The sequence below is a fragment of the Streptomyces azureus genome (genome assembly GCF_001270025.1).
Lineage (GTDB): Bacteria > Actinomycetota > Actinomycetes > Streptomycetales > Streptomycetaceae > Streptomyces > Streptomyces azureus.
In genome coordinates this window covers 1-57,671 of record NZ_DF968264.1, presented here as the reverse complement: position 1 = coordinate 57,671, position 57,671 = coordinate 1, and the positions used below count along the sequence as shown (strand labels likewise).

Below are 57,671 nucleotides of genomic sequence, written 5' to 3'. Positions count from 1 at the left end.
TCTGCTCGGTACCCGGCTGGGAATGCTCGGAGGCGGGGTCGCTCACGGTGTCCTTGCCCTTGCCGAACGGCGTGGATGTGCCCGGCTCCGACGTGCCCGGCGTGGCGTGCGCCGTCGTGAGCGGAGCGGTGACGTCGCCGCCGCAGCGGCCCTGTACCGGTAAGGCGCCCGTACCGGGCACACGCGCCGGTGTCGAGGTATGCACGAGCGCCCCGCGGGGGTCCGCGGGGTCGACGCCCGGCTGCGGGCGTTCGAACGAGGTCGGCTGCTCCGTCACGCCTGTCGAATCCATCCGTCCGGGGCTGCACGCCATAGGTGCAGGTGGTCCCGCCGAAACTCCGATACCCGGAATACGTGCCCCAGGAACGGAATCCCCGCGTGGTCAGAGGTTGTCGCTGTGCCACCGGCGGACCGTCTGCGGCCCTGGGGGCCTGTGACGCAGGCCTTGCCGGTGTTGCCCTCGTACCCCTCGCTCACGTCCTGCCGCCCCTCGGTGACGATCGGTCAAGCCCAGCGCGTGCTCCGTCAGTTGCCGCCGCGCACCCTTGCGGAGGACGATCCTACGTTTCTTGCCCGGGGGCGCATCAAGGGTCTCATGAGGACACATGCGCGGGCGTACGATCCCAGTCCTCCGGCAGTGACGGTACCGTCCAGGACGGATCCGGGCGCCAGTGCTGCCAGCCTTCCGAGAACGGCGGCCCCCAGGCACGGATCACCTCCACGGCGGCGTGACCGGCGGCCCGTACCTTTTCGGCCTGCTGGTCGTCCATCAGCCCGTCCCGCAGAGCCTGGGCGAACTCGTCCTCGTCGCGCCAGTGCCAAGTGCGGTCCGGGTGCACGGAGATGTCCAGGAAATGGTCGACGGAGTCCACACCGCCCTCCCAACGGGCCAGCGGTTCCTCCAGGTTCACGTACCAGTTCTTGAACCGCCAGCCCGGCTCCCAGAACAGCCACACCGACCAGGGCTCGCCGGGCCGGGCCAGCTTCAGCACGCCCGTGCCGAACCAGCGGTCGCGCTGCACGGTCCTCGGCTTGGTGTAGCGGGACTCCAGCGGCTCCAGGTGCACGGGGGTGCCGTCGGCGAGCACGGGCCGCACACACTCCGTGCCGGGCGCCAGCCACACGGCGAGCAACTCCGCGTCGTCCCGTACGACGGTGACGGGGCGCGCGATGTGGAAGCGCGCGCCGCCGTTCTCCCGGTACCGCCACAGGATCCCGCTCCCGGGCTCCCAGAAGCCCGCCGCACCACCCGTTTCCACGCGTCTCACCGCTCCAGCGTCTGCCATGCACAGATATTAGGTGCCATAGGCATGCGATGCTGCGGCGCGTGTCACGGTTCACGCGCCGGGCGCCTCGCTCCGTGAACTGTCACGGGTGCGTCATCCGCAGGACATCCAGCGCCTCGTCGAGCTGTTCCAGGGTCAGGTCCCCGCGCTCCACATACCCGCTGTCGAGGACGACCTGACGGATGGTCTTCCGCTCGGCCAGCGCCTTCTTGGCGACCTTGGCGGCCTCCTCGTAGCCGATGTACTTGTTGAGCGGTGTGACGACGGAGGGCGAGGACTCGGCGTACTCCCGCGCCCGCTCGCGGTTGGCCGTGATGCCGTCGACGGTCCGGTCGGCGAGCAGCCGCGTGGCGCCTGCGAGCAGCCGCACGGACTCCAGCACGTTCTTCGCGATGACGGGCAGCATGACGTTGAGCTCGAAGTTCCCGGCGGCGCCGGCGGTGGCGACGGTGGCGTCATTGCCGACGACCTGCGCGCACACCATGAGCACGGCCTCCGGAATGACGGGATTCACCTTGCCCGGCATGATCGAGGAGCCGGGCTGGAGGTCGGGCAGGGCGATCTCGGCGAGGCCGGTGCGCGGACCGGAGGACATCCACCGCAGGTCGTTGGCGATCTTCGTCAGCCCGACCGCGATGGTCCGCAGCTGCCCGCTGGTCTCGACGATGCCGTCCCGTGCGCCCTGCGCCTCGAAGTGGTCCCGGGCCTCGGTGAGGGACAGCCCGGTCGTACGGGCGACCTCCTCGATCACGGCGGCGGAGAAACCGGGCGGGGTGTTGATACCGGTGCCGACGGCCGTACCGCCGAGGGGCAGTTCGGCGAGCCGGGGGAGGGACGCCTCCAGCCGCTCGATCCCGTACCGCACCTGTGCGGCGTACCCGCCGAACTCCTGACCCAGAGTCACGGGCGTGGCGTCCATGAGGTGGGTCCGCCCCGACTTCACGACATCGGAGAACTCCTCGGCCTTGCGCTCCAGGGAGGCGGCGAGGTGGTCCAGGGCGGGAATCAGGTCACGGGTGACGGCGGCGGTGGCGGCGATGTGGATCGAGGACGGGAACACGTCGTTGGACGACTGGGAGGCGTTGACGTGGTCGTTCGGGTGAACGCTCTTGCCCAGCCGCTCGGTCGCGAGGGTGGCGATGACCTCGTTGGTGTTCATGTTGGACGAGGTCCCGGACCCGGTCTGGAACACGTCGACGGGGAAGTGCGCGTCCCACTTACCCTCCGCGACCTCGCCGGCGGCCTCCTGGATCGCCCCGGCGACATCCTCGTCGAGCACCTCGAGCCGCGCGTTCACCTTCGCCGCGGCGCCCTTGATCCGGGCGAGGGCCTCGATGTGCGCCCGCTCGATCCGCTGTCCGGAAATCGGGAAGTTCTCGACAGCACGCTGCGTCTGAGCCCGCCACTTGGCGTCGGCCGGGACACGTACTTCGCCCATGGAGTCGTGCTCGATGCGGTATTCGTCGCTCATACCGGCTATAGCGATCGAGGGGGCGGTGATGTTCCTGGGTGGGGCGAATGAGGGCGTGAAGCATGTGAGGGAGCCGGGGCCTGAGGTTCATGAGGGGGGCGCGGATTCGAGGCCCGTGAGGGGGAGCGGCCTGAAGAAGGGCGGGGGCGGGGCGCTGAAGGCCTATGAGGGGGCGGGGCCTGAATGAACGCGGGGGGGCGGGGCCCGAGGCCCATGAGCGGTGGGGCCTGAAAACTCGTGAGGGGGCCGGAGGCCGGGCGCCCGGGGCCATGAGAGGGGCGAGTATCCGAGGCCCTATGAGAGGCCGAGGCCCGAGACCCCTGAGGGGTGCAGGGGACGCAGTCCCCGCCGGTGCCCGGGCCTCTTGGCCGGTGTCCGGGCCTCGTGTCCGACCGTATCGGGCGGTGGGTGGGCGATGGCCGGGGGCCCAGGGGGCGGATCCCCCTGCCGGCCTCGAAGGGGCGGAGCCCTTGGGGATGGGACGGGTAGGGGCGGCGGGGGCGAAAACCACCCCCGCCGCACCCCGGGCACTACGCCAGCCCCGGCCCCCGCACCGGGATGTTGGTGAACGTCGGCTGCTCAGGTTCCCGCGAAGTGAAGAAGTCGTTGCCCTTGTCGTCGACGACGATGAACGCCGGGAAGTCCTCGACCTCGATCTTCCAGACGGCCTCCATGCCGAGTTCCTCGTACTCGACGACCTCGACCTTCTTGATGCAGTCCTGGGCGAGACGGGCCGCCGGCCCGCCGATGGAGCCGAGGTAGAAGCCGCCGTGCGACGCGCACGCGTCCGTGACCTGCTTGCTGCGGTTGCCCTTCGCCAGCATCACCTTGGACCCGCCTGCCGCCTGGAACTGCTCGACGTAGGAGTCCATACGGCCCGCCGTCGTCGGACCGAAGGAACCGGAGGCGTACCCCTCGGGCGTCTTGGCCGGACCGGCGTAGTACACCGGGTGGTCCTTCAGGTACTGCGGCATCTCCTCGCCCGCGTCCAGCCGCTCCTTGATCTTGGCGTGCGCGATGTCACGGGCGACGACGAGCGGACCGGTGAGGGAGAGCCGGGTCTTCACCGGGTACTTGGTGAGCTCCGCCAGGATCGTCTCCATCGGCTGGTTCAGGTCGATCTTGACGACGTCGCCCTCGTCCTCCAGCTGCGCGTCCGTCGTCTCCGGCAGGAACCGCGCCGGGTCCGTCTCCAGCTGCTCCAGGAAGACGCCCTCGGCCGTGATCTTCGCGACGGCCTGACGGTCGGCGGAGCAGGACACCGCGATGGCGACCGGGCAGGACGCCCCGTGCCGCGGCAGCCGCACCACACGCACGTCGTGGCAGAAGTACTTCCCGCCGAACTGCGCCCCGATCCCGATCTTCTGCGTCAGCTCGAAGACCTTCTGCTCCAGCTCCTTGTCCCGGAAGCCGTGCCCGAGCTCGGACCCTTCGGCCGGGATCTCGTCCAGGTAGTGCGCGGACGCGTACTTCGCGGTCTTCAGTGCGTACTCGGCGCTCGTACCGCCGACCACGATCGCCAGGTGGTACGGCGGGCAGGCCGCCGTACCCAGCGAACGGATCTTCTCCTCCAGGAACTTCATCATGGAGGACTCGTTCAGGACGGCCTTCGTCTCCTGGTACAGGAACGACTTGTTGGCCGAGCCACCGCCCTTCGCCATGAACAGGAACTTGTAGGCGCCGCCGTCGGTCGCGTACAGCTCGATCTGCGCGGGAAGGTTGGAACCGGTGTTCTTCTCCTCCCACATGGTGAGCGGAGCCATCTGCGAGTAGCGCAGGTTGAGGTTCTGGTAGGCGTCGTAGATGCCGCGGGACAGGGCTTCCTCGTCGCGGCCTTCCGTCAGCACGTTCTGACCGCGCTTGCCCATCACGATCGCCGTGCCCGTGTCCTGGCACATCGGCAGCACGCCCGCCGCCGCGATGTTCGCGTTCTTCAGCAGGTCCAGCGCCACGAACTTGTCGTTGCCGGACGCCTCGGGGTCGTCGATGATGCGGCGCAGCTGCGCGAGGTGGGCCGGGCGCAGGTAGTGCTGGATGTCGTGGATGGCCTCCTCGGCGAGCTTGCGCAGCGCCTCCGGCTCCACCTTGAGGAAGGTCCGCCCGTCCGGCCCCTCGACCGTGGAGACACCCTCGGAGGTCACCAGCCGGTACGGCGTGGTGTCCTCTCCCTGGGGGAGTAGATCGGTGTACGCGAACTCAGGCATCTCAGCCCATTCCTCACTCGACGGACGGCGGCCCGCCTCCTTTGGCGAGCGCCAACCAGCGTAGAACCTGCCTCCGACAGCGAGCCTGTGAGGTAAGGCTCAGTTCGCCACACTCGGCCGCGGCGCGGGGCGTCGTGGGGGGTGTCGCGATCTATCGTGTTTCGGTACGCTGCTGCCGTGGACCTTCAGAAGCAGACCGCGCCCGCCGTCTCCGAGCTCCGCGCCTCCGACGCCGAGCGCGACCGCATCGCCGACATCCTGCGCGACGCCCTCGCCGAGGGCCGTCTCACCGCGGACGAGCACGCCGAGCGCGTCGAAGGGGTGCTGCGCGCCAAGACGGTCGGCGAACTGGGCGGTTTCATAAGGGACTTGCCCGCCGCCCACCGTCAGGGCCCCGGCCCGTCACCGGCCCCGCACCGCCCCACCGTCGGCGCCATCCCGATCGACCCGGACGACAACGTGGTCGCGATCTTCAGCGGTGCCGTCCGCAAGGGTCGCTGGCGCGCAGGCCGCCGTATCCACGCGTACGCGATCTTCGGCAGTGTCGAGATCGACCTCAGCGAGGCGCTCTTCGACCACCAACAGGTCATGATCAAGTCGTTCTCGATCTTCGGCAGCGTCGAGATCCGCGTCCCGGAGAACGTGTCACTGCGCGGCATGGGCGGCGGCGTGCTCGGCAGCTTCGAGGTGGACACGCTCGACTCGGGCGAACCGGAGGCCCCGATCGTCTACGTCGACGGCTGGGCCGTCCTGGGCAGCGTCGAGGCGCGGCCCCGGCGCGGCAAGGTCGTCGCGGACATCCTCGACCGGGTACAGCGCAAGGTCGACAAGGGTTTGCGCAAACACCTGAACCATTGACGGTTGCGAATCCACCGGGATCCGGAGCAAATCGGTCCACCGGTGACGCCGCCCGACGGAACCCGAGAACGGGGGCGAAGCCAGCGCTTCGGAACTCAGTGCATAGGCGCGCGCACAGCGGGTAGGCCTTGCTGCATCGTCTCTCGCTCGCGAAGCCGTCGTCAGGAGTAGACCGTGCTGCAACCGCCGCATTCGTCCCTGGTAGCTGCCGTTCCGGCCCCGCGGGTGCCAGCGCGAGACAGGGACCAAGACGCCCCGTGGCACACCGAGGCGGTGTGCCGGCGCGACGAGGCGGGCCTGTTCTTCGCCCCCTCCAAGGAGCCCACGGCCGCCCGGCTCTCCCGGGAGGAGGCGGCGAAGCGGGTCTGCGCCCGCTGCCCGGTGATGGTCGAATGCCGCGAGCACGCCCTCCTCCAGCCCGAGCCCTACGGCGTCTGGGGCGGTCTCACCGCCGCGGAACGCCGCGTGGTCCTGGCCCGGCGCCGCCGCCGCGACCTGGAACTGAAGAAGGCGGCCCGCTCGGCGAGCACGATAGCCGCGGCAGGCTGACCGGCACGCACGACGAGAAAGGGCGCCCCCACCGCACCGGGGGCGCCCTTTCGTCGCGGAGTGAGCTGCCCGAGCCCCACCCCTCTCCGCGCTACTTCCCCTTGTCGAAGTCGATCGCGCTGTAGGCCCGCAGCTTGCTCAGACGGTGCTCGGAATCGATCCTGCGCACCGTCCCCGAGCGCGACCGCATCACGATCGAGTCGGTCGTGGCGGTCTCGGCCCGGTAGCGAACTCCCCGCAGCAGCTCCCCGTCGGTGATCCCGGTCGCCACGAAGAACACGTTCTCCCCGGTGACCAGGTCCTCCGTCGTCAGCACCCGGTCGAGATCGTGCCCCGCGTCGATCGCCCGCTGCCGCTCCTCGTCGTCCTTGGGCCACAGCTTGCCCTGGATCGTGCCGCCCAGGCACTTCACCGCACAGGCGGAGATGATGCCCTCCGGCGTACCGCCGATGCCGAGCAGCAGATCCACCCCGGTGCCCTCCCGCAGCGCCAGGATGGAGCCGGCCACGTCGCCGTCGGAGATCAGCCTGATGCGCGCACCGGTCTCCCGGATCTCGTTGATGATGCCCTCGTGCCGCGGCCGGTCGAGGATCACCACCGTCACGTCCTCGGGCGCCGACCGCTTGGCCTTGGCGACCCGGCGGATGTTCACCGACACCGGCGCGTTGATGTCGACGAAGTCGGCGGCCTCGGGCCCGGTGACGAGCTTGTCCATGTAGAAGACGGCGGACGGGTCGAACATGGACCCGCGCTCGGCGGCGGCCAGCACCGCGATCGCGTTGGTCATGCCCTTCGCGGTCAGCGTGGTGCCGTCGATCGGGTCGACGGCGATGTCGCACTCGGGCCCCGTCCCGTCGCCCACGCGCTCCCCGTTGAAGAGCATCGGGGCCTCGTCCTTCTCGCCCTCGCCGATGACGACGACGCCGTTCATCGAGACGGTGGAGACGAGGGTCCGCATGGCGCGCACCGCGGCACCGTCGGCGCCGTTCTTGTCACCCCGCCCGACCCAACGGCCCGCGGCCATCGCCGCTGCCTCGGTCACCCGGACCAGCTCCAGGGCGAGGTTGCGGTCGGGGGCCTCGGAGGGCACATCGAGTTCGGACGGCAAGTGATGATTCTCGGTCATCGGAGCGCACCTTTCTGTACGACGACGGCCGGATGAGGGTGTTGTCGCCCGACTCTATCGCCGAGACCGCAAAATGAGCAGGGGCCCCCACGGATGAGCGCACCAGAGACCTGCGACGATAGGGGCGTGGCAGGCACGAACGGCAAGCAGAAGACGGCGCGGGACATGATCCTCTCCCTGGGAGTCATCGTCCTCGTGGCGGGCGTCATATACCTCTTCATCCCGCACGACGACAGCGCGCCCGACCTCAAGCGCGTCGACTACCGGGTCGAGCTGCTCACGGCACGCCGCGCCGCCTCGTACCCCGTGGCCGCGCCCCAGGGCCTGCCCGACACGTGGAAGGCCACCTCCGTCCGCTTCCAGGGCGACGAGTTCGACGCCTGGCACCTCGGTTTCCACGACCCCGAGGGGGAGTACGTGGCCGTCGAGCAGTCCACTCAGCGGCGCCCCGTCTTCGTCGACGAGGCGACCCAGGGCGCGCGGGAGACCGGGAAGACCGAGAAGATCGACGGCCGGACCTGGACCCGCTACGAGGGCGGCCGGTACGACGCGCTGGTCCTCGAAGGCACCAAGGGCTCGACGACGGTCGTGACGGGCACCGCGTCGTTCGCGCAGCTGACGAAGATGGCGGACGCGCTGAAGACGGAGTGACACTGCGTACGCGACGGAGTGAGAGTCCGTTCGCGCGGAGTGCGCATGGAGAAGGCCCCCGGCGTGTGCCGGGGGCCTTTCTCGTGTCCGTCGGTCAGACGGTCGTGACGACCTGGTCGAACTCCAGGCGCGGGGAGCGCGGGTACCAGGCGTCCGGGCCCGGCCGGCCGATGTTGACGACCATCAGCGGGGTGTGGTCGTCGTCCAGGAACTCCTTGCGCACGCCCTCGAAGTCGAAGCCGGTCATCGGGCCGGCGGCGAGACCGGCGGCGCGGACGCCGACGATGAAGTACGCGGCCTGGAGGGCGGCGTTCAGCGTGGCGGCGTTCTCGCGGACCGGGCGCTCGGCGAAGAAGAGGTCCTTCACCTGCGGCATGGCCGGGAAGAGGTGCGGCAGCTCCTCGTGGAACTCGTTGTCCGCGGAGAGGATCGCGACCAGCGGGGCGGCGGCCGTCTTGGGCTGGTTGCCCTCGGCCATGTGCCGCACCAGGCGCTCGCGGGCCTCGGGGGAGCGGACCAGGGTGATGCGCAGCGGGGTCTGGTTGAAGGCGGTCGGGCCGTACTTGACCAGGTCGTAGATCGCCTGCACCTGCTCGTCGGTCACCGGCTCGTCGGTGAAGGTGTTGGCGGTGCGGGCCTCGCGGAACAGCAGGTCCTGCGCGGCGGGGTCAAGGGCGAGAGACATGGATGAACCTTCTGAACCTTCTCGAGCGGGTACGTCGGATGTCTCCGACCGTACGGCAGTGAAGTTCAACGTTCAACCAAATCTGGGGTGCCGTGTCCCACCTCACAGTGAACCGCCGTGCTGCTCCGCGTCCGCTTCGCTACTCCGCGTCCGCCTCGTCCGAGGTCTCCTCCGCCAGCGCCGCGTCCAGCCGCGCCCGCGCCCCGTCCAGCCAGCGCCGGCACACCTTGGCCAGCTCCTCGCCGCGCTCCCAGAGCGCGAGGGACTCCTCCAGCGTCGTACCGCCCGCCTCCAGGCGGCGCACGACCTCGATCAGCTCGTCCCGCGCCTGCTCGTACCCGAGCGCCTCGGTCATGCCCGGTGTCTCATCAACCTCGCTGGTCATCCACCCACCCTATGTGTCCACTCGTACGGAGAACTCACCCTCGGAGACCCGCGCGCGCAGTGCCTCACCGGCCGTCACCTCGCCCGGGTCGCGGACGGCGTGCCCGTCCGCTTTCTGGAGCACGGCGTACCCGCGCTTCAGGGTCGCGGCGGGGGAGAGGGCCACCACGCGCGCGTGCGTGTGCGTCAGCTCCGAGTCGGCCCGGTCGAGCTGGTGCCGCAGACAGCGCCGGCCCCGGTCGAGCAGGTCCGCCACATGGTCGGCGCGCTCGTCGATCATCCGGTGCGGATCCTCTATCGACGGGCGCGCCAGGGCGTGGGCCAGCCCGCGCTCCTCCCGCTCCAGCAGCGCCGCCACGCACCGCCGCGCCCGGTCGCGCAGCAGCCGCACGCGCTCGTACTCCTCGCCGACGTCCGGCACGACCTTCTTCGCGGCGTCGGTCGGGGTGGAGGCGCGCAGGTCGGCGACGTGGTCGAGGAGCGGGTTGTCGGGCTCGTGCCCGATCGCGGACACCACGGGCGTACGGCACCCGGCCACCGTCCGGATCAGCTGCTCGTCGGAGAACGGCAGCAGGTCCTCCACGCTGCCGCCACCGCGCGCGACGATGATCACGTCCACGTCCTCGATCGCGTCCAGCTCCTTCACGGCCTGCACGACCTGCGGCACGGCGTGCACGCCCTGCACGGCCACGTTGCGCACCTCGAAGCGCACGGCCGGCCAGCGGTGCCGGGCGTTCTCCAGCACGTCCCGCTCGGCGGCCGAGGCCCGTCCGCAGACCAGCCCGACGAGCTGTGGCAGGAAGGGCAGCGGCTTCTTGCGCTCCGGCGCGAACAGGCCCTCGCGCGTGAGGGCCTTCTTCAGCTGCTCCAGGCGCGCGAGCAGCTCACCGACCCCGACGGGCCTTATCTCGGCGGCCCGCAGCGACAGCTGCCCCCGCGGGGCGTACCACTCGGGCTTCGCCAGGACGACGACCCGGGCGCCCTCGCTCACCACGTCCGCGACGGCGTCGAACACCTGCCGGTAGCAGGTGACGCTGACGGAGATGTCGTACGAGGGATCCCGCAGCGTCAGGAACACCACACCGGCACCCGGCCGCCGCGACAGCTGCGTGATCTGCCCCTCGACCCACACCGCCCCGAGCCGGTCGATCCACCCCCCGATGAGCCGCGACACCTCACCGACGGGGAGCGGGGATTCCGGAGACGTGTTCACAGCCATGCCCGCGAGAGTAGTGGCCACCGCTGACAAAGCGGCCCACCCGCCCGGCGAGGCGGGGGCCCGACGCCTTCGCATCCGTCCCTCACGTCGCGCCCTGCCAGTCTTCCCGGGGACTCCACACGGATGCGATCTTCGGCCCGCCGAACGCGGCCTTACGATGGGACGCATGTCTGCTTCGCCTGGCCGCCGTGTCCTGCTCGCCGCCCCCCGTGGCTACTGCGCGGGTGTCGACCGCGCCGTGATCGCCGTCGAGAAAGCGCTGGAGCAGTACGGCGCTCCGGTCTACGTCCGGCACGAGATCGTCCACAACAAGTACGTCGTGCAGACCCTGGAGAAGAAGGGCGCGATCTTCGTCGAGCAGACGGAGGAGGTGCCCCCGGGGAACATCGTCATGTTCTCGGCGCACGGCGTGGCCCCCGTCGTCCACGAGGAGGCCGAGCGCGGCCGCCTCGCCACCATCGACGCCACCTGCCCGCTGGTCACCAAGGTCCACAAGGAAGCCGTCCGCTTCGCCAACGAGGACTACGACATTCTCCTCATCGGCCACGAGGGGCACGAGGAGGTCATCGGCACCTCCGGCGAGGCCCCCGACCACATCCAGCTCGTCGACGGGCCGGGCGATGTGCAGAAGGTCGAGGTCCGGGACCCGTCCAAGGTCGTCTGGCTCTCCCAGACCACGCTGTCCGTCGACGAGACCATGGAGACCGTCGACGCCCTGAAGGAGAAGTTCCCGCAGCTCATCTCCCCGCCCAGCGACGACATCTGCTACGCCACGCAGAACCGCCAGCTGGCCGTGAAGCAGATGGGCGCCGAGTCGGACCTGGTCATCGTTGTCGGCTCCCGCAACTCCTCCAACTCCAAGCGGCTCGTGGAGGTCGCCAAGATCGCGGGCGCTCGCGAGGCGTACCTCGTGGACTTCGCCGACGAGATCGACGAGGCCTGGCTGGAGGGTGTCTCCACGGTCGGCGTCACCTCGGGCGCCTCCGTCCCGGAGGTCCTGGTCGAGCAGGTCCTGGAGTGGCTCTCCCAGCGCGGCTTCGAAGACGTCGAGGTCGTCAAGGCGGCCGAGGAGTCCATCACCTTCTCGCTGCCCAAGGAACTGCGCCGCGACCTGCGCGAGGAGGCGACGGCGCTGGTCGCCGCGCGCCGCGGCGCCGGAACCGGTGAGGATTCCGGGGAGTGATCGGGGAGCCGCGGGGCGGGGATCGCCGTCCGGCCGGTGACTGTCAGTCCGTCGTCGTAACGTAGGGCCATGCAGATCTTCGGTGTGGACATCGGTGGTTCCGGGATCAAGGGTGCCCCGGTGGACCTGGACAAGGGCGACCTGGCGCAGGAGCGCCACAAGGTCCTCACGCCGCAACCGGCCACGCCCGACGGGGTGGCCGACGGCGTCAAGCAGGTCGTCGACCACTTCGGCTGGAAGGGCCCGGTCGGGGTCACGTTCCCGGGCGTGGTCACCGACGGAGCCACGATCCGGACGGCGGCCAACGTCGACGACAGCTGGATCGACACCGACGCGCGCGTGCTGCTCGGCGAGCGGCTGGGCGGACTGCCGGTGACGGTGGTGAACGACGCGGACGCGGCGGGCGTCGCCGAGATGAGCTTCGGCGCCGGCCGCGGCCGCCGCGGCACGGTGATCATGCTCACGTTCGGCACGGGCATCGGCAGCGCGGTCTTCGTCGACGGCGTCCTGGTCCCCAACACCGAGCTGGGCCACCTGGAGCTCGACGGACACGACGCGGAGAAGCGGGCCTCCAGCAAGGCCCGCGAGGACCACGACATGACGTGGGAAGACTGGGCGGTGCACCGCGTGCGCAGGTACCTCGCCCACGTCGAGATGCTGTTCTCGCCGGAGCTGTTCATCATCGGCGGCGGCGTCAGCCGCAAGTCACAGAAGTTCCTGCCCCACATCGAGGGCATCAAGGCGGAGATCGTCCCGGCGCAGTTGCAGAACAACGCGGGGATCGTGGGCGCGGCGATGCGGGCGGCAGGGCACTAGAGCTGGGGCTTCACACCGGCGGGCGGGCCCCGGCCGCCGCCCGCCGCCGGTGTACCAGCCGGATCCGCCGGGCGATCACGATCAGTCCGGCGATGAGCGTGCCGCCGTACAGCCACCCGGCCTGCGTGGCGAGCGCCGTCACCAGCCCCATCAGCTTGCCGCCGGTCCCGCCGTCGCCGTCCGCCACAGGCAGCAGCCCCACGGCGAACGCGATGGGCACGACGACGGGCGCGGTCATCAGATCCCCGCGGCGCACCCAGACGGCGGTCAGCACGCACACCGGCAGGAACAGCACCCCGTACGCCGTCAGCGACGCCCCGAACAGCACCGCGCAGAGCCCGCCGATCAGGAACATCACCAGCGCGCAGAACAACCCGCTGCCCAGTCCGGTCAGCCGGGGGTTCGGCATCCTCGCCGCGGCGGGTGCCGGCGCGGGGGCGGGCCGCCGTGCCGCCGCGGGACGGCGCTGCGGTCCCGGCTGCCGGATTGCTCGCACCGGCCCGCCGCCCGCTCCTCGTCCCGCCTGCGGCGGCAGGGACGATCGCGGCCGGTCACGTCGCGGTCCGTACTGGGCAGGTCGCGTCCTGTATTGCTCCACTGCACCAACTTAGGTCGTTCAATATGCCGAATAGCCCTTCAGACACGCCGTGGATCGAGGCTTGGCCAAGCGTTCGATACGCCGCCGGGACGGTTTCGGGTACGCCGTAGACTGGTGGATCGGCCGGTCCCCTGGCCTCCTGGCCCTCTCCACTCACGGGAAGTCGCAACGTGTCGCTCACGATCGGAATCGTCGGTCTGCCGAATGTCGGCAAGTCGACCCTGTTCAACGCCCTGACCAAGAACGACGTGCTGGCGGCCAACTACCCGTTCGCCACCATCGAGCCGAACGTGGGCGTCGTCGGCGTCCCCGACCCGCGGCTCGGCAAGCTGGCCGAGATCTTCAAGTCGGAGCGGATCCTCCCGGCCACGGTCGACTTCGTCGACATCGCGGGCATCGTGCGCGGCGCGTCCGAGGGTGAGGGCCTGGGCAACAAGTTCCTCGCGAACATCCGCGAGTCCGACGCGATCTGCCAGGTCATCCGCGCCTTCAAGGACGAGAACGTCGTGCACGTCGACGGCAAGGTCTCGCCCAAGGACGACATCGAGACGATCAACACCGAGCTGATCCTCGCGGACCTCCAGACCATCGAGAAGGTCCTGCCGCGTCTCCAGAAGGAGTCGCGGATCAAGAAGGACATCCAGGCCAAGGTCAAGGCCGTCGAAGAGGCCAAGGAGATCCTGGAGAAGGGCGACACGCTCTTCGCGCACGGCATCGTCCAGGGCAGCGAGCGCACCGAGCTCCTGCACGACCTGCACCTGCTCACGACCAAGCCCTTCCTCTACGTCTTCAACGTCGACGAGGACGAGCTGGTCGACGAGGACTTCAAGAACGAGCAGCGCGCCCTGGTCGCCCCCGCCGAGGCGATCTTCCTCAACGCCAAGCTGGAGGCGGACCTCGCCGAGCTCGACGAGGACGAGGCCCTCGAACTCCTCCAGTCCGTCGGCCAGGAGGAGCCCGGCCTCGCCACCCTCGCGCACGTCGGTTTCCGCACCCTCGGCCTCCAGACCTACCTGACGGCCGGCCCCAAGGAATCCCGCGCCTGGACCATCAAGAAGGGCGCCACGGCCCCCGAGGCCGCCGGCGTCATCCACACCGACTTCCAGAAGGGCTTCATCAAGGCGGAGGTCATCTCCTTCGACGACCTGGTGGAGACGGGTTCGGTGGCGGAGGCCCGCGCGAAGGGCAAGGCGCGCATGGAGGGCAAGGACTATGTGATGCAGGACGGGGATGTCGTGGAGTTCCGGTTCAATGTGTGATCGATTCGTTACTCTCCGCTAGGTAATCCGTCAAGAGTTCACAGCAGGGGGCGGACTCCGTTGAGCCCGCCCCCTTCAGTGTTTCCGTGCTGACTTGGTGCTGACTTGGTGCTGACTTTCAGCTGCTCCGTTAGGAGTGAGCTTGTCGAGGTCGAGGATGATCTCGAAGGGCACCGGGCGTTGGAGAGTGCCCCGGACGATGCCGACGGGCGCGTGGGCAGGGCGCCGTCGTTCTCGTGATCGGCCGGGAATGATCACATGAGGCCGGGGCTTCCGGGGTAGGGCGGTTTGGACCGGTTGCGATCCGGCCCGCCCCGAGGAACTGGCCGGCACGGCCCTCGGTAAATCTTTCACGCGTCCTGCCGACATAGCTTCTCTCAGACGATGATGCGACCCTTTGTGTCGGCTCACTGAAATGAAACTGCAGAGATATAGGGTGCGCATTGCGAACTCTCTGTTAATGCGTGTCGACTCTCGGTCGCCCTCGCAGTTTGTGGCCTCTCGGAGGAAAGTAGCCGTGCAGATCTGTGTAGTGGCGCTCGGAAAGATCGGCCTGCCGCTGGCTGTCCAGTTCGCTGCAAAAGGCCACCACGTCATCGGCGCCGACGTGGACGAACACGTCGTGCACCTGGTCAATGAGGGCGTTGAGCCGTTCCCCGGCGAGGCCGGACTCGCTGAGAGGCTGAAGAGCGTCGTCGCGGAGGGGCGGCTGCTGGCCACCACCGACACGACCGCGGCGGTCATGCAGGCCGAGGCGGTAGTCCTGGTCGTTCCGGTATACGTCGACGCCGGGGGCACACCCGACTTCGGCTGGATGGACACAGCGACGCAGGCCGTGGCACGCGGGCTGCGGCCCGGCACACTCGTGTCGTACGAGACGACACTGCCCGTCGGTACCACGCGGGGGCGCTGGGCGCCCATGCTCGAACAGGGCAGCGGCCTGACCGCGGGCCGGGACTTCGCTCTCGTCTTCAGCCCCGAACGGGTGCTGACCGGGCGCGTATTCGCCGACCTGCGCCGCTACCCCAAGCTGCTCGGCGGCATCGACGCGGCCTCCGCGCGCCGAGGTGTCGAGTTCTACGAGTCCCTCCTCGACTTCGACGTACGCGACGAGCTGCCTCGCCCCAACGGTGTCTGGGACCTCGGCTCGGCAGAGGCCGCGGAGTTCGCGAAGCTGGCCGAGACGACCTACCGTGACGTGAACATCGGGCTGGCGAACCAGTTCGCACGGTTCGCGGACCGCATCGGCATCGACGTGGACCTGGTGATCGACGCCTGCAACTCGCAGCCCTACAGCCGTATCCACCGGCCCGGCATCGCCGTAGGCGGTCACTGCATTCCCGTCTATCCGCGGATGTACCTGTGGAACGACTCGGACGCGACGGTCGTACGAGAGGCCCGTGCGACCAATGCCTCGATGCCCGAGTACGCGGTACGGCGGCTTGCGGAGGTGTACGGCGACCTCACCGGCGCTGGTGTGCTGGTATTGGGCGCCGCCTATCGGGGCGGCGTCAAGGAGACCGCGTTCTCCGGGGTGTTCCCCGTCGTGGAGGCGCTGCGGTCGCGGGGCGCCGAGCCGTACGTGTCCGACCCGCTGTACAGGGCCGATGAGCTGAGCGCACTCGGCCTGCCGCCGCACAACGGCCAGACCGCCACCGCCGCCGTCGTCCAAGCCGACCACGGCGAGTACCGGGAGCTCGGCTCCGACCAGTTCCCGCAGGTGCGCGTCGTGGTCGACGGGCGGCGGATCACCGACCCCGATCGATGGGCCGGGGCCGAGGTGATCGTGCTTGGTGCGCCGTCGCCGACAGCTCAGCGGGCCTGAGATCCACTCATGTGATCTTCCAGCGCCCGCACCACGCGGGGTGCTGCTTTGCCGTCGCCATACGGCATGCCGCGTGAGCTCTTGGGCGCAGGGCGCAGGACGATGTCGGGCCATGCCCGGGAGCCCAGTTCACGCGGATCCGGCACGAGTGTGTTCCAGCCGCCCCGGAGCGTTTCAGGCCATTCCGTCTCCGTCCGGAGTGTCGTGCAGACGCGCTCCAGCAGGAACGCCTCCTTCTGGAGTCCTCCCGAGTCGGTGATCACGCCGCGCGAGCCGAGCACGGTGCGGATCAGCTCGGCGTAGGGAAGGGGGCGGCTGATGTGGAGGGAGCCGTGGTCGAGCTTGATGCCGAAGTCCTCGGCACGTGCGAGCAACCGGGGATGGGCGGCCAAGGCGACGGGAACCGGCAGACTGGCCAGGGCGTCCACGAGAGCGGCCAGGCGATCGGGATGATCCGTGTTCTCGGCCCGGTGCAAGGTGGCGAAGAGGTAGGGCTCCTGAGGGTTGAGGAAGGCCGGAAGCACGGCGGTGGCCTTATCTCTCAGCACCTTGTCCCTGATGCGCAGGCAGACATCGACCATCACGTCCCCGGTCAGGACCGCACGGTCGGCCAGGCCCTCGGCTGCCAGGTGGTGCACCGCCTCCTCGGTGGGTGCGAGCAGCAGATCGGCGGCGTGGTCGGTGAGGACGCGGTTGTGCTCCTCGGGCATCCGCCGGTTGAAAGAGCGCAGGCCCGCTTCCAGATGGGCAACGGGGATGTGCTGTTTGGCCGCGGAAAGGGCGCCGGCAAGAGTTGAGTTGGTGTCTCCGTAAACCAGCACCCATTCGGGGTGTGCGGCGGCGATGACGGGATCGAGGGCCGCCAGGATGGTACCGGTCTGCACGCCGTGGGTGCCTGAGCCCACGCCCAGGTGCACATGGGGCTCAGGGATGGAGAGGCCGGTGAAGAAGACGTCGGACAGATCGGCGTCGTAGTGCTGGCCGGTGTGCACGATCGTATGATCGTGCTCCATGTTGCCGAACGCTGCGGCGACTGCGGCAAGCTTGACGAACTGGGGGCGCGCCCCCACTACGCTCATGACCTTCACGGGCTCGACTTTTCTCGGTATTGAGCTGAAAGCTCCGTAAGAATTCCGTCTTTTTCTGCGTGGAGAGTCCCATTACTCGGGCACTCCCAGAACCCGACCCGATCCGGCAGTGCGCGCAGACGCTCGCCGGCTCGTCCCACCCACCCGATCTGGTGGGCAGGGACACCGGCGACGAGGGCGAAATCCGGCACATCCTTGGTGACGACGGCCCCTGCGGCGACCATTGCCCAGCGGCCGATGCTGACCGGAGCCACACACACTGAGCGCGCGCCGAGTGACGCGCCCTCAGCGACCCGGACGCCGACCGCCTGCCAGTCGCCGGCGCGTTTCAGACGTCCATCCGCGTCGACGGCGCGAGGATTGCGGTCGTTCGTGAGGACGACCGCAGGCCCGACGAAGACGCCGTCGGCCAGCTCGGCGGGCTCGTACACCAGCGCATGGTTCTGAATCTTGACCCTGTGGCCGATCTTCACCCCAGGTCCCACGTAGACACCCCGGCCCACGACGCAGTCACAGCCGAGCACGGCTTCCTCGCGAATCTGCGCGAGTTCCCACACGGTGGTACCAGGGCTCAGCACGGCTGACTCGTCGACCTGCGCACCGGGCGCGATCCGCACCCGCGGAAACGGCACCTTCCCGCTTTGGTTCATGTGCTGAGCAACGAGCACAGACTGCTCCAGGTACGGCTCTCTGAGCCCTTTCAACCTCAGCTCCCTGAGCAGCCAGTTGACCTGACCAACAGACCAAGCCCCTGGTAGATAGGTTTTCGACCAAGCGAACCGTCTCCACCGGAGACTTCGCGTGCTTGTCTTCCCGTCCGGCGTCGGCGTGGGCGCTGACTACCGCCCGTGGGCGAGGTACTCCTCGGCGAACGCCGAGGCTTGCGGGTGGCAGGCGCGGGCGCCCCAGCCGAGACCGATGTTGTGACCGGCCTGCGGCAGACGGTCGACGACGATCCGTGGTCCCGCGGATAGCCACGCGGTCAGGTCGCTGATGTCCTCATCGCCGTGGTGCCACCAGGCCTCGTGTTCGGCGAAGGCGATCCGGACAGGGACACGGATGAGCGGCAGGATGGCCGCCGACAGGCCTATCCAGCCGGCGACGGTGCACCTCGCGTGCGGGCATGGGCGCGACGACCTGCTGGCTCACCCAGAAGTTCTGCGGCGGATACAGGCCTTCCCGTCTCGCTCACCGGGCCTGGCCCATCCGGCGATACTTGACCGGCCCGGATTCGTCACGACTGCTTGCCGCCCTTCCCGGCATTCCTCCAGGTCAGGCTGCCGTCAGCCTCCCCCGCCCGCTACGACAGGCGCGGGGCGGAGTCCTTTCCCTCCGCTCGATCACACGGTGCTACGCGGCGCACCACCCCCTCGTGTGCACCGCACCTCCTGCCGGTCACTCGGCGTGTCGTGGTTTTACGAGTGGCGCCGCCGGCGTGCGCGGGCGGCGCAGGCTCACGGACGCCTTCCTCCGTGCCGAGTCGAGGACCGCCTCCGCCACCTTGACCGTCCTCAGCCCCTGATCGAGAGTGACGATGTCCGTCGCTTTGCCCTCCACGGCATCCCGGAACCGTTCGTGCTCGACGAGGAGCGGCTCGCGCTTGGGGATGGCGTAGCGGACCATGTCGCCCTCGGCTACGCCGCGGAAGGCGCGCAGGGCCTCCCACTCGGTGGTCACCGCTCCGTTGGCGTGGAAGGTCAGGTCTGCCGTGAGAGTGTCGGCGACGAGGCAGCCACGCTCGCCGGTCACCGCCGTGTAGCGCTCCTTGTGGGGGCTGAGCCAGTTGACGAGGTGGCTGACCAGGGTGCCGTCGCTGAGGTCGCCGACCACGGAGACCATGTCCTCATGGGGGCGGCCGCTCTTGGACACCGTGCGCGCCGAGACCGAGACGTAAGGGTGGCCGGTGACCCAACTGGTGAGGTCGATGTCGTGGGTTGCCAGGTCCTTGACGACCCCGACGTCGGCGATGCGGTGCGGGAAGGGCCCCTGGCGGCGCGTGACCACTTGGAAGACCTCCCCGAGTTCTCCCGCCTCGAGGCGGGAACGCAGGCTCTGCAGTGCCGGGTTGAACCGCTCGATGTGTCCGACACCGGCGACCAATCCGGCTCTGTCGAAGGCGTCGACCAGCCGTTGTGCGGCCGTCGCCGAGTGGGCGAGCGGCTTCTCGATCAGCGCGGGCACGCCGTTCTCGGCCAAGACCAGGCCGACCTCCTCGTGCAACGCCGTGGGACAGGCGACCACCGCGTAGTCGAGTCCAAGCGCGAGCAGCTCGGGCAGGGTGGCGACGACCGGGGTGTTCCGGCTGGCCCCCGTACAATCGCCTGCCGGGTCCATGACGCCCACCAGCTCGACACCGTCAAGCGACGACAGCACCCGGGCGTGGTTGTGTCCCATGGCTCCAAGACCGATGAGCCCGGCCCGCAGGGTGCGCCGGCTCACCGTACTCCTCCGGCATCGCTCACGGCCTGTGCGATCCGCTCCAGCTCGGCCTGCGCCAGGGTCGGGTGAACCGGGAGGGACAGAACCTCGGCAGCCGCCCGATCGGTCTCGGGGAGGGACGGCCTGCCCTGGCCCTGATAGGGCCTGAGTCGGTGGATCGGGGTCGGGTAGTACACCGTGCTGCCGATGCCCTGTCGCGCCAAGTCCTGCTGCACGGAATCCCGGAGACCGCCCGGGATGCGGACCGTGTACTGGTGGTAGACGTGCCGCGCGCCGTCCGCCTCATGCGGAACAGACAGTCCCTCGATGTGGGAGTCGAGTACCTTGGCGTTGGCTCTCCGCTGCTCCGTCCAGGCCGGTAGCTGCTTCAGCTGCTCACGGCCGACGGCCGCCGCGACGTCGGTCATCCGCATGTTGGCCCCGACGATCTCGTTCTCGTACCGCTGCTCCATGCCTTGGTTCCGCAAAAGCCGAAGGGTACGGGCGAGGTGCGGATCGCCCGTCGAAATGATGCCGCCCTCGAGAGCGTGCATGTTTTTCGTCGGATAGAAGCTGAAGCATCCTGCCTCACCGAAGCTGCCGACGGGGCGCCCGTGCAGCGTGGCTCCGTGCGCCTGGCAGGCGTCCTCCAGTACGGCGAGCCCGTGGCGTGCGGCAAGCTCCATCAGCTGGTCCATGGGCGCGGGGTGCCCGTACAGATGCACCGGCATGATGGCCGCGGTGCGCGGACCGATCATCGCTGACGCGGCGAGCGGGTCGAGGCAGTAGGTGCCGGGCGTGATGTCGGCGAAGACGGGATCGGCGCCCACCAGGCGTACTGCGTTGGCGCTCGCCGCGAACGAGAACGAGGGCACCACGACCTCGTCTCCCGGTCCGATGCCCAGGGCCATGAGGCTCAGCTGCAGGGCGGAGGTTCCGGAGTTGACCGCTACGCAGGCGCGTCCGGCGACCAACTCGGAGAACTCCTCTTCGAACGCGGCCACTTCTGGGCCCTGGACGACACGGCCACTACGCAGAACGCGTACGGCCGCAGCGATCTCGGCTTCACCGATCACGGGTCTGGCCGCCGGGATCGGTGGAAAGGAGCAGGTCATTGGACTTCTCCGTTCGGGGGCGAGAGAGAGTCGACCTACGATCAACTTCTGCTCACCCCACCCGGTTTTCCTGCGCGTCACATATCCACCCTTATGGACGATCAGAGGCGATACCCGTCGCTTAATTGAGGAACCCAACGAGTACGCGCGTGCCGTAATAGGCGCCATCATGGTAAGTGCGCACGTACTCCTTGGGTGCGGTGCCGATTTTCACCGCGTTTTCGGGATCTTCAATCAAAGATTCAACGGCCTCGCGCAGTGAGCTTTCCGGCTTCGGTTTTTCCTGGTCGGGTGTCACGAACGCTGCGGGAGGCCCCGATTCGGGAGCTTCTGGAAGCGGTGCTGTGTGAGTGCAGGAGATCACCAGCACGTAGCTCAGGCGCTGTTCGGCCAGCCAACCGCGCAGCACCCGGTCCTGGCCGTAGACCTCATCGCCGGTCACCCAGCGAAACGGCAGCTTCGCGGCAACCGCTCGCTCCGGCATCGCGCGGGCCAGCGCGGGCTCAGGTACAACTCCCGGGCGCCCAGATGCTCCAGCGGGAAGCCACGACTCCAGCCCGGACCGCATCCGCAGCCCAGTCGGCCTGGTTCAGCAACCGCTGCATGCCGTCCGGGCACAGCTCACCGGCCTGCTCGGCCGGCGTCCAGCCCTCCTTGCGCTCCAACGGCGTGAGCAGCCCGCGCAGATACCCTCTGTCCGCCGACGCGGCTCCGACCGACGGAAATCCCACCGACCCGAGCATGCAGCGCGACCAGGCCGGCCGCCCAGCGGTGCACCTCATCAACCGTGACGTCCCCACCCATGCCCGGTCCAACGAGCAGCCCGACCACCCGTCACACCAATTGCGGCTGGGGTATTAGGCCGTTCGGACCGAGTTTCCCGCCACCTGGCGCGGTGAAGTTTGCAACGCGTCCTGGTGACTGTCATTACTGATCCAATCCAAACGCTTGGTTCCGGTGGACCCTTCGATTCATGGGTAGGCAATGAAGGCAGGGAAGGACCCAACGTGCAGCCGGAAGGGCGCTGTGGAGAGTGCGCGGGTATTCGCGGCTCTGATGTTACGGCGCCGCCACCGAGCCTTCCCCTGGGTTGCCGGAGCCGTCGGTCTGTTGCTCGCCGCGTCGGCCGGTTTCCTGGTGTGGGAGGTCCGCGCGGTCCAGAGCAATCTTGCTGCGGCTCAGGTGGCCACTGACCGACTGCAAACGGAGATGGCCCGTCATCGCCAGCCCTCAGCCGAGGTGCTGGGCGATATCCGGAAACACACAGCGGCCGCCCGGAGCGCGGCCAGCTCGCCGGTGTGGAGCGTAGCCGAGAACCTCCCACTGATGGGCCCACCGCTCCGTTCCGCCCGGGGGCTGAGTGTCGCCGCCGACGAGATGGCCACCGGGGTGCTGCCGGAGGCTGTGCGACTGCATCAGATGCTCGCGTCCGGCCAGATCGTGTACCACGGTCGCGTCGACCTCCGTCGGCTTTCGGCCGCCACGGACCTGCTGGGGAATGTGCACCGTCGGCTGACCGGAATCGAGACGGGTCTGAACGGCCTGCCCGGCTCGACGGTGGTCGGTCGCCTCGACATGGCGCGGCAGCGGCTGTCCGGCCGCGTGGCGCGCCTTTCCGACTCGGTCTCCGAGGCGGAGGCGACGACGCGGCTGCTGGTGCCTCTTCTGGGTGCCTCGGAGCCACGCTCCTACTTTCTTGCCTTCCAGAACAACGCAGAGGCCCGGGGCACCGGTGGCCTCGTAGGCACCTTTGGCATCTTGACCGCCGACCGCGGTCGAATCACTTTGCACGACTTTGCGTCGGATGACACGCTGCCCCGCACCACCACCCCCGTGGCGAACTTCGGACCGGCGTTCGACCGCCGGTACGGAGCTGCTGAGAGCACCCAGGGGCTGGCCAATTCCAATCTGTCCGCTCATTTTCCCTATGCGGCGCAGATCTGGGTGGGCTTGTGGCAGCGACATACTGGGCAGCGTCTCGATGGAGCCATCGCGACCGATCCTGTGGCACTCGCCCGTGTCCTCAAAGCCACGGGGCCGGTCCGGCTTCCGGACGGAAAGCAGCTGACGGCGGAGAACACCGTAGAGCTCACCGAGAGCACCCTTTACGCATCGCACAGCAATATCGAACGAAAGCGTTTCCTGGTACAGGTCGCGCAGTCAGTCGCTGCTGCCTTGCTGCGCCACGACCACGATTCGATGGCCCTCCTCCACGCACTGCGGCAGAACGCCGAAGATGGCCGATTGCGTGTGTGGAGCAGAGATGCCTCCACCGAGTCGGCGCTCGAAGAAGCCGGGCTGGCCGGCGGCATCCCCGAGAGGACAGGGCCGTTCGCCTATCTCGTGGTCAATAATTCCGCAGGCAACAAAATGGACTACTATCTGCGACGGTCGCTGACCTACGAGCTTGGTCCTTGCGAGGGCGGTACCCGTTCCAGCGTGGTGCGCGTCAAACTCACAAACACCGCTCCCGCTGCCGGCCTGCCTGCCCTCGTCGCTCTCCGTTCCGACGATCCCCGGCGCTCACATCCCCCGGGGTCCACAAGCATCTGGCTTTCGCTGTACGCCAGTTCCGGCGCGCGGTTCACCGGTGGGACCCTGGACGGGCGGCGACTTCTGTTGTCGTCGACCGAGGAGCGCGGTCACCCGGTACTCGGGACGCAGGTGGAACTCCTGCCCGGTCAGACGCGAGAAGTGGACGTTCGTCTGCTGGAACCGGCCTCGGACCTCGCCCCCGTGGTGCCCTCTCAGCCGTTGGCGCGGCCGCAGACCACCAAGGTGCGCATCCAGCCGTGCGGGAAGTAATCGGGCCGCTTGAGTGAACCTCAAGGGGTCCACGCCCGCTCAAGAAGGGTGCAGCGGAACTCATTCCAGCCGAGCAGCGAAATCATACCCACAGAAAATCAACTCTGCCAGAACACAAGAAATATTCTGATCCACCCAAAAGGATGCGGCGGCGTCCGTGGACATGCCGTCGGTGAAGTGTCGGAATAGGTCTTCGGCACATGACAACCTGCTGATCGGGGTTCACCTTGCGTGGGGAATGCGCGGGCAACGACAAGCTGACAGCGGTTCATCCTGCGGTGTTCCACACCGCACAGGAAAGCCGCGCTCTGCCGGGTGGTAGGTCTGGCGTTGCGGCCCGGTGTCGCCGGCCGGCGGTGCAAGCCGCCATAGACGCGATCGCCTGGACTTGCGGCCTGTTGATTGCCGGCCTGACCACCAGCAGCGCTTCCGATCTGCTCGCCGGACCGGGCGATCTGGTGACCGTCTGTGCTGTCACATCGACAGCAGCGGTACTGGCCGGGGCCGCGTGCGGGCTCTACTCCGGGCGCTATCAGGCCGAGACGGGCGCAGAGTTGAGCGCGGTGCTGGTCTCCGCAGGGCTGACCGCGCTCCTTTTGGAGGGCATCTGCCAGGCGGGGCTGCCCCTGGTGGGCGACAAGCCGGGCGTGGCCGGCCTCGCCGCCCTGGTCGGCGCGCTTGCCATGATCACCGTGAGGGCCGCAGTCGCGGCCATCCGGCGCAGGCCGAGACGGCCCGCGCCGACCGCCGTCAAGGTGATCGTGTTCGGTGCGGGCAGCGCCGGAACGCAACTGGTGCAGCGGCTGATCGGTCAGCCTGGCGCGCAGTACCAACCGGTTGCCCTGCTGGATGACGACCCAGGCAAGCGTCGACTGCGGATCTGCGGTATCCGAGTGCGCGGCGGGCGGGACCGGCTCGCGGAGGTCGCTGCGGAGACCGGGGCGACGGTCATGGTGATCGCGATCGCCGGCGGGTGCCGGGACGGCCAGGTGATCCGCGAGCTGACCACACTGTCTGAGTCGATCGGTCTGATCACCAAGGTGATTCCGCGCGTTGAGGAACTGGTCGCCGGACCGGCGCGGATCGACGACGTCCGCGACCCGCGGATCACTCAGCTGCTGGGCCGCGATCCGATCCGGCTGGACCTTGAATCGGCTGCCGGTCAATTCACCGGACGCCGCATCCTTGTCACCGGCGCCGGCGGCTCGATCGGTTCGGAGCTGTGCCGCCAGTTGCACCGGTTGGGTCCCGCGTCGCTGGTGTTGCTCGACCGGGACGAATCAGCTCTGCACGCGATCCAGCTCGCGCTGCACGGCCGTGCGCTGCTCGATTCCGACGAGGTTGTGCTCGCCGACATCACAGACGCCTCACGCATCCGCGAGGTCTTTGAGCAGACCCGCCCCGAGATCGTGTTCCACACGGCGGCGGTGAAGCATCTGCCATTGCTCGAGCGGTATCCGGCCGAGGCGCTGAAGACGAACGTGACCGGCACGCTGAACGTGCTGCAAGCGGCTGCGGCCTGTGGCGTGCAGTCGTTCGTGAACGTCTCCACCGACAAGGCCGCCGACCCGGTCAGCGTCCTCGGCACCTCCAAGCGGATCACCGAGCGGCTCACCGCACACATGGCCGGTGAATTCCCTGGGACCTGGGTGTCCGTCAGGTTCGGCAACGTCCTGGGCAGCCGGGGCTCGCTGCTCGGCTCGCTGTCCGCGCAGATCGCTGCGGGCGGCCCGGTCACCGTGACTCACCCTCAGGTCGCTCGCTACTTCATGACGGCCACTGAAGCCGTCCAACTGGTGCTGCAGGCCGTGGCCGTCGGGGAGAGCGGTGAGGTGCTCGTCCTTGACATGGGAGACCAGGTCCGCATCGTCGACCTCGCCCGTCGTATGGCCGCCGCGGCATCGCGGCCCGTCGAGATCGTCTTCACCGGGCTGCGACCCGGCGAAAAGCTGACCGAGGACCTGCTGGGCAAGGGGGAGCCGGACCACCGGCCGAGGCATCCGCTGGTCAGACAGGTGCCGGTGCTCGCACTCGATGCCGGTGAGGTCACCGGCATCGGTCACCTCACCGATCCCGATGAGGTACGCGCCGCCCTGGCGCGCCTCGCCGCGGCGCCCGGCCCCGAGCAGGCGGCCGGCCAGACCGTGCTGCCCGGCCAGCCCGGAAAAGCGGAGGCCAGCAGATGACCGCCCCGCCCCTGCCAGGCCGGCACCCGGCAGACTCGGTGATCCCGGAGGCACCCACCGCACCGCCCGGCGGTGCCCGGGTCGGCATCCAGGTGCCTTACCGCAGGTCGTACCGCGGCAAGCGACTGCTGGACCTGGTCGTGGTCAGCCTGATCATCATGCCGGCCGCGCTGCTCTGCGCGATCGCCGCGCTGGCGCACCTACTCGCGCACGGCAGACCCGTCCTGTTCCGGCAGCAGAGGGTCGGCCGCGACGGCCGCCTGTTCGTCCTGCTGAAGCTGCGCACGATGCGGAATGTTCCAGCCGGCCCGGAGAGTCCGGGTGATGCCGATACTGCCCGGGTGACCGCAGTCGGCCGGGTACTGCGCCGCACGTCCCTTGACGAGTTGCCGCAGCTGGTCAATGTGCTGCGCGGACAGATGAGCCTGGTCGGGCCTCGGCCGACCTTGCCCTATCAGGTACGCCGGTACACCGGTCGTCAGCAGCTGCGGCTGCTGGCCACCCCAGGCCTGACCGGCCTGGCGCAGGTGCACGGGCGACAGCGGCTGAGCTGGCCGGAGCGCATCGAGTGGGATCTGCGTTACGTCCTCCGCCAGAGCTTCCGGCTCGACCTGGCCATCTTGTTCCTCACCGTCTGGACGGTCCTGGCCGGGCGCGGAGCCACGGCCAGCCACGACAGCGATCCGATCGCCCGCAAACCAGAAAGGATGCTCTCAGGTGCCTGACAGCAACGTCCGGATCCGGCTTGCCAGTCCCCATCTCGGTGAGGAGGAAGGGGAGGCGGTACGCAGGGTCCTGCGCAGCGGTGTTCTCACCAACGGCGTGGAGAACGAGGCCTTCGCGCAGGAGTTCGCCGACCGGCATCAGGCGCGGTTCGGCGTGACGTTCTGCACCGGCACGGCCGCGCTGCATGCGATGTTGCTCGCCGAGGGCATCGGCCCCGGCGACGAGGTGATCGTCCCGTCGATGACCTTCGTCGCCACCGCGACATCGGTGTGCCACGTCGGGGCCACCCCGGTGTTCGCCGACATCGACCCACGGACGTTCAACCTCGACCCGGTATCGGTCGCGGCCCGGATCACCCAGGCCACGCGGGCGGTCATGACCGTGCACTACGCCGGGCAGCCCGGTGACCTCGACGGGCTGGCGCGGGTATGCGGCGCGGCCGGCGTGCCGTTGCTGGAGGACGCCGCGCAGGCGGCCGGCGCCGAGTACCGCGGCAGACCGGTCGGCACCTTCGGCCGGTCGGCCATGTTCAGCTTCACCCCTACCAAGAACATCACCACCGGTGAGGGCGGCATGGTGCTGACAAACGACCCGGACGTCGCGGAGCGGCTGAAACTGCTCCGCAACCATGGTCAGACCGGGCTGTACCAGCATGAGAGCCTCGGCTACAACTGGCGGCTGACCGAGATGCAGGCCGCGATCGGCCGGGTGCAACTGCGCAAGCTGGACGGCATCCTGGAGCGCAAACAGCTGATCGCGGAATCACTGACCCGGCGGCTGGCCGGGCTGCCCGGCCTGACGACGCCGCATCAGGTACCCGATGCCCGGGGAAGCCGGATGCTCTACACCTGCCTGCTTCCCGGCATCCGCGACCAGGTGCTCGCCGACCTGTTGGACCAGGGCATCGAGGCACGGATCTACTTCCCGCCGGTACACCGGCAGCCGATCTTCGCCAGGCAGGACGGCGGCACCGGGGACGCCGCGGCGCTGCCGGTGACCGAGGCCGTCGCCCAGGCGATGCTCTCACTGCCGGTGCACCACCGGCTGACCGAGGCCGAGGTGGCCGAGATCGCCGACGCGGTGACCACCGCCGTCGGCCGGGCGACCGCGTCGCCGAATGCCACGGATCAGCCGATGCCGGTCGGTGCCCGGTGACCGCGCATCACGAGCCGGCGTACACGACTTGGGTGCGATGGGCCGGAACCGTGCCCAGGTCCTGGCCGCGCTGCCCGATGTACGCCTGGTCGCGGCCCGCGATCCGGACCTGACCGGCGGCACGGCGGTGCCCAGCCTGCCCGTGCTGCGGACCCGCACCAGTTGCTCGGCCTGGACGTGGACTTCCGCAGGGCAGCTGCGCCGACGCCGGGTGCTCGGGAGCCCTGATCGAACCGGACGGTCAGGGCTCCCGGGCCCTGGCGGGGACGCCGACGACCAGCTGACCGACGGCGACATCGCGCGTCACCAGAGCCGCGGCGCCGACCATGACGGACGGCCCGATCCGCCGGCCCTGTAGCACGGCGGCGTTACTGCCCACCGTGGACCCGGCGCCGATGGTCACATTGCCGGCGATGTTGGCACCCGGCAGGATCGTCACGAAATCCTCGAGCACCGTGTCGTGACCGATACTGGCCTGGTAGTTGACTTGGACGTGTGCGCCGGTGACGGTGCCGGTGGAGATGAACGCCTGACCCAGCACCACACAGCCACGCCCGATCCTGGCGCCGGGGGAGACCACCGCACGCGGGTCGATCACTGTCGCCGCTCGCAGGCCGCGATCTTCGAACTCTCGGGCCAGCCTGCGGCGCGCGTCGGCGTCGGCGATCGCGACCACGAACTCGTTCCGCTGCCCGCCAGAAGCAGCCAACTGTTCCGGCAGCAGCACCGGGCAGCCGTCCACAGTGGTGGCTGCCGGGTGCTCGTCCACGAAAACAACCTCGGGTGCCGAGGCTGTCGCCCGCACCGCGTCCAGCGTCTCCCTGCCGAAGCCGCCTGCGCCCACGATGTGCAGCGTCACAGTCGTGCCTCCGCCACCGGACCCCCACGCCCCGCCGGTTCCGAGACCGCGGCGAGGAATGCGCCTGCCAGCGCGGTCATGCCGTGATGCTGGTAGACCCAGCGGCGGCCGCGCTCGCCCATCCGCTCCCTTTCGGTCTCGCTCATCGCGGCCAGCCCGGCCAGTGCGCCCGCCATGTCCGCCGGTGACTCGGCGGGCACGCACACGCCGCCGCCGGACTCGCGCACCGGGCCGCCGGGCGCGTTGCTCGCGAACAGCACCGGCTTGCCGGACGCCAAGTAGTCGAACAGTTTGTTGCTGCTCAGGCCGTACTTGAAGACCGCGACATCGCGCAGGCAGAACAGCGTCACATCCAGCTCGGCCAGCACGGCCGGCACGGCCTGCTTCGGCACCGGCGGCCAGAACAGCACGTTGTCCAGGCCATGCCGGTGAGCGAGCCGTTGGCACGCGGTCTTCTCCTGGCCGTCGCCGACCATCACCACAGCGACCCGCGGATGACCGGGGGCTCGCAACTCCGCCGCGGCCGCGACAATGGTCGCCACCCCGTTGGCCGGTCCGTGCGAGCCGATGTAGCCGGCGGTGAGGCAACCGTCCTTGCGAAAGCGCCTGATCCGCTCGATCAGCTCGGCGGCCGGGTTCCCGGGGTCCGCACCGTTCGGGTCGGCCGGCTCACCCGGTTCCGTCGGGCGGGGCAAGTCGGCGATCCCGTTCGGCACATAGTGGATTTTGTCGGCCGGGAGACCGCGGGCCTCCAGGTAGTCGGCGGCACCGGGCAGCAGGCAGATCACGGCGGACGCACGCCGGCAGCAGAAGGACTCGGCCAGCCGGAGCAGCCGGGCGGGCAGCCCGTTCGCGCGCAGCGCGCCCATGTCGATCAGTGTCTGCGGCCACAGATCGCGTACCTCGAAGACGAAGCGGGCGCGGCGGCTGCGGGCCGCCAGCCAGGCGGCGAGCACCGCGGCCAGGTGTACCGATGAGCCGACGATCACATCCGGCCGGTTCAGGCCGCGCTGCACCGAGAGCACCCGGGCCGCGTAGTGGGCCATGTTCAGCACGCGGCGGTATCCGTTGCCGGTGTAGGGCGGCGTGCGGACCCAGACGAAGCGGACGCCGTCGATCGTCCGGGTGGCCACCTTCTCGCCGGGCGTGAGCCGTTCCTCACGCCTGCTGAAATGGCTGAAGCTGCTGGCGAAGACGGTGACGTCGTGCCCTTTCGCCGCCAGCACCCGGCCCAGCTCGTAGTGCCGGGTGCCGGCCGCGCGGTCCGGTGGCGCCGCGTAGTGGTTGAAGATCCAGATCCTCATGCCCTCACCTCCGCCGAAGCTGCCCTGCCGCACCTGACGGCCTGCTGAGCAATGGGCTCGTCGTGGGGCCGTGACGCCAGTACGTCGATGATCCTGACGGCGGCTTCACCGTCACCTCTGTCGAAGATGGGGAACCAGGACGTTCCAGCCGTCCTGAAGAGTCTCCGGCCTCCGTCTCGGCGCGCAGTGTGCTGCACGGGACCCCGAGCACCGACGCCTCCTCCTGCAGGCCGCCGGAGTCGGTGATCGCCCCGTCGGCTCCGGCCAGCGTGGCGATCATGCTCCGGTAGGGCAGCGGGTCGGCCGCCAGCAGTGAGGCCGGCCAGATGATCGGCCACGATCCGGTTGCGTTCCTCGGAGATCGCCCGGTCGAAGGACCGCAGGCCCGCTTCGAGGCTCACGGCAGGAGGCGGGACGCCGAGCTCGTCGAAGAAGGGTTGCGACAGCGGGTGGTCATAGTGCAGGCCGGTGTGCACGATCCGGTGCTCGCCGCCGCGGCGGGCGAGGTGCCACGCGATCGGCGCCGGCTGGACGATCTGCGGACGTGCGCCGACCATGCTGAGCCCCTTCACAACGGCGTTCCCCCGTCCTACCGGGCCGTTGCCGACAAAGCCCTTCCCGGTGCATGTGCATGTCGGCGATGACCGGCTCGACGTCGAGAAACGCTACTACTCTGCGTGGTCAACTTGCTACTTTGAGCGACTCGTGCCGCTACATTGTGCGTGCCGAGGTGCGAGAACATCCGCCGCCTCTGCAATACCGATCCCGTTTTGCGACTCCGGAGGCCATTCCCTGGTGCAGTCGATCATGAAAGGCCTCCGCGTCCGGCTGCCGGGGGTGAGTCCTGCGGCGATCGGAGGAACACTGGCCACGCGGCTGCTGGCCACGGCGATGACCTTCGCGGCGGGCGTCATCGCCGCGCGGGCCCTGGGGGTGCACGGCAGGGCCAGTTTCGCGGTCATGATGTCGGTCCCCGCCGTGCTGAGCGTCGTCACGGTTCTGGGCGTGGACAACGCCAACGCCCGCTTCGCCGGAACCTCGCACACCGCGTTCCGGCAGATCGTCCGGTGGAGCGTGGCGTTCTCCCTGGTCGCCGGTTCCCTGCTGCCGGGGCTGTGGCTGCTGCTCGGTCATCTCTGGCCGGCCGTGCTGCTCGGCGTGCCGTTCCCGCTTGCGGTGGCCGTGGCCACCATGTGCCCGGTGACCTTGCTGACCACACTGCTCGGTATGGCCGAGATCGGCCGTGGCCGGGTCGCGATGTACAACCTCGTGAGCACCGTCCCCGCAGCCTGCTACCTCGCCGGAGTCTGCGGCCTTCTCGCCGCGGGATCGCTGACTCCCACCAGCTGTTTCCTGTCAGCGCTGGCCGGGCAGCTGGTCTGCGGCGGGATCCTGCTGATCGCGGCCACCACCCGCGTCCACGCCGACGGCGAACCCCTGTCCGCCCGCACGTTTGGCAGCTTCGCCATCAGGGCCTATTTCCCGGATCTCATCCAATACGGCATGCTGCGCTTGGACGTGCCGTTGATCCACATGTTTGCCGGGGCGACGGCCGTCGCCGCGTACGCGGTGGCGCTACCCCTGGCCGAAGGGCTGCTCCTGCTGCCGACGGCGGTCGGGCTGGTGATGTTCCCCGCGGTTACGTCGGGTGCCGTGGACGCGCGGGCGACGGCCAGAATCGCACGGACTGTGTTCGCTGCCGCCGCTCTGGCTGCCGCCGCCGCGGCGGCAGCCGCACCGGTCCTGATCCCTGCGGTCTACGGGCAGCCGTACTCCGGTGCCGTGCCGGTGATCTGGGCGATGCTCCCCGGCCTCGTGCTGTTCAGCGCGTCCCGCTCGATCCAGCCGTATCTGGCGGCCGTCGGCCTGCTCCGGCCGGTGATCGTGGCCACCGCGATCGGCGCGATCGTCAACATCGCGCTACTCGTGGCCTTGATCCCCCACTATGGGGCGGTCGGTGCCGGCGTGGCCGATTCGGCCGGATACCTGGTGGTCGCGGCGCTGGTCGGCTGGGGCGCCTGGCTGGGCGTCCGCGCCCGCCGGGGGCTTACGGCCGAGCCGGCCATCGAGGAGAGATCAGTCGCCCCTGCGCGCCCGCCGGCTGAGCGATGGTCGGTCCAGACGGCCGCCGACCGCTGGCGGGGCGCGTACCCGAGGCCGGCGAGGTCCGGCCTGGCCGGTAGGGCAGACATGGTCGCGGCGGGGCTCCTGACCGCGGCGGGTGCCGCTTGTCTCGCGACGGCGTACCACCCCGCCGCAGGGCTCGTGGTCATCGCGCTGGCCTGTCTGCTGATCCGGGACGCGGGTCTGTATGTGCTCGCGGCCGCGATTCCGCTCTCGCAGTCCGGCGTCGGCGCTTCGCTGATCACCCCAAGAGTGCTGGGTGCTCTGATGCTCATCTGCCTGCTGGGCCGTGTTGTCGCCGGCCGGGGGATCGCGCGGCCCAAGCTGATCGGCGTCCTGACCACCGTCGGCACGGTCGGTTACATGGTGGTCGCCGGCGCCGTGCTCGGCGACACAGATCCGCAGAATGCCGGCACATGGCAGTACCTGCTGCTGATGTGCGCGCCGCTGCTCCTGCTGCCACTGGTCGCCGAACCTGGACGGGCTCTCGATCGGGCGCTCCTGTTGTTCTGCTGCGGCAGCGTGATTCTCGCCGTGATCGAGATCCTCCACGTCGACTCCGTCTTCACCACGAGGACGGATCTCGCCCCTGTCGTCACCGCCGCTGTGGCTATGACCCAAGAGGCCATGGCCAACCACAACGCCGTAGGTGCCCTGTTCGTCATGGCGGCCGCAGTCCTGCTCGGGCGCTATCCGGCCGTCCGAGGGCGCCTGCCTCGACTGGCAACCGGCGCCGGAGTCGTCGTGCTCGCCCTGGGAGTTGCGTACTCGCTGAGCCGTGCGGCCTATCTGGCGGGAATCGCGGTCGTCGCGCTCTACGCCCTCCGCAGGTCGATGCGCGGCGTCCTGGCACTGGGCTTCGGTGCGGCCTGCCTGGTGCCGCTGCTGCCCGCTGCGATCGCGGCCCGGTTCGGAACGATGCTCGGCGGCGGCGGCGCTCTGGACGCCGACTCTGCCGTACGGCTTGACCTCTGGAGCAGCGCCCTGCGGATATTCGAGGCCCACCCGGCTTTCGGTGTCGGATATCTGAACTTCGCCAGCCAGTTGCCCGCTTACTACCAAGCCACAGGTGATTACGAGGTCATGCTCCTACAGGTCCCGTCCCTGAATTTCGCGCACAACATCTACCTGACAGTGCTCTCGCAGACCGGCCTGGTGGGCATCGTCGGCATCGGCTCGCTTGTCCTGTTCGGCGCCCGCCGGGCGTTGCACGCGGCCCGGTCCGGTGCCCCTGCGGGCGAGGCGGCGCTGCTGGCCATGGTCGGTGCCGGGGTTTGCTCCCTGTTCGGCGAGGTCCTGCTGCTCCCCCCTCTGCTGGCCGGTCTGATGCTGATCATTCTGGCCGCGAAGCCGACTCCGGCCAACGCGCAGGCACCGGTGGTCCGATGAGCACGGCCGCGACCGGGAGGCGGCGGCCGCTGCGCATCCTGCAGATCACCTCGGCCGCCGTCGGCGGAAGCTGGTTCCACGACCAGGTGCGGGGCCTTGCCGAGCTGGGCAACGAGGTGTGCGCGCTCCTGCCCCGAGAGGGCCCGCTCGCCGACCGGCTGCGCGGGATCCCCGGCGTCCGGGTGGAAATCATCCCGTTCGGACTGCCCCGTCGGATCAGGCAGCTGCCGGCGTTGACGGCGGGGCAGTGGCGGCTGATGAAGTTCGTCAGGGCATACCGGCCGGATGTCATCCATTCGCATCTGATCATCGCCAAGCTCGTGGCCCGAGTGGCGTCGGCCGCCTACCGGCCGGCGCTGGTCGTGTCGCAGGTTCCGGGAGTGGTGCATCTACGGATGGCGCCTTTCTGGATCCTGGAGCGCCTTTCGCTGCGCCGGGACGATCTGGTGCTCGGATCCTGTCGGGCGATCGCCCGCCGTTACCAGGCCATGGGGGCGCGGTCGGTGGCGGTCAGCTACTACGGCTGCGACGTGCACGGGTTCGATCCGGCAACCCCTCCGGAGCCGTTCCGCCGTGAGTTCGGGCTCGCTGCCGACACGCCGGCCATCGGCATGGTCGCGTACATGTATCCGAGCAAGTCGCGGGCGTTCCGTCAGGTCGGCGTCAAGGGGCACGAAGTCTTCATCGACGCCGTTCCGCTGATCCTGCGACACATCCCCGATGCCAGGTTCTTCGTGGTCGGCGACGAACTGGTCGGTGACGGGGCCTACCGGCGTGAGCTGGAACGCCGGGCCGCCCGGCTCGGCGTCGCCGACCGGATCCGGTTCACCGGTTTCCGGCCCGACATCAGCTCGGTTATGGCCGGGCTGGACGTACTGGTGAACCCGTCGATGGAGGAGTCCGCCTGCTACACCGTGGTGGAGGCGCTGCTCATGCGTAAGGGCGTAGTGGCAACCGAGGTCGGTGGCCTGCCGGACACCGTCCAGCACGGCCGCACCGGCCTGCTGATTCCGCCCGCCGATCCGGCGGCACTGGCACAGGCCGTGAATGCACTGCTCGCCGATCCCGCAGCGCGTCTCCGCATGGCCGACCGCGGCCGTGAACTCGTGCTCCGGCAGTTCGATATCGCCGGGACAGTGAGTCAGGTGAACGATCTGTACCACCAGGCACTGGCCGCGCGAGGACGTCGCAGGCAACTCCGCCGGGAGAATCCAGCGTGAAGGACGGTACGCGGGCCGGAACGACGCTGCTCGGCATGGCGGGGGAGGCGGTGCGCGAGCTGCCGCGGCCGAGCTTCTCGGCTGCCGCGACGACGCTGCCGGGTGACATGCCGACCGACCAGCCGGGCAGGTACCCGCTCGACCTGCGGCCGATGACGGCCGGGAGCATGCTCGACCACGAGCGCGTGGTGGTGACCCGTGCCGCGACCGGCGAGACCTACCGGAACCCGGTCTCGGCCAGCCTGTATGCGCTCGCACAGCACACCGACGCGCTCGCCGCCGCCCGGCACCCGGCCACCGGGGACGAACGGTCACCGGGCGTGCAGGCTCTGCTGACCCAGGCCGGATGGCTGCGCGCCAGCCAGGACAGCAACGGCGGCTGGCGCTATCCGGTACCCGTACCCCGGTACGGGGTGCGCCCGGGCTGGTACTCGGCCATGGCCCAGGGCCTGGCGGTGTCTGTGATGCTGCGCGGATACGCCACGACCGGCCAGCGGTCCTTTCTCGATGCGAGCGAGGGTGCGGTGGAACTGATGCTCCGGCCGCTGGACGCGGGCGGTTGCTCGCACTACGACCACCTGGGGCGCCCTTTTCCCGAGGAGTGCCCGTCGGACCCGGTCAGTCACATTCTCAACGGTGCGGTCTTCGCCCTCTTCGGTCTCTGCGAGCTGAGTCGGCATCGGAGCGGGACTGTCCACGAGCGCGTGGCGGACCGGCTCCGCGACTCGCTGGCCGCGTTCGACCTGGGGTACTGGACCAGGTACGACCTCCGGCACACAGCGCCCGCCAGTTTCGCGTACCACTGCCTGCACGTCGCGTTGCTGACCGCGGCCGGAGAAGTGCTCGCCGACCCGCGATGGCCGGCGGTGGCCATCGCGTGGGACCGCTACACGCGCAGTCCGGCCAGCCGGCTGCGAGCTGCGGCGGGCAAGGGCCGGTTCGTACTCAAGGAGCGCCGTGCCCGGTCATGACCAGGCCCCGCGACGGCTGGGCATGCGCGATGAGCCGGCCGCGCCGCTGCGCGTCGTCCTGCTCGCGTCGGCCATGTCGGCGCACACCCGGCGCTGGGCGGACGATCTGGCCACGCTGGGGCATGAGGTGACGGTCTGCAGCTGGCACGAGCCAGGCCTGGGTGCCGACGGCTGGCGAGCCGTGTGCGCCCCCGGCGGGGCGTGCCGGCCGTTGCGCGTGCTGCGCGCGGGGCACTGGCTGCGCAGCGAGGTGCGCCGGGCGCGGCCGGATGTCATCCACGTCCATTCGCTCGGCGTCCACGGGGCGCTCTCCCTTCTGCTGCCGGCCCACCCGGCAGTGCCGGTCGTGATCACTCCGTGGGGATCCGAACTGCGCGCGGCGGACCGGCATTCCGGCCGGGCGCTGGTCGCTCGGCTGGCGCTCCGGCGGGCCGCACGCGTGGTGCCGACCTCCCGGGAGGTGGCTGAGCTGGTCGCGAGCCGATACCGGGTCCCCTCTTCACGGATCACGGTCCTTTCCTGGGGGGTACCGGACGCGCTGCTGGATGCCGGAAACGACGCCGATCCCCGGTTGACGCGCGCGAAGTACGGCATTCCGGCCGGAGCCACGGTCGCGCTGTCGGTCCGCAGCACGTCGGAGGTCTACCGGACCCACGAGATTCTCGCGGCATTCACCCGTGCCGCGCGAGTCCGGCCCGACCTGTTCCTCGTTTTGGTGGCGGGTCACCAGCCGGCTCATGCCGCCGCCAGACGCGCGCAGCAGGAATATCTCGCGCCTCTGCGCGCCCGGGCACAAGATCTGGCCGGCCGGGTCGCCGTCATCGACCGGCCACTCGGACAGGCTGAAATGTTCAGCCTGATGCGCGCAAGCGATGTGGCGATTTCGGTTCCCCAGGCCGACCAGCGAAGCTCATCGGTGCTTGAAGCCGCGGCTGCCGGGTGCCGGCTGCTGCTCTCCGACATCGCGCCCTACCGGGAGCTGGTGGCGGACGGCCTGCTGGCGGATCTGCTTCCCGATCCGCTGGTCAGCTCATTGGCTGACGCTCTCTCGAACGCAGGGCCGCTGGATGCCGATGATCGCCTGTCCAATCGGAAGCTGATCAGCCAGGCCGAGCGCGGCTCCCTGAAGGTCGCGGAACTCGAACGGCTGTACAGGGATGTGGCCCGCGTGGGGGCGGTGTGATCAGTGCCCGCTGTATGCGGAGGTGCAACGAGGAGTGAGTACGTCGTGGCGGAAGGCGGCACCGCCCACTGCCCGGTTCAGCGGGCGGTGCGGCTCGGCGGCTGTGCCGGAACAAGGGCGACACGGAACATCTTGGGCCAGAACTTGCCCGTGAGGAGGAAGTGGTCCGTTCCGGGGACGGCTGCGATGCCGTTCAGGGTGGAGCCGGGGACGAGTTCCCCGGCGTGCAGGAGGCCCGAGGCGTCGATGCTCGCCGTCACCGCGCCGGTGACGGCGTCGATGCGCACGATGCGTTCGGTGGGCAGCACGTTGGCGTAGACGGCGTGGTCGGCGCACTCCAGCTCGTTCACTCTCGTCACCGGGCGGCCGTCTTCGGTCACGGTGACCTCACCCGTCTTCGCGAGGGTGCGCGGATCCCGGAAGGCCAGTCGTGCCGAGCCGTCGCTCGTCACCAGCTGCCGCCTGCCGCGGTCGAAGCAGATGCCCCAGCCTTCGTCGGGGTACGGGACGCGGCGCAGCTCCCTCAGTGTCGTCGCGTCCCGCTCGATGGCGATCCGGTCCCGCCAGGTCAGCTGCCACAGGGTCCGGCCCAGCAGGGTGATCCCCTCACCGAAGAGAGGAGCGGGAAGGCTGGTGTGCACCATGGGTGGCTTGCCAGGGGCCCCGGACCGTACGGAGGACTGACCGGGCAGCCCGGTGCCCTCGTAGAGCGTGCCGCCGGCCATCTCCAGGCCCTGAGTGAACGATTTCGGGTCGTGGGGGAGGGCTTCGAGGACCTTCACCCGCAGGCGCTCGACCCGGTGGGGGCTGACCTGCCGCCAGTGCGTGTGGCTTCGGCCGGCCGGATCGCCGGACACTGCTTCGACGTCCCGCCGGCCCGCGAGCGGCTCCGGTCGGGTGAGCAGCCCGGTGGCTGCGACACAGACGGAGCCGGTGACCAGGAGCGCCGCGATGGCCCGTAGGGCGTGTCTCAGTGTGCGGCGACGGCCCGCCGCCCGGTTGCCGGAACGACTGGTTTCAGGCAAGCGGACGGCGTCCTGGCCCGGGCCGGGACGCCGTGGTTCCGCCGTGTGCACGTACCGATCTTTCAGGAACTGCGACGACGGCGTACGGCCAGGATCGTGCCACCGCCCGCCATGAGCAGGGCGGTCGCCGTACCGCCGATCACCAGGGCCTGTTCACTGCCCGTCGCCGCGAGCCCCTTGCCGTTCTGGTCCGAGTCCGGGGAATGCGACGGCTCGACGGCTGCGGGGAGTTCGTGGGCATCGTTGTGGCCGCCATGTCTGTCGTGCCCACCGTACTCGGGCTTGTCAGGGTGCCCGGGCTTGCCCGGGTGGTGGGGCGGCTTTGGGGTCGGGGTGGGCGTCATGCTGCCCTGCACGTAGATGCTGACGCCGACACTCTGGTGGGGGCGCTTGGAGGTGAGCCGGAAGACGTGCCAGCCGGTAGTGGTGTCCGCCGGGATGGTCACGGTCCCCGCGACCGAGCCGTCGGCCCGGGCCCGGAAGTGGCCGAGCACGACCGGCCTTGATTCCAGCAGTGCCGTGACGAGCGCCCCGGGCTCGAAGACGTCGGGGATGGTGCTGAAGCTCAACTCCTCCCCGGCTGTCACCGTGGTGGTGCTGACGGACAGGGGTGGGCTCGACGGCGGGTACGGCTGTGCCGAGGCGGCCTGCGCCCCGATCAGCGGTGCCGCGATGAGAATGGCAGTCGATGCCGCCGATGCCAGAGCGGCCCGCCATCTGCGCGATGCTGTCATCTTCTTCAATCTCCTCGACTTGGGTCCGGGCCTGGTCGTGCGGCGGCCGCGATTCGGTGTGGACACCAAGACCTGGATACATGGCGCAAATAGAACATAACGACATTTATTGGTTTGATGGCGCAAGAAGTCACCGGATCGGGGGAGCCCCGGCTCGCACGGTGTGCGTCGCGGGTCGTTCGAGGGGGCGACACAGGGGGTGGCTCCCTCGCTCGAAGAGTCCGAGTCCCTATGGTCGACTGCGTCCATAGGGAACAGAAGCCCCAATTCGGGTGGTTCCCTCAGTCCCGTGAGGGGTGAAGCTTGGATCTCCAAGGATTCCTGAAGGCTCTTGCCAGACGCTGGCCGACGGTCCTGGTCTGTCTGGTTCTCGCGGTCGGGGCGGCGCTCGCCGTGACAAGCGTGAGCACCCCCGTCTACGAGGCGAGGACACAGCTCTTCGTCGCCACCCGCACCGGCGAGAACACCGTCGATCTGAACGAGGGGCAGACGTTCTCACAGGCGCGTGTGCAGTCGTACGCCGAGATCGTGAGGACCCGTCAGGTCACCGCTCCCGTGGTGAAACGGCTGCGGCTGCGCACCACCCCGGAGGAGCTGGCCTCCCGGATCACCGCCGTCGTTCCGCTCAAGACCGTGCTCATCGACATCACCGTCCGGGACACCGAGCCCCGGCGCGCGGCACGTATCGCCAATACCGTGGCGAGTAGGTTCAGTTGGGTCGTCGAGCAGTTGGAGACCCCCAAGCGGCCGGTCCCCTCGGCACTGCCCGAAACGGGTGACAAGGCCGAGGATGCCGCGCCTGTCCCACCGGTCTCCCCCGTCTCCCTGGGCGTCACCGAGGAAGCCGTCGCCCCGACCTCTCCTACATCTCCCCGCCCGTTGCTGAACCTGGCCGCGGGTGTGGTCGGCGGCCTGCTGCTCGCTGCCGGGCTGGTCGCCCTCCGCGAGACGCTCGACACCACGTTCAAAACGAGCGAGGCACTGGGCGCATTCATCGCTCTGCCCGGCCTCGGTACCATCCCGTACGACAGGAACGCCCCAAAGCAGCCGCTGGTCAGTGCCGACGGGCACTCCAAGCGCGCCGAGGCGTTCCGCAAGCTGCGTACCAACCTGCAGTTCTCGCAGGTCGACGATCCGCCGCGGATCATCGTGGTGACGAGCTCGGTGCCTGGTGAGGGCAAGACGAACATCGCGATGAACCTCGCCCGCTCCCTCGCCGAGGCCGGCGTCTCCACCTGCCTTGTGGACGGCGACCTGCGCCGCCCGTGCGTGGCGCCGACTTTCGGCCTCGTCCAGGACGGGGGCCTGACCACGGTGCTCATCGGACAAGCCCGTGTCGGGGATGTGATGCAGCAGGTCGCCGGTGGGCTCTCGGTGCTCGCCAGCGGTGCTGTGCCGCCGAACCCCGCGGAACTGCTCGCCTCGGCGCGTATGGAAGAGGTGCTGCGCGAGCTCGCGGACATGTACGAGGTCGTGATCGTCGACACTGCGCCGCTGCTGCCGGTCGCCGACACCGTGGGGCTCGCCTCTCTCACCCAGGGTGCGCTGCTCGTCGTACGGGCCGGGAAGACCAACCGGGACCAGGTGCGCACCGCCACGGAATCGCTGGAGCGCGTGGGCGCGCGCATGCTCGGCACCGTGTTCAGCATGGCTCCGGTTCCCAAGGGCGGCCGTTATGGCCGTTACGGCGCCTACGGGCAGTACGGCGAGCTGCCCGCTCCGCGTACGTCGGCCACGCGCGAGGGGAGGGCCGCCTCCGCGGTCACGCGTCCCACGGACGGGACATGACTCGGATCCTGTTCGTCTGCACGGGCAACGTGCACCGCTCGGTGCTCGCCGAGCGCCTGCTGGCGGCGAAGCTGCCGCCAGGCTCGGCCCTGCGGCCGGAGAGCGCCGGCACGGAGGCGTGGCACCGTTCCCGTATGGAGGACACCACCCGGGCGGTCCTGGAGGAGCTGGGCGGTGACGGCTCCGGATTCGCCTCCCGACCACTCACCGCACAGCTCATGGCGGGCGCCCCGCTGGTCCTCGGGCTCGCGCGCGAGCACCGCGAGGCGGCCGTGCGCCTCGCGCCGGCGGCGATGCGGCGCTGCTTCACCCTGAAGGAATTCGTGCGGCTCGCGGATGGGGGAGCCGCGAGGGGTGGCGGGGGCGGGTTCGAGGCCGTGGTGGCAGCGGCTGCCACCCGCCGCGGTGCCGCGGCCCCGGTCCCGTCGGCCGAGGACGACATCCCGGACCCCTGGAGCAGGCCCCGTGAGGAGCTCTACGCCTGTGCCCTGGAGATCGACAGGGCGGTGAGCGGGCTGGTCCGGCTGTGGTCGATGCGTCATTAGTACTGCAGTTGCGGTTCTCCATTTGATCCGGTCGTGGGTCATGAACGCTGAAGGCGTCGATGGAGGAGCTTCTGGAACCGGTGCTGCGTGACAGACGGAGGTAGGCCCTCCCTCGGAGGCGCAGGCGGCGGCCTGAGGTCTTCCTCGCCCCGCGCTGGCGCGGCAAGGGCACGATGCCCACCGTCTCCACCTATGGCTACCACGGCCGTCTTCACACGTGGGCCAGGTCCGGGAAGTGTTCCCGCACCTGCGGCCTCCGGGCCACGACGACGGACAGCAGGTCGTCGTCGTACGAGCCGCCGGCGACCTGCGCGGGCGCGTTGTCCCGCAGGGTCCGGACCGGTTTCCTTTCGTGGTCTGCCGGCTGCCAGAGGGAGCCGTTGCCGCTACCGGCGCGTGGCCGGGTCAGGCTGCTTTCCCTTCTCATCGGTGCCCAATCGACGTGGGGGCGAGACCGAGCGGGTCGGGTGAGAGGTGGCGGGCGCTCTCCGGGGCGTAACGGCGAGGGTGCGCCAGAGCCTGCTCGGTCTACCTGGCGTGCATCGGCCAACTGAGTGACTCTGGAGCACCGGCGTGGGCTCCAGCGATGGGTGAGCCTCTCACTGCGCATCACGATGCGCGGCGATGCCAACTACGTGATGACCGGCGTGCCATCGGGCGAATGGGACCGATGGCCTCTGCGGACTCGGAACATCCGAACGACCAGGGGAGTTGACCTCTTGGGCGTCGGTCTTACGACGGAGCCGAAGAGTTGCATCGAGAGAACGGAGCATCAGAGGTGGATGTCTTCATCATCGGAATCACCGGCGGCATCGGTGGTCTGCTGGCACAGAAACTGTGCTCTCGAGGAGACGCCGTCCACGGGCTGGTGCGCCGGGACGACCAGCAGGCTGAACTCGCACGGCGAGGCGTGAACGCACGCGTCGGCGACCTCTCCAGCATGACGGTGGAACAACTCGCAACAGCGTTCGGCGACGCCGACGTGATCGTCTTCAGTGCCGGATCGAATGGCGGCAGCAGGGAGGTCACGTCAGCCGTCGACGGCGATGGGGTCGTCAAAGCGATCAAGGCGGCACGCATCGCCGGGGTGGAGCGCTTTGTGCTGGTGTCGGTGCTTCCCGAATCATGGCGGGAACGCAATCTCGGAGACGAGGTCGAGTACTACTTCGCCGTGAAGAAGGGCGCAGACGTCGCACTCAGCCGCAGCGATCTGAACTGGCTGATCCTCCGTCCATCACTGCTTCTCGACGGCCCGGGGATCGGCACCGTGTCCCTCGGACCGGCAGAGTTCCACGGCGAGATCACTCGCGACGACGTCGCCGCCACCCTCGCTGAGCTGCTGCACGAACCCCGGATCGGCCGGCAGATCCTCGAACTCAACACGGGGTCGACACCCATCGAAGAGGCGGTTCGGGCGAACGTCCGCACTTGACCTGCCCGGGGCGCTGTCGGTGGTGATCGGCAGACTGCGCAGTGGCAGCGCACTTGGCGGGTGCAGCGGACCGTTGGCCGCGCCGACACCGCCACGGCGAGGTCGGAAGGCCGGCTTCAGCCGGCTCGGTGACGCCATCACGCCGATGCGGCGGCACGGCAGCGCCGAGGAGGTCGCGCGGGCCGCGCTGTACCCGGCCGTCGACGCGACGTTCACGACCGGGGCGAAGCTCCCGGTGGACGGCGGCCTCGGCCAGGGCCTGTCCTATCCCGAGGCCTAGGGACTGCCGGACGTGCGCGCCGGCCGGTGCACGGGCGGCGTGCTCCGCGTGACAGCCGCGGCCGACGGGCGATCGCGGGAGGACGTCGGCCGCGGCGCGCGCAGCGGCGGGACGGTCAGGGCGCCTTGGGGCCTGCTCGGCCGCGCGCATACCCGTTTTCCATTGCACCGTCCGTCCGCGTCGCACGGGCAGCGCGGTGGTCGGGTCCGGCTGAGGCGCCACCAACTGGCCGACCCCAGACGCCCTTCGGCCGCCCACCGTCTGGTCGCCGCCGACGTGAGCGGACCCCTGGCAGGACTCCCTCCCGCAGGGCCCTTGTGCAATTCCTGTGGAGGGCTCAATCTTTCGCTGACGCGCAGATGTCGCCCGGTGTTTGACATGACCATGACCTCGGGTGGCCGACGGGCGTGCAACACACCCCACAGCGCACCACCGATTGAGGAGGACCCCTCAGATGGCAGTGATGCGTACTCCCCGCAGATCCACCCGGCGAAGACTGGCCGCGCTCGGTGCGACGGCCACCGCGGCGCTCGTCGCGAGCCTCGTCTCGGCCCTCCCCGCCGGCGCGGCCCCGGCCGCGTCCGAAGGGCGCATCCAGTACGAGGACGCGGCGAACGCCGTCACCGACAGCTACATCGTGACCCTGAAGACCGAGAGGGCCGGCTCCGCCGAGGGCCGTGCGCTCGCGCACAAATACGGCGCCGACATCGAGCGCACGTACACCAAGGCCCTGAACGGCTACGAGGTCGAGGCCTCCGAGACCGAGGCGAAACGTCTCGCCGCCGACCCGGCCGTCGCCTCCGTCGTCCAGAACAGGACGTTCCGCATCACCGGGACGCAGCCCAGCCCGCCGTCCTGGGGCCTGGACCGCATCGACCAGAAGAACCTGCCGCTGAACAGCTCGTACACCTACCCGGACAAGGCGGGTGAGGGCGTCACGGCGTACGTCATCGACACCGGCGTCCGCATCACGCACGGCGACTTCGGCGGCCGCGCCTCCTACGGCTACGACGCCGTCGACAACGACAACACCGCCCAGGACGGCCACGGCCACGGCACGCACGTCGCCGGAACGGTCGCCGGAGGCGCCTACGGCGTCGCCAAGAAGGCCAAGGTCGTCGGCGTCCGGGTGCTGAACAACTCCGGCCAGGGCACCACCGCCCAGGTCGTCGCGGGTATCGACTGGGTCGCCCGGAACGCCGTCAAGCCGGCCGTCGCCAACATGTCCCTCGGCGGCCCCGGCGACACCGCCATCGACACGGCCGTACGCAACGCCATCACCTCCGGCGTCACCTTCGTGGTCGCGGCCGGCAACGAGTCCACCAACGCCTCCACCCGGTCCCCGGCCCGCGTCACCGAGGCCGTCACGGTCGGCGCCACGACGTCCAGCGACGCCAAGGCGAGCTACTCCAACTACGGTTCGGTCCTGGACCTGTTCGCGCCCGGCTCGTCCATCACCTCGGCCTGGAGCACGAGCGACTCGGCGACCAACACCATCTCCGGTACGTCGATGGCGAGCCCGCACGTCGCCGGAGCCGCCGCCCTGCACCTGGCCGACAACCCCACGGCCACCCCCGCGCAGGTCTCCGCCGCGCTGACGGCCGCCGCCACCACCGGCGTCGTCACCAGCCCCGGCACCGGCTCGCCCAACCGGCTCCTCAACGTCGGCGGCGGCACGACCACCCCGCCCGGCCCGCGCTTCGAGAACACCGCCGACCAGGCCATCGCCGACAACGCCACCGCCGAGTCCCCGGTGACCGTCTCCGGCGTCTCCGGCAACGCGCCCTCCGCCCTGGCCGTCGAGGTCCACATCGTCCACACCTACATCGGCGACCTCCAGGTCCAGCTGATCGCCCCCGACGGCACGGCGTACACGCTGAAGTCGTACGGCACGGGCGGCAGCGCGGACAACATCGACACCACGTACTCCGTGAACGCCTCCTCGGAGGCCGCGAACGGCACGTGGAAGCTGCGCGTGAGCGACAACGCCCGCTTCGACACCGGACGGATCGACGCCTGGGCGCTGCAGTTCTGACCCCGCTCGTGACCGGCCGTCAGTCTCCTGACGTGTCCCGTACGTAGGCGTCCTCGTCCTCCGGGAAGGGCTTCGGGTCGGTGACCTGGCCCGCCGCGGAGGACGAGGCGCGTCCCCGCGGCGCACGGCCAGGAAGCCGAAGGGGCGGTCGAAGACCACCATCGCCCGGACCTTCTCGTACGGCGGCTCCTCCGGCGCCCGGCCCCGGTAGATCGCACGTGGTCAACGCGGCCGCCTTGAAGCCCTCCGCGCTGAACGTGGCTGTCACGGCCTGCCGCACGGAGCACAGGACGCGCGGCGTGGGGCTCACTCCCGGGAAGGCGGCGGGATCCGGGGTGTCACGGGCGGACGTGGTCTCGTCGCGGCGTCTCGTTCTTGGGAGGACGAAAGTCCCGGCACAGCGCGTCGAAGCAGGAAGCCCCGGAAGGGTCAGCCGGCCCAGGCCGGAATCCCTGGACTCCAGGCCGGGGAGCACGTCAAGATGCGCCCAGCCGTACGTCGTCGGTTTCGCGCGGCCGCTCTCTCCCATCGCCTCAGCCAGGAGCACCGTACCCGTGTCGATACCGCCGCCCCCCGGGAACCAGCAGCCCCAGGACCCGTACGGCCCGCCGCCTGCGAACTGGGCCCAGGGGCCCTCGGGTTACGGCCCCTGGGGTCACCACGGCCCCGTCGGCCGCCCGTACGGCGCGCCGGTCTCCGTCAACGCGCTCGCCGTCGCCGCGCTCGTGCTCGGCGTGCTCTGCTTCCTGCCCGCCGCGGGGCTCGTGCTGGGGCTCATCGCGTTGCGGCAGATCAGGCGGAACGGCCAGAGCGGCCGGGGGCTGGCGATCGCCGGCGCTGTGCTGTCGTCCGTCGGGCTCGTGCTGTGGGCGGTGACGCTGTCCACGGGTGTCGTCTCCGACGCCTGGGAGGGGTTCAAGGACGGGGCGCAGGGCAACGAGAGTCTGTCGCTGAAGAAGGGCGACTGCTTCGACGCGCCCGGCGGTCTGGAGGGCGACACCTACGACGTCGACCCGGTGTCCTGCGAAGGCAGGCACGACGGCGAGGTGTTCGCGGTCGTGAGGCTGCCGGGCGGCGCGTTCCCGGGTGACGCCGAGGTCACCGACATCGCCGACGAGCGGTGCTACGAGCTCCAGGACCAGTACGCCATGGACTCCTGGGCGATGCCGGCCGACGTCGACGTGTATTACCTCATGCCTTCGAAGGACAGCTGGCGTTACGGCGACCGCGCGATCACCTGCATCTTCGGCAATACGGACGCGAAGGCCAAGCTGACCGGCTCCCTGCGCGGCGACCCCACCACGCTCGACAGCGACCAGGTCGTCTTCCTGTCCACGGCCAACGCCGTCGACGCGGCGCTGTACGAGGAGCCCGAGGAGACCCCCGAGGACGACCTCGCCGGCCACCGGGCTTGGGCCGAGCAGATGGACGACGTGCTCGGCGAGCAGGTCGAGGCACTGCGCGGGCACTTCTGGCAGTCCGCCGCCCAGCAGCCCGTCGCCGACCTGGTGAAGGACATGGAGGACGCCCGCGAGCAGTGGTCGAAGGCGAGTACGGCCGGTGACCCGGACGCGTACTACACGTACTACGACAAGGCGTACGAGTACGTCGACGGCCCGGCGACCGTCACCGCGCGCAAGGCCCTCGGTCTCGCGACTGCCCCGCCGACCCCGGGCGAGACCGAGGGCGGGGACTCCGAAGCCGAGGTGTGACGGCCGCTATAGCGGGGAGAAAGTGCCTGCGTAAAGCCCTCGGGGCCCCTATGTCATCACATCGAGTGATTCTCTGGCCTTTGCTTGCATCGCACAACCTACGGTTGCCACGCTGTTGCTGTCTGTACAAGCTGATGGGAGCGGCCAGTGACATTCGGTGAGCAGCCGGCGTACCTGCGCGTCGCGGGTGATCTCCGCAAGAAGATCGTCGACGGTCAGCTCCCTCCGCACACCCGCCTCCCCTCCCAAGCCAGAATCCGCCAGGAGTACGGCGTCTCGGACACCGTCGCCCTGGAGGCCCGCAAGGTACTCATGGCGGAGGGTCTGGTCGAGGGGCGCTCCGGCTCGGGGACGTATGTGCGCGAGCGGCCCGTGCCCCGGCGCATCGCCCGCTCCGGATACCGCCCGACCGGCGGGGCCACGCCGTTCCGCCAGGAGCAGGCCGACGGCGAGGGGTGCGGCACCTGGGAGTCCGGCAGCGAGCAGTCCGAGGCCAGTGTGGCGATCGCCGAGCGGCTGGGAATCGAGCCGGGCGAGCGTGTGATGTGCACGAGGTACCTCTACCGCGAGGGCGGCGAGGCGATGATGCTCTCCACCTCCTGGGAGCCGCTCGCCGTCACGGGCCGTACGCCGGTGATGCTGCCGGAGGAGGGGCCGCTCGGCGGCATGGGCGTCGTCGAGCGCATGCGGGCGATCGACGTGATCGTGGACAACGTCACCGAGGAGGTGGGCGCCCGCCCCGGGCTCGCGGAGGAACTGCTCGTCCTCGGTGGCGTCCCCGGCCATGTGGTCCTGGTCATCCAGCGCACGTTCTACGCCTCCGGCCGCGCGGTCGAGACGGCCGACGTGGTCGTCCCGGCTGATCGGTACCGGGTCGCCTACCACCTTCCGGTCAAGTAGCGAACGCTCACATCCGCCCCGTGGCGCGCTCCCCGCGCGCCCCGCTCACACGATCACCGCGGGATCCGTCCTCGGCCGGGGTGGTTCGCCTCTCCTGGCCGGCCGTTGTTCTCGCAGGTCGGCGGCGGCGCATGCGGTAGGTCTCCGACCGGGTGCGTCGAGGTGCGCGGACGGCGCGTTCGTTGTCGTGCGCCCCCTGCGTTCTGGCTGGTTGCGTACCTCTTTGTGAAAAGCCGTATTCGCTGCGTGAAGGTTAGGCGTAGGCTCGGGCATATGCGCATTGCGGTTTCCTTATCGGGTGGGGCACGGCACAGGCCGCGGGTGGGAAGTGGAGGGGCGCGATGAACGACAGCACGATCACTCTTCCCTGGCTCGTGATACGAGAGGACGACAACGGCAACCGCTACCGCGTGGGCCGGTACGCGACCCGGGCCGAGGCCCAGAAGATCGCGGACAGCCTCGACGGCCGCGGTCACAAGCAGTTGTACTGGGTCGAGCGGCTCGGTCAGAACGGGCAGGGCGGGGCGCACGACTGACCTCGGGCGTGCCTGTGCTCCGAGCCGGTGTCCGGCCGCGCTCCCGTAGGCTCCCCGCATGAGTGAGCGGATCGTCGTCGTGGGTGCCGCGCTGGTCGACGACGGGCGGCTGCTGGCCGCCCGGCGCAGCGCGCCCGTCGAGTTGGCCGGGCGCTGGGAGCTGCCCGGCGGCAAGGTCGAGCCGGGGGAGACGGCCGACGCGGCGCTGGTACGGGAGCTGCGCGAGGAACTCGGCGTCGACGCCGAGGCCGACGGGCGTGTCCCGGGGGAGTGGCCGCTGAAGTCGCCCTACGTCCTGCACGTGTGGACCGCGCGCCTGCGGCCCGGCTCCGCCGCCCCCAAGCCCCTTCAGGACCACGACGAACTGCGCTGGCTCGGCCCCGACGAGATCTGGGACGTGGACTGGCTCGACCAGGACGTGCCCGCGGTACGGCAGACTCTCGCGCATCTGGGGCCTCTCGGCGGCCCCGGCGCCGGAGAAGTGCCTGGCGCCTGAGGCCAACCGGGGGCGTGCGAGGCCCGAAGGCGGCCGAACGGGCGCCCCTTGTGCCTTTCGTGCCACTGTGCGCTACTCGCGCGGTACTCCGCTCCAGATATCGGGTATGTGCCCATTAACCCCATGAAACAGGACATGGGCGGGCCCGCTGCCGGGGAAGTGATCGGCGTGATCGACACCGAAGGTGACCGCGCCGAGTGGACCTTTCCCGCCGAGCCGGGTGCCGTGCGCACCGCCCGTCAGGCCGTCCGCGGCCGGCTCCGCGGCTGGGGCCTCGACAGCCTCGCCGACCTCACGGCGTTGTTGGTCAGCGAGTTGGTCACCAACGCCCTGCGGCACGCCACGGGCCCCATCGGCGTCCGCCTGGTCCGCCCCTCCGAACTGAACGGCGTCCTCCTGGTGGAGGTCTCGGACTCGCTCCCGGACCCGCCCCGCGAGCGCGCCGCCACGCCCGAGGACGAGAGCGGCCGCGGGCTCCAACTGGTCGCCTCCTCCTGCCGTCGCTGGGGCACCCGGCCCGGCGACGTGGGCAAGACCGTGTGGTTCGAACTCGCGGTTCCGGAGTGAAAAATCGGTGTACGTCCGCCCTGCCGCTGTCGAGTGAATGGTTCAGGCCAGTGGCGGTTGCCGACGGACGGGATTCGACGACGTGTCCCCTGGTTAGAAGACTGGAAGTGTTGTCACGGTCCGGTCCAAAAACCATCGGGACCGTGCTGTGATCGTGAACACCGTGTTGTGCGGCACCGTAGTGCTGGATACTGCGGGCAGCCGCCCCCGGTGACCGGTGCCGGACGCGGTGAGCTGGAGGGGACGGTTCGCGTGAGCGAGATACCAGCGAGGGCCACGGAGTCCGAGGACCCGTCGGAGGGCGCTAGGGCGATGGCCGCGGACGGCCTGGCTTCCGCGGTGGGAGGTGCGCTCGCGGCTGACGGGGTGCAGCCCGGGGACGCCATGTGGCAGAGCAGTCCCCCGGGATCCATCTACGACTACATCAAGGTCGCGTCCTTCTCCATCGGCCCCGACGGGCTCGTCGACCAGTGGAGCCTGCGCGCCGAGCACCTGTTCGGCATCCCAGCCGAACGCGCCGTGGGCATGGACCCCATCGAGACGTTCATCGACCCGCGCCTGCGCGAGCGGGGCATGCGCAAGATGGCGGAGATCCTCGACGGCCGCGAGTGGACCGGTGTGGTGCCCTTCCGGATGCCGAAGGAGGCCGAGGGGGAGTGCGGGCGCGAGGGGCTCGCGGAGGTGTACGTCATGCCGACGCGCACCGAGGACGGCGAGAAGGCCGCCGTCTGCATCGTCGTCGACGTGCGCACGCTGCGCAGCATCGAGACCGACCTCGCCGCCTCGCAGGCCATTTTCAGTCAATCCCCGTTCGGTTTCCTGCTGATCGACTCCGACCTGCGCGTCCGCCGGGCCAACCAGAGGTTCGCGTCCATCTTCGGCGGTGACCCCGACGACCACCGCGGCAAGGGCGTCCACGACTACCTCCAGCGCGGCGAGGCCGAGCGGGTCGCCGCCACGCTGCGCCGCGTGCTGGAGACCGGCAACTCCATCACGGACATGCACGTCACGGGTTTCGTGCCGGGCTCCGACGAGCGCCGCCACTGGTCCGTCAACCTCTATCGGGTGCACAGCGGTTCGGGCCGGCCGATCGGCATCGCCTGGCTCGGCACGGACATCACCTCGCGCCGCGCCGCCGCCCGCGAGGCCGCCGCCGCCCGGCGCAACCTCGCCCTGCTGAACGAGGCCGGCGCCCGCATCGGCAACTCACTCGACCTGGAGACCACGGCCCGGCAGCTCCTCGACGTCGTCGTGCCCGGCTTCTGCGACCTGGCCACCGTCGACCTCTACCAGGGCCTGCTGGTCGGCGACGAGACCCCGCCCGGGCTCGCCGACGGCAGCGCCGAACTGCGCCGGGTGGCCTTCGCCAGCGCCGTCTCCGACGCGCCCTTCACCGGCACCGGCGTGCCCGTCGCGGTCGGTGCCGTCCACCACTACCCGTTCAACTCGCCCTGCGCGGACGCCCTGCGCACGGCCCGCCCGCAGACCGTTCCCGGCGAGGACGGCGGGCTCGTGCAGTCCACGCTCGCCGTGCCGATGGTCGCCCACGACACCGTCGTCGGGCTCGTGCAGTTCGCCCGCACGAAGGGCAGCGAGCCGTTCGGCGACCGGGACCGCGACCTCGCCGTGGAGCTGGCGGCGCGCGCGGCCGTCTGCATCGACAACGCCCGGCTCTACCGGCGCGAGCACGAACGCGCGTTGATACTGCAACGGTCCCTGCTCCCGCCCGGCGACCCGGAGGCCTCCGGTCTCGACATCGCCTGCCGTTATCTGCCCGGCAACGCCAACACCGGCCGGCCCAGCGAGGTCGGCGGCGACTGGTTCGACGTCATAGAACTCCCCGGGCACCGCACCGCGCTGGTCGTCGGCGACGTCATGGGCCGCGGCCTGCGCGCCGCCGTCGCCATGGGCGAACTCCGCACGGCGGTACGCACCCTGGCGCAGCTCGACATAGAACCGGCCGAGGTGCTCTCCCAGTTGGACGAGATCGCGCGGGGCCTCGGCGCCCCCGGCGGCGTCCAGCAGGCGACCAGGGCGGCCCGCCGCCCCCGGGAGGCGGACCTGTCGGAGGTGTACCTCGCCACCTGCGTCTACGCCGTCTACGACTCCGTCACCCGGCGCTGCACCTTCGCCAACGCGGGCCATCTGCCGCCCGTCCTGGTCGAACCGGGTGAGCCGGCCCTGATGCTCGACGTGCCGCCGGGCATGCCGCTCGGCGTCGGCGGCGAGCCCTTCGAGGAGGTCGAGGTCGAACTGCCCGAGGGCGCCCTGCTCGCGCTCTACACGGATGGACTGGTCGAGAGCCGCGACCATCCCCTGGACGAGGGCCTCCAGGCCTTCGTGAGCGCCCTCGCCGACCCCACCCAGCCGCTGGAGGACGTCTGCGACCACGTCCTCAACACCCTCGACACCCATCACGGCGAGGACGACATCGCGCTGCTGATGGCACGTGTACAGGGCCTGCCCACCGAGTCCGTCGGCGACTGGACCCTGCCGCGCGAGCCGCGCAGCGTGGGCCGGGCCCGCGAGTACGCGCGTGCCCAGCTGCTCAGCTGGGACATGGAGCCCCTGGTCGACACCACGGAGCTCCTGGTCAGCGAACTCGTCACCAACGCCCTGCGCTACGGCGAGGGCGAGATCCGGCTCCGTCTGCTGCTGGACCGCACCCTGGTCTGCGAGGTCTGGGACTCCGGCCTGGTCCAGCCCCGCCGCCGCCGCGCCCGCGACACCGACGAGGGCGGCCGAGGCCTCCAACTCGTCGGCCTCCTCAGCGCGGCGTGGGGCTCCCGCCGTACGCCCCGGGGCAAGACGGTGTGGTTCGAACTACCCTTGCCGGACGGGGGGAACGGGCTGCCGGATCCGGCGGAGGCGTTGCTGAGCCTGTTCTAGCCAGGTCTGCGGCCTGTCGTCAGGAAATCTCCTCCAACCGTTCGCGGTTGAGCAGATGCCTGGGCAGATACGGCTGCGCGAGATCGACGGGAAACCCGTAGTCGTAGGCGAGGCTCGCCAGCGCGAGCGGCCCGAGTGCCACCCTGGCGCGCGGGGCCGCCGACGCGCCCCAGTAACTGCCGTGCTCCGCGACAGCTTCGGCGAGCACCTTGGCGAAGGTGTCGTGGTCACGTGCGATGAGCCGGTGGAAGAGGGCGGCGGGCTGGTAGTCGATCCCGTTCACGAACTCCAGCGGCGCTTGGGTCACGCCGTCCCGCCCGGACGTTTCGATGGTGGCGATCAGCTTCTTCACGACGTCATCCATGCTGGGGCCGTTCGAGAAGTAGGCCTGCAGCGTGTCGATCCAGTGCAGGACGTACTCGTCCACGGAGTCGTCCTGACGCAGCACCTCCAGCGGCACCCGGCACAGCCGGCTGATCCGGTCGGTCTGACGGCACACGATCGCGAGGTAGAGGGCATCGAGCCAGGCACGCGCGTCAGCGGGCGGTTCCGCGGGCAGAGCGGGGAGCTGCCAGACGCGGTCCTCGCCCAGGCGGCACTCCTGCGACGGCGCGCCGGTGAACAGCGCGGAGCCCAGCCGGGTCGCGGTGGCCCACGCGTCCCACGTGTCGATGTGCGCGACGTCCGGATCGTAGGCGCAGCGCGCGTGGGCGAGTGCCAGGATGGAACGGAACACGTCGCCCAGTGCTGCCGGGTCCCGCACGAGGCGGTCCATCGACTCCGCTGCGTTGCACATGAGTTCACCGAGCGCGGGAGGCTCAGCGGTGGCGCGGGTGGCGAGACGGCCGGCCCCGTCGAGGCGGACCAGGCCCTTCATCAGGCCCAGCAGGTGCGACGGTGGCCGCACGGAGAACGTGAGCGTGTCGTGATCGATGACCGTGAGCGACGTCAGGGAGCCGCGGTGCCACCAGTAGACGCGTGGTGAGAGCGCACCCGGCCCGTCCTCATGAGCACCCAGCGCGTACGAGGCAAGGCTGTTGACGGCATCCACCACGGAAGCGTCGGTGATCGGGTGGTACACCAGGTTGTGCCGGGTCGGCACGACGACCAGGGCACCGGCGTCCGGGAGTCCCTCGCCGACGACCTTCCAGGCCACTTCCTCGAGGAACAGCGCCTTGCCGGCGACGAACGGGGAGTCCCCGTACAGGGAGTGCAGCCTCGCCTGCCCCTCGACGCCCACCTCATCGTGCCGCACGGGCACGCGCATCAGATTCGCGCGCGCCGCCTCCCCGAGGGCCTGAAGCCCGGCACGCTCCACGTCCCGGTCGGTGAGGATCCGCACGCTGGTGGGCCCGTCCAGGGTGTAGGCGAGGACCAGCCCGTCGGCCACGACCCGCGCGTACCGCAGGGCACCGGAAAGCTCCGGGGTGATCGAATCGACGGGCAGCAGCCGGGCGTGGGCACCCCGGAGCAGTTCCGCCACGCTCTCATCGCCCTGGCTCGCCTGCTGCAAGCGGCCGAAGTGTGCGGCGACGAGGTCGGGCCAGTGCTCCTCCGGGGTCTTGCTGCACGTGTGTGCCAAGGAGTCGAGGGAGTACTGGTGTCCGTCCCGGCAGTGCGGAGCCGCGAGTGCGCGCAAGTGCGTGGCCTGCGCCGCGGAAAGCATCGGCAGTTCGGGGTCGGCGACGTTGTCCGGTGTCATGCCCTCGAGCCTATGAGCCGGGTGTCCCATGCCGATTCCGGCCCTCGCCCGCCCGGTTGGCGCCCCCAGGGCTCGTCCGGGGCGACGGATCCTAGACCCACCCCTCATGAGTGACGTGTTCGCCGTGGACCTGGCCCTCGACCTGTCGCCGACCGTACCGGAGGCCGTACTCGCGCACCTCCGCCGGCACGTGGAGGGCGACAGCGCGGACGACGGCAGCAGCGAGGCGGACTGGCCCGACTTCGTCCCCCTGCTCGCGGACCGGGGCCCGGCGGCGCGCATCGGGGGACTGCTGACCGGCCGGCTCTTCCAGGGCGCCGACCACTGGTCCCTGACGGCCCGGCAGGAGATCCACGCGGAGCTCCTCCCCGAACTGGTCGCACTGGCGGACATGCTCGCCTTCAACGCGAAGACCGAGGGAGTCATCGGCCAAGTGCGGTTCTACGAGGACGACATTCCCGAACTCCTCGTCAACAGGTCGGGAACGCTGGTGAAGATGCCGTTGCGGGCGGCAGAACCGAACGCTTCCCGGCACGTGCCGTAGGGCAGCGCGGGGAAGCGAACGGCATCGGCTGCGTTCGGAGTCGACCACTCCGAACAACGCCTCTGCGGCCCTCACCCGCTTGGCACCCGTGCCGCGTTCGTCCACCATGTCGATGCTGTCTCCCACAGCGTCCGCGAGCACTCCAAAGGTGTCGTCCTTCCCGTGCATCCTGTCGTACGAGGCGCCCCGCCAGGCGACTGCTCCGGGCGAATGAGCGGCAACGACCACCTCTTCGTACCCGATCGCGTCACCCCAGCGTGTCAGCGCGACGCACGCCAGAAAACGCCCTGCCGGGTCCTCATCCGAATCTCCCAGCACTTGCCCGAGGGCCTCGGAGCGGTCCATGTAACCGCCGTCGAGACCATCGCTGATGACTTCGTCGGGATCTGATGACATTCCGTCAAAGTCCACAAAGAGCAGCTGGGCGACTAGGGTGCTCGGTTCCCATGAATCCTGACTGTCGGGCATTCCCACACCGGCGAGCCCACCCCGCGAGTCCAACGGCTCCTCGATGGGCGCCCTCCCCTCTTCCTTCGGCGATTGCCAAAATGGGACGCCTGGGGGTTCATTCCCCACTGCCCACCCGTGCGGGCGAACACCCCCATCGGACGGCCGGAAACTCAGGTCTCGAACTCGCCCAACCAGGCGCGCTCGAGTAGATGCTTCGGCAGGTAATCCGAGACCACCTGGATCGGAATCTCCCCGTCGTAGGCGAGGCAGGCGATGGCGAGCGGCCCGAGAGCAATCCGGCCTTCGGGGTCCTTGGCCCTGTCCTCATCCGCCGTCCAAAACGCCTTGTGCAGTTCGAGTGCCTCTACGAGTGCTTGGTTGAAGCCGTCGTGGTCCTTGCGTAGGAAGCGGTGGAACAGGTTGATCGGCGGATACAGCACGCTCTGCAGCAGGTCGCGGGGCGCAAGCGTGGCGACATCGGGATGCGATTTCTGGAACGTGTTTGTCAGCTCGTCCACCAGGCCGGGCCCTTGGAGCCAGTAGGCCTGGAGGGCAGCAACCCAGTGATAGACGTAATCGTCGAATTGGCCGTCGGGGGAGCGCAGCCGGTCCACCGGAATTTCGCAGAGTTGGGTGATGCGCTTCTGATCGCGGCAGACGATGGCGAGCCAGAACGTGGTGAGCCAGTTCCCGGCATCGGCGTACGGGCGGGGGCCGATGGCCGGGACCCGTCGGACCTTGTGGTTGATGCGGCACTCAACGGTGCCGTCGGCCTGCCCCGTGGCGGCGAACAGCGCGGAACCGATCTGAAGGGCGGAGACAGTCGCTTCCCATGTTTCGAGCTGGGCGGCCCGGGGATCGACCGTGCACCGGGCCTGCAGGTGCAGCAGAGCTGTCCGGAACATGAAGTCGATCTTTCCGGGCAAGCGCTCGACCTTTTCCGCATCCGCTGCGACGTCCTCTCCGAGTGCCTCAGCCCAGCTTGCGGATTGGGGGCCGGGTTCGCCGTGCCGGGCGATGGTGACGCTCACGGTGCGTTCCTCTCGGTGATGTCGAACTCCCTCATTGAGTAGCCATTGTACGTACCGGCGTTCTTCTGGCCCTTGACAACAAGGTAGTCCAGCTTTCCTTCGTCCAGTGCGTCTTCCAGTTGTCGCGCCAACCTTCGTTCGGAAGGAATGGTTTCACCGCGCTTCTTCATTTCTTGGATGATGTCCAGGAAATACTCTCTGGTACCCTGCGACACCCGCTTGCCGCTGGGCAGGTTGCGGGCACCCAAGTCCGTTTCGATGCTGCTCTTTGCCTCGATTACGACGTATCCGCCGTCCTCGCGCTTCCACACCTGGTCGAACTGGTCGTTGCCGTTCAAGGGGCCGTGCAGGGTCTCGCGGGTGGCACCCGGGTAACGCTCGGGTACGACGTGGTGCTCGGCGATGGCCTCACCGTAGGCTTCCGCACTGTCCCGCATGTCTGTGTGCGCGGATCTGTACTCGTTCGTGCGCTCGAGTCGGGTCAATTCCGTCTCGGGCGTAGGGCCGTGCTTGTGCGCTTCGACGGCCTCGGCCTTGTGGCGCCCGGCCGCCTGGTCATATGCGATGGCGTGATGCCGACTGGCCGCTGCCTCGTCGAGCAGCTTGAGGGCTTCTGGGCTAGCGGTCTCCCGCCCGACCTTGGTCGCGTCGCCGAGATAGTGCGGCTTGAGAGGCTCGGGGGCGTCCTTGACGGTAACCCACGGATGCCGGGGCGATTCCCGGGTCAACTGGGGAGGAGTCGTCCCGCTCTCGTCCAGGAACTCAAGGTTCTTACGGTTCCCGTTCGACTTGTAGAAGTCCTCGAAGTAGCCGGGTTCCTGATTGGCGCGGTAGACCTGGATCTCCTGGATCTGCTCCCGTGTCAGCGAGCCTTCAGGCCCGTACGGGTTGTCACCGTCCCGCATGAAGCTGGGCCGCTCAGGAGGCGACGGGTGCCCCGATACGGACGGAACGTCCCCGGAACCGCCTGTTGTGCCGAGCGTGTTGTCCCCGGCTCGGCCGAGGCCGTCCAAGCCGCTTCCCCCCGTGGGCAGCTCGGCGGCGTGGCTGGGAAGAGGGGATGCGCTGCCATCGCCCGGCAGGTCCCGACCTGGAGTGCTGACCCCGTCGGCGTGGCCTCCCGACAGGTGGTCGCCCGCCGTCGTGCCGGGCACCGCATGGTCTCCGGCGCCAGCGGGGACGTGGGGCTCGACGCTGTTCGTCGGCATGTTGTCGCCGACTCCGCCGCCCGGGAAGTGGCCAGTGTTTCCGTCAGGGAGAGCATCCCCCAGGTTGCTTCCAGGTGGCATGTCACCGCCTGCGTGGCCGTTTGGCACGTCACTGTCCGCGTGGACAGCGGGTGTCGTGGGGACGTCTTCGTCGACTCGCCCGACATCCCCGAGGTTGTTTTCGAGGCTGTCGCCCAGGCGGATGTGCTGCCCGGCCTGCTCCGCGGTGTGGGTGCCCGCGCCGACCAGGGCGGGTTCCCTGGCCGGCGCGGGCACCCGCGGGGTGTCCGCGCCGGAAGCCGGTGTGCCGGGGGTGTCGGGCGTGCCGGGCTGGTCGACGACATCGCCGGGGCCGTCGGTCGACTTCTGCAGGACGTTGCCGTGCTCGTCCAGGAGGTTGCCGTCCGGGTCGTAATAGCGCGCCGGGGCGCCCTCCGGGGTGGGCAGCCTCGTGGTGCCCTCGGGCAGGACCGGGGCATCGTCCGGCAGCCGCACATTTCCGTCGGGCAGCTTCGTCGCGCCCTTCGGGAGGGCCGCGCCCTCAGGCAGATGTACCGTGCCGTCGGCAAGCATGACCGTGCCCTCGGGCAGCGTGACCGCGTTCTCCGGCAGCTTGGGGATGTCGATGGTGCCGGCACCCTTCAACCCCTTGGTGATGTCGCCGATCTTCGACAAACCGGCGCCCGCGCCCTTGGCGATGTAGGTCATGGGGTCGATGACCCGGCCGGCCTTGCCCGCCACCGACAGCGCCTTGGCGACCGCGCCGGCCTTGCCCGCACCCGCCGCCGCGCCGCCCGCGCCGCCGGTGAAGACCGTGGTCAGCACGTTGAAGGTGACCGCACCGGCCGCGCGGGCGGGGTTCTTGCCCCACTGATCCCACGCCACCAGGGCCTTGCCGGTCTCCTTCATCGCCGTGCGCGAATCACGCAGCCAGGAGGGCAGCTTGTCGTCCGGCAGGGTCCAGAACTGGGCGTTCGCCCCGGGGATGGCCGTGATCACCAGGCCGGTCGCGAGCTGTGCCAGGCCCTTCCACGCCTGGCCCATCGCGTCCCAGCCGCCGAAACCCACCAGGGTGCCCAGGCCCTTGATCGTGCCCCACACACCGTCGACGATCAGCCCGTCCCACACGAACGACTTCAC

Annotated in this window: 49 protein-coding genes and 1 pseudogene (1 of these 50 running past the window's edge); 27 read left to right on the top strand and 23 right to left on the bottom strand. The window is 69.6% G+C overall.

What is annotated here, in order from left to right; genetic code table 11:
• From AOQ53_RS16370 to AOQ53_RS16350, 4 genes are all read right to left on the bottom strand, one after another.
• A protein-coding gene (locus AOQ53_RS16370; RefSeq protein WP_059418040.1) for a SpoIIE family protein phosphatase crosses the window boundary here: on the bottom strand, nt 1–292 show its 5' end (the start). 1,853 nt of this gene lie to the left of the window's left edge; 292 of the gene's 2,145 nt are visible here — the first part of the coding sequence; the start codon lies at nt 290–292; the stop codon falls past the left edge of the window.
• 301 nt (nt 293–593) lie between these two features.
• The gene (gene fomD, locus AOQ53_RS16365; RefSeq protein ID WP_059418038.1) at nt 594–1,286 is read right to left on the bottom strand and encodes a cytidylyl-2-hydroxypropylphosphonate hydrolase; all 693 of its coding nucleotides are present in this window, start codon (nt 1,284–1,286) and stop codon (nt 594–596) included.
• A gap of 82 nt (nt 1,287–1,368) precedes the next feature.
• Nucleotides 1,369–2,757, bottom strand: coding sequence for a class II fumarate hydratase (locus AOQ53_RS16360; RefSeq protein ID WP_059418036.1), 1,389 nt, complete (start codon nt 2,755–2,757; stop codon nt 1,369–1,371).
• Nucleotides 2,758–3,287: 530 nt separating this feature from the next.
• Nucleotides 3,288–4,961 carry a fumarate hydratase gene (locus AOQ53_RS16350; RefSeq protein WP_059418034.1) on the bottom strand — a complete coding sequence of 558 codons (1,674 nt, stop codon included), beginning with the start codon at nt 4,959–4,961 and terminating at the stop codon, nt 3,288–3,290.
• A 177-nt stretch (nt 4,962–5,138) separates the two neighbouring features.
• On the opposite strand from AOQ53_RS16350, the gene AOQ53_RS16345 reads away from it, so the two are divergent.
• Together AOQ53_RS16345 and AOQ53_RS16340 are read left to right on the top strand one after the other, a co-directional pair.
• On the top strand, nt 5,139–5,819 hold the full coding sequence (locus AOQ53_RS16345; protein WP_059418033.1) for a DUF1707 SHOCT-like domain-containing protein: 681 nt from the start codon (nt 5,139–5,141) through the stop codon (nt 5,817–5,819).
• Between the two features lie 174 nt (nt 5,820–5,993).
• A complete protein-coding gene (locus tag AOQ53_RS16340) occupies nt 5,994–6,368 on the top strand; it encodes a WhiB family transcriptional regulator (protein ID WP_078945338.1) in 375 nt (124 codons plus the stop codon).
• A gap of 91 nt (nt 6,369–6,459) precedes the next feature.
• On the opposite strand, the gene glpX is transcribed toward AOQ53_RS16340, so the two are convergent.
• A complete protein-coding gene (glpX, locus tag AOQ53_RS16335) occupies nt 6,460–7,494 on the bottom strand; it encodes a class II fructose-bisphosphatase (protein ID WP_059418031.1) in 1,035 nt (344 codons plus the stop codon).
• Nucleotides 7,495–7,620: 126 nt separating this feature from the next.
• On the opposite strand from glpX, the gene AOQ53_RS16330 reads away from it, so the two are divergent.
• Nucleotides 7,621–8,145 carry a DUF4245 domain-containing protein gene (locus AOQ53_RS16330; protein WP_059418028.1) on the top strand — a complete coding sequence of 175 codons (525 nt, stop codon included), beginning with the start codon at nt 7,621–7,623 and terminating at the stop codon, nt 8,143–8,145.
• Nucleotides 8,146–8,239: 94 nt separating this feature from the next.
• Here the strand turns inward: AOQ53_RS16330 and AOQ53_RS16325 are convergent, their stop codons facing one another.
• The 3 genes from AOQ53_RS16325 to xseA form a co-directional block, all read right to left on the bottom strand.
• Nucleotides 8,240–8,830 (bottom strand): malonic semialdehyde reductase, encoded by a 591-nt coding sequence (locus AOQ53_RS16325; protein ID WP_020275875.1) that lies wholly within the window; start codon nt 8,828–8,830, stop codon nt 8,240–8,242.
• 139 nt (nt 8,831–8,969) lie between these two features.
• Nucleotides 8,970–9,215 carry an exodeoxyribonuclease VII small subunit gene (locus AOQ53_RS16320; protein WP_059418026.1) on the bottom strand — a complete coding sequence of 82 codons (246 nt, stop codon included), beginning with the start codon at nt 9,213–9,215 and terminating at the stop codon, nt 8,970–8,972.
• Between the two features lie 9 nt (nt 9,216–9,224).
• On the bottom strand, nt 9,225–10,433 hold the full coding sequence (xseA, locus tag AOQ53_RS16315; protein ID WP_059418024.1) for an exodeoxyribonuclease VII large subunit: 1,209 nt from the start codon (nt 10,431–10,433) through the stop codon (nt 9,225–9,227).
• Nucleotides 10,434–10,590: 157 nt separating this feature from the next.
• On the opposite strand from xseA, the gene AOQ53_RS16310 reads away from it, so the two are divergent.
• Both AOQ53_RS16310 and ppgK read left to right on the top strand, forming a co-directional pair.
• Complete coding sequence (locus AOQ53_RS16310; protein ID WP_059418023.1) at nt 10,591–11,616, top strand: 4-hydroxy-3-methylbut-2-enyl diphosphate reductase; 1,026 nt, start codon at nt 10,591–10,593, stop codon at nt 11,614–11,616.
• Between the two features lie 69 nt (nt 11,617–11,685).
• Nucleotides 11,686–12,432 carry a polyphosphate--glucose phosphotransferase gene (gene ppgK / locus AOQ53_RS16305; protein ID WP_059418021.1) on the top strand — a complete coding sequence of 249 codons (747 nt, stop codon included), beginning with the start codon at nt 11,686–11,688 and terminating at the stop codon, nt 12,430–12,432.
• Between the two features lie 10 nt (nt 12,433–12,442).
• On the opposite strand, the gene AOQ53_RS16300 is transcribed toward ppgK, so the two are convergent.
• Nucleotides 12,443–13,030 (bottom strand): DUF6542 domain-containing protein, encoded by a 588-nt coding sequence (locus tag AOQ53_RS16300; protein WP_059418020.1) that lies wholly within the window; start codon nt 13,028–13,030, stop codon nt 12,443–12,445.
• A gap of 170 nt (nt 13,031–13,200) precedes the next feature.
• Between AOQ53_RS16300 and ychF the strand changes: the two genes are divergently transcribed.
• Together ychF and AOQ53_RS16290 are read left to right on the top strand one after the other, a co-directional pair.
• On the top strand, nt 13,201–14,289 hold the full coding sequence (gene ychF / locus AOQ53_RS16295) for a redox-regulated ATPase YchF (protein ID WP_059418018.1): 1,089 nt from the start codon (nt 13,201–13,203) through the stop codon (nt 14,287–14,289).
• Nucleotides 14,290–14,806: 517 nt separating this feature from the next.
• Nucleotides 14,807–16,114, top strand: coding sequence for a nucleotide sugar dehydrogenase (locus tag AOQ53_RS16290; protein WP_059418017.1), 1,308 nt, complete (start codon nt 14,807–14,809; stop codon nt 16,112–16,114).
• Here the strand turns inward: AOQ53_RS16290 and wecB are convergent.
• The 5 genes and pseudogenes from wecB to AOQ53_RS48400 all read right to left on the bottom strand — a co-directional run.
• Complete coding sequence (wecB, locus tag AOQ53_RS16285) at nt 16,102–17,202, bottom strand: non-hydrolyzing UDP-N-acetylglucosamine 2-epimerase (RefSeq protein ID WP_059418015.1); 1,101 nt, start codon at nt 17,200–17,202, stop codon at nt 16,102–16,104. The genes AOQ53_RS16290 and wecB overlap by 13 nt on opposite strands.
• Nucleotides 17,199–17,852, bottom strand: coding sequence for an acyltransferase (locus AOQ53_RS16280; protein ID WP_174523301.1), 654 nt, complete (start codon nt 17,850–17,852; stop codon nt 17,199–17,201). The genes wecB and AOQ53_RS16280 overlap by 4 nt, the downstream gene beginning before the upstream one ends.
• Before the next feature lie 745 nt (nt 17,853–18,597).
• A complete protein-coding gene (locus tag AOQ53_RS16275; RefSeq protein ID WP_059418014.1) occupies nt 18,598–19,641 on the bottom strand; it encodes a Gfo/Idh/MocA family protein in 1,044 nt (347 codons plus the stop codon).
• On the bottom strand, nt 19,638–20,735 hold the full coding sequence (locus tag AOQ53_RS16270; RefSeq protein WP_059418012.1) for a DegT/DnrJ/EryC1/StrS family aminotransferase: 1,098 nt from the start codon (nt 20,733–20,735) through the stop codon (nt 19,638–19,640). The genes AOQ53_RS16275 and AOQ53_RS16270 overlap by 4 nt, the downstream gene beginning before the upstream one ends.
• 346 nt (nt 20,736–21,081) lie before the next feature.
• Nucleotides 21,082–21,539, bottom strand: a pseudogene (locus AOQ53_RS48400) (hypothetical protein); the annotation flags it as partial.
• A gap of 306 nt (nt 21,540–21,845) precedes the next feature.
• Between AOQ53_RS48400 and AOQ53_RS16260 the strand changes: the two are divergent.
• The 4 genes from AOQ53_RS16260 to AOQ53_RS16245 all read left to right on the top strand — a co-directional run bounded on the left by AOQ53_RS16260 (nt 21,846) and on the right by AOQ53_RS16245 (nt 27,607).
• On the top strand, nt 21,846–23,540 hold the full coding sequence (locus tag AOQ53_RS16260) for a DUF4012 domain-containing protein (RefSeq protein WP_167745720.1): 1,695 nt from the start codon (nt 21,846–21,848) through the stop codon (nt 23,538–23,540).
• 356 nt (nt 23,541–23,896) lie between these two features.
• Entirely contained in the window at nt 23,897–25,726 is a 1,830-nt protein-coding gene (locus tag AOQ53_RS16255; RefSeq protein WP_059418008.1) for an SDR family NAD(P)-dependent oxidoreductase, read from the top strand.
• A complete protein-coding gene (locus AOQ53_RS16250) occupies nt 25,723–26,451 on the top strand; it encodes a sugar transferase (RefSeq protein ID WP_078945335.1) in 729 nt (242 codons plus the stop codon). The genes AOQ53_RS16255 and AOQ53_RS16250 overlap by 4 nt, the downstream gene beginning before the upstream one ends.
• Entirely contained in the window at nt 26,444–27,607 is a 1,164-nt protein-coding gene (locus AOQ53_RS16245; protein WP_059418006.1) for a DegT/DnrJ/EryC1/StrS family aminotransferase, read from the top strand. Before AOQ53_RS16250 ends, AOQ53_RS16245 begins: the two co-directional genes overlap by 8 nt.
• A 241-nt stretch (nt 27,608–27,848) precedes the next feature.
• On the opposite strand, the gene AOQ53_RS16240 is transcribed toward AOQ53_RS16245, so the two are convergent.
• Genes AOQ53_RS16240 through AOQ53_RS46295 form a run of 3 tightly spaced genes read right to left on the bottom strand, consistent with a single transcriptional unit; the run spans nt 27,849 to nt 30,080 of the window.
• The gene (locus AOQ53_RS16240; RefSeq protein ID WP_059418002.1) at nt 27,849–28,466 is read right to left on the bottom strand and encodes an acetyltransferase; all 618 of its coding nucleotides are present in this window, start codon (nt 28,464–28,466) and stop codon (nt 27,849–27,851) included.
• Nucleotides 28,463–29,770, bottom strand: a complete 1,308-nt coding sequence (locus AOQ53_RS16235; RefSeq protein ID WP_059418001.1) for a glycosyltransferase family 4 protein — start codon at nt 29,768–29,770, stop codon at nt 28,463–28,465. The genes AOQ53_RS16240 and AOQ53_RS16235 overlap by 4 nt, the downstream gene beginning before the upstream one ends.
• A gap of 4 nt (nt 29,771–29,774) precedes the next feature.
• Nucleotides 29,775–30,080 carry a UDP-N-acetylglucosamine 2-epimerase gene (locus AOQ53_RS46295; RefSeq protein WP_408055168.1) on the bottom strand — a complete coding sequence of 102 codons (306 nt, stop codon included), beginning with the start codon at nt 30,078–30,080 and terminating at the stop codon, nt 29,775–29,777.
• 311 nt (nt 30,081–30,391) lie between these two features.
• Here AOQ53_RS46295 and AOQ53_RS16230 point away from each other — a divergent pair, with 311 nt between their 5' ends.
• Genes AOQ53_RS16230 through AOQ53_RS16215 form a run of 4 tightly spaced genes read left to right on the top strand, consistent with a single transcriptional unit; the run spans nt 30,392 to nt 36,657 of the window.
• On the top strand, nt 30,392–33,283 hold the full coding sequence (locus tag AOQ53_RS16230; protein WP_148640334.1) for an O-antigen ligase family protein: 2,892 nt from the start codon (nt 30,392–30,394) through the stop codon (nt 33,281–33,283).
• Entirely contained in the window at nt 33,280–34,503 is a 1,224-nt protein-coding gene (locus AOQ53_RS16225; RefSeq protein ID WP_059417998.1) for a glycosyltransferase family 4 protein, read from the top strand. Before AOQ53_RS16230 ends, AOQ53_RS16225 begins: the two co-directional genes overlap by 4 nt.
• Nucleotides 34,500–35,474, top strand: coding sequence for a D-glucuronyl C5-epimerase family protein (locus tag AOQ53_RS16220; RefSeq protein WP_059417997.1), 975 nt, complete (start codon nt 34,500–34,502; stop codon nt 35,472–35,474). Before AOQ53_RS16225 ends, AOQ53_RS16220 begins: the two co-directional genes overlap by 4 nt.
• Nucleotides 35,461–36,657, top strand: a complete 1,197-nt coding sequence (locus AOQ53_RS16215; protein ID WP_059417996.1) for a glycosyltransferase family 4 protein — start codon at nt 35,461–35,463, stop codon at nt 36,655–36,657. The genes AOQ53_RS16220 and AOQ53_RS16215 overlap by 14 nt, the downstream gene beginning before the upstream one ends.
• Before the next feature lie 77 nt (nt 36,658–36,734).
• On the opposite strand, the gene AOQ53_RS16210 is transcribed toward AOQ53_RS16215, so the two are convergent.
• Both AOQ53_RS16210 and AOQ53_RS16205 read right to left on the bottom strand, forming a co-directional pair.
• On the bottom strand, nt 36,735–37,682 hold the full coding sequence (locus AOQ53_RS16210; RefSeq protein ID WP_236711705.1) for a glutaminyl-peptide cyclotransferase: 948 nt from the start codon (nt 37,680–37,682) through the stop codon (nt 36,735–36,737).
• 62 nt (nt 37,683–37,744) lie between these two features.
• Complete coding sequence (locus AOQ53_RS16205; protein ID WP_148640333.1) at nt 37,745–38,416, bottom strand: hypothetical protein; 672 nt, start codon at nt 38,414–38,416, stop codon at nt 37,745–37,747.
• Nucleotides 38,417–38,719: 303 nt separating this feature from the next.
• Between AOQ53_RS16205 and AOQ53_RS16200 the strand changes: the two genes are divergently transcribed.
• Both AOQ53_RS16200 and AOQ53_RS16195 read left to right on the top strand, forming a co-directional pair.
• Nucleotides 38,720–40,204, top strand: a complete 1,485-nt coding sequence (locus tag AOQ53_RS16200) for a polysaccharide biosynthesis tyrosine autokinase (RefSeq protein WP_063888900.1) — start codon at nt 38,720–38,722, stop codon at nt 40,202–40,204.
• Nucleotides 40,201–40,749, top strand: coding sequence for an arsenate reductase/protein-tyrosine-phosphatase family protein (locus AOQ53_RS16195; RefSeq protein WP_059417992.1), 549 nt, complete (start codon nt 40,201–40,203; stop codon nt 40,747–40,749). Before AOQ53_RS16200 ends, AOQ53_RS16195 begins: the two co-directional genes overlap by 4 nt.
• Before the next feature lie 211 nt (nt 40,750–40,960).
• Here the strand turns inward: AOQ53_RS16195 and AOQ53_RS44150 are convergent, their stop codons facing one another.
• Nucleotides 40,961–41,176, bottom strand: a complete 216-nt coding sequence (locus AOQ53_RS44150; protein ID WP_059417990.1) for a hypothetical protein — start codon at nt 41,174–41,176, stop codon at nt 40,961–40,963.
• Between the two features lie 351 nt (nt 41,177–41,527).
• Between AOQ53_RS44150 and AOQ53_RS16185 the strand changes: the two genes are divergently transcribed.
• The 9 genes from AOQ53_RS16185 to AOQ53_RS16150 all read left to right on the top strand — a co-directional run bounded on the left by AOQ53_RS16185 (nt 41,528) and on the right by AOQ53_RS16150 (nt 51,596).
• Entirely contained in the window at nt 41,528–42,181 is a 654-nt protein-coding gene (locus AOQ53_RS16185; RefSeq protein WP_059417989.1) for an NAD(P)H-binding protein, read from the top strand.
• A gap of 145 nt (nt 42,182–42,326) precedes the next feature.
• Complete coding sequence (locus tag AOQ53_RS41110; protein WP_408055167.1) at nt 42,327–42,461, top strand: hypothetical protein; 135 nt, start codon at nt 42,327–42,329, stop codon at nt 42,459–42,461.
• A gap of 454 nt (nt 42,462–42,915) precedes the next feature.
• On the top strand, nt 42,916–44,496 hold the full coding sequence (locus AOQ53_RS16180) for a S8 family peptidase (protein WP_059417987.1): 1,581 nt from the start codon (nt 42,916–42,918) through the stop codon (nt 44,494–44,496).
• A gap of 554 nt (nt 44,497–45,050) precedes the next feature.
• Complete coding sequence (locus AOQ53_RS16175) at nt 45,051–46,208, top strand: DUF4190 domain-containing protein (RefSeq protein ID WP_059417985.1); 1,158 nt, start codon at nt 45,051–45,053, stop codon at nt 46,206–46,208.
• Nucleotides 46,209–46,355: 147 nt separating this feature from the next.
• On the top strand, nt 46,356–47,108 hold the full coding sequence (locus AOQ53_RS16170; protein ID WP_059417983.1) for a GntR family transcriptional regulator: 753 nt from the start codon (nt 46,356–46,358) through the stop codon (nt 47,106–47,108).
• 341 nt (nt 47,109–47,449) lie between these two features.
• Entirely contained in the window at nt 47,450–47,644 is a 195-nt protein-coding gene (locus AOQ53_RS16165) for an SPOR domain-containing protein (protein ID WP_059417982.1), read from the top strand.
• Nucleotides 47,645–47,702: 58 nt separating this feature from the next.
• A complete protein-coding gene (locus AOQ53_RS16160) occupies nt 47,703–48,140 on the top strand; it encodes a (deoxy)nucleoside triphosphate pyrophosphohydrolase (protein ID WP_059417981.1) in 438 nt (145 codons plus the stop codon).
• Nucleotides 48,141–48,263: 123 nt separating this feature from the next.
• Entirely contained in the window at nt 48,264–48,707 is a 444-nt protein-coding gene (locus tag AOQ53_RS16155; protein ID WP_174523300.1) for an ATP-binding protein, read from the top strand.
• Between the two features lie 252 nt (nt 48,708–48,959).
• On the top strand, nt 48,960–51,596 hold the full coding sequence (locus AOQ53_RS16150) for a SpoIIE family protein phosphatase (protein WP_059417977.1): 2,637 nt from the start codon (nt 48,960–48,962) through the stop codon (nt 51,594–51,596).
• A gap of 19 nt (nt 51,597–51,615) precedes the next feature.
• On the opposite strand, the gene AOQ53_RS16145 is transcribed toward AOQ53_RS16150, so the two are convergent.
• Nucleotides 51,616–53,298, bottom strand: coding sequence for an immunity 49 family protein (locus tag AOQ53_RS16145; RefSeq protein WP_059417976.1), 1,683 nt, complete (start codon nt 53,296–53,298; stop codon nt 51,616–51,618).
• 106 nt (nt 53,299–53,404) lie between these two features.
• Here AOQ53_RS16145 and AOQ53_RS16140 point away from each other — a divergent pair, with 106 nt between their 5' ends.
• Nucleotides 53,405–53,842: a hypothetical protein gene (locus tag AOQ53_RS16140; RefSeq protein ID WP_059417974.1), complete on the top strand. Its 438-nt coding sequence runs from the start codon at nt 53,405–53,407 to the stop codon at nt 53,840–53,842.
• A 620-nt stretch (nt 53,843–54,462) separates the two neighbouring features.
• On the opposite strand, the gene AOQ53_RS16130 is transcribed toward AOQ53_RS16140, so the two are convergent.
• Nucleotides 54,463–55,323, bottom strand: coding sequence for an immunity 49 family protein (locus AOQ53_RS16130; protein WP_059417971.1), 861 nt, complete (start codon nt 55,321–55,323; stop codon nt 54,463–54,465).
• On the bottom strand, nt 55,320–57,671 hold a 2,352-nt coding region (locus AOQ53_RS46290; protein ID WP_330219351.1), incomplete at its 5' end, for a hypothetical protein. The genes AOQ53_RS16130 and AOQ53_RS46290, both read right to left, overlap by 4 nt.

Bases quoted from the DNA above. Each gene is read 5' to 3' on its own strand.
- fomD (WP_059418038.1), bottom strand. From the start codon at position 1,286: ATGGCAGACGCTGGAGCGGTGAGACGCGTGGAAACGGGTGGTGCGGCG.
- AOQ53_RS16360 (WP_059418036.1), bottom strand. From the start codon at position 2,757: ATGAGCGACGAATACCGCATCGAGCACGACTCCATGGGCGAAGTACGT.
- AOQ53_RS16350 (WP_059418034.1), bottom strand. From the start codon at position 4,961: ATGCCTGAGTTCGCGTACACCGATCTACTCCCCCAGGGAGAGGACACC.
- glpX (WP_059418031.1), bottom strand. From the start codon at position 7,494: ATGACCGAGAATCATCACTTGCCGTCCGAACTCGATGTGCCCTCCGAG.
- AOQ53_RS16325 (WP_020275875.1), bottom strand. From the start codon at position 8,830: ATGTCTCTCGCCCTTGACCCCGCCGCGCAGGACCTGCTGTTCCGCGAG.
- AOQ53_RS16320 (WP_059418026.1), bottom strand. From the start codon at position 9,215: ATGACCAGCGAGGTTGATGAGACACCGGGCATGACCGAGGCGCTCGGG.
- xseA (WP_059418024.1), bottom strand. From the start codon at position 10,433: ATGGCTGTGAACACGTCTCCGGAATCCCCGCTCCCCGTCGGTGAGGTG.
- AOQ53_RS16310 (WP_059418023.1), top strand. From the start codon at position 10,591: ATGGGACGCATGTCTGCTTCGCCTGGCCGCCGTGTCCTGCTCGCCGCC.
- ppgK (WP_059418021.1), top strand. From the start codon at position 11,686: ATGCAGATCTTCGGTGTGGACATCGGTGGTTCCGGGATCAAGGGTGCC.
- AOQ53_RS16280 (WP_174523301.1), bottom strand. From the start codon at position 17,852: ATGAACCAAAGCGGGAAGGTGCCGTTTCCGCGGGTGCGGATCGCGCCC.
- AOQ53_RS16270 (WP_059418012.1), bottom strand. From the start codon at position 20,735: ATGACCTGCTCCTTTCCACCGATCCCGGCGGCCAGACCCGTGATCGGT.
- AOQ53_RS16250 (WP_078945335.1), top strand. From the start codon at position 25,723: ATGACCGCCCCGCCCCTGCCAGGCCGGCACCCGGCAGACTCGGTGATC.
- AOQ53_RS16235 (WP_059418001.1), bottom strand. From the start codon at position 29,770: ATGAGGATCTGGATCTTCAACCACTACGCGGCGCCACCGGACCGCGCG.
- AOQ53_RS16225 (WP_059417998.1), top strand. From the start codon at position 33,280: ATGAGCACGGCCGCGACCGGGAGGCGGCGGCCGCTGCGCATCCTGCAG.
- AOQ53_RS16205 (WP_148640333.1), bottom strand. From the start codon at position 38,416: ATGACAGCATCGCGCAGATGGCGGGCCGCTCTGGCATCGGCGGCATCG.
- AOQ53_RS16195 (WP_059417992.1), top strand. From the start codon at position 40,201: ATGACTCGGATCCTGTTCGTCTGCACGGGCAACGTGCACCGCTCGGTG.
- AOQ53_RS44150 (WP_059417990.1), bottom strand. From the start codon at position 41,176: ATGAGAAGGGAAAGCAGCCTGACCCGGCCACGCGCCGGTAGCGGCAAC.
- AOQ53_RS41110 (WP_408055167.1), top strand. From the start codon at position 42,327: ATGCGGCGGCACGGCAGCGCCGAGGAGGTCGCGCGGGCCGCGCTGTAC.
- AOQ53_RS16180 (WP_059417987.1), top strand. From the start codon at position 42,916: ATGGCAGTGATGCGTACTCCCCGCAGATCCACCCGGCGAAGACTGGCC.
- AOQ53_RS16165 (WP_059417982.1), top strand. From the start codon at position 47,450: ATGAACGACAGCACGATCACTCTTCCCTGGCTCGTGATACGAGAGGAC.
- AOQ53_RS16160 (WP_059417981.1), top strand. From the start codon at position 47,703: ATGAGTGAGCGGATCGTCGTCGTGGGTGCCGCGCTGGTCGACGACGGG.
- AOQ53_RS16155 (WP_174523300.1), top strand. From the start codon at position 48,264: ATGAAACAGGACATGGGCGGGCCCGCTGCCGGGGAAGTGATCGGCGTG.
- AOQ53_RS16145 (WP_059417976.1), bottom strand. From the start codon at position 53,298: ATGACACCGGACAACGTCGCCGACCCCGAACTGCCGATGCTTTCCGCG.
- AOQ53_RS16140 (WP_059417974.1), top strand. From the start codon at position 53,405: ATGAGTGACGTGTTCGCCGTGGACCTGGCCCTCGACCTGTCGCCGACC.